Genomic DNA, 57,210 nt, shown 5'->3' with positions numbered 1-57,210 from the left:
GCCTCCCTGGGTGCGGGCCGTGGCGCGGTCGGACGCGGGCAGGGCACAGGCGTCGAGATGCCCGTCGTCGCCGTGTCGCTGCCGTAGCTCCGGCCGTTCGGCGCACGCGGCGTGGACGAACGAACACCGGGGCGCGAACGCGCAGCCCGACGGCCGGTCGACCCCGGTCAGCGGGCTGCCCGCGATCGTGGGCAGCCGTCGTACGACCGGACCGTCGATCGGTGGCACCGACCCGAGCAGCCCCATCGTGTAGGGGTGCTGAGGGCGGAACAGCACCTCCTCGCGCAGCCCCTGCTCCACGATCCGGCCCGCGTACATGACGGCCACCCGGTCGGCGACCTCGGCCACGACTCCCAGGTCATGGGTGATGAGCAGGACGGAGGTGCCGTGGTCGCGCTGGACCCGTTTGAGGACCGCGAGAACCTGAGCCTGGATCGTGACGTCGAGTGCGGTGGTCGGCTCGTCCGCGATCAGCAGGGCCGGGTCGTTGGCCAGGCCCATGGCGATCATCACGCGTTGTCGCATGCCGCCGGACAGTTGGTGCGGGTAGGCGCGCGCCGCGCGTTCCGGACCCGCGATGCCGACCTCGCCGAGCAGTTCCACGGCACGGGCGGTGGCCCGGGCGCGCGGCACGTCACGGTGGGCGCGGATCATCTCCGAGACCTGGGCACCCGCCCGGTGGAGCGGGTTGAGGGCGGCCAGCGCGTCCTGGAAGACGACGGCGATCTCCTTGCCGCGTACGTCGCGCAGTTCACGTTCCGACGCGGCGACGAGGTCGCGGCCTCCGAAGTCCGCCGTGCCGCTGATGTGGGCGCGTGGGCCGCGGTTCAGCCCGACCAGGCTCATCGCCAGGGCGGACTTGCCGGACCCCGACTCGCCGACCAGCGCCAGGACTTCGCCCTGTCGCAGGGTCAGGTCCACGCCGTCCACGGCCGGCAGCGGGCCTGCCCCGACGTCGAACCGGACGCGCAGATCGCGGATCTCCAGCACGGGCGCGGGCTCGGGGGTGAACGCGTCCGGCGTGTGTTCGAGAGCGGCCGTCATGACTCGGTACCCACGGCGACCGCCGCGCTGTGGATCAGATCGGCGACGCGCCGCGGCCATACGAGCGTTGTGTAGTGGCTGCCCGGCACGTGCTCGACGGTCGCCTTCATCCGCGTCGCCATGTCGTTCTGGATCTCCGGGCGCAGCGTACGGTCGTCGTCGGCGACCAGGTACCAGCTGGGCAGGGTGCGCCAGGCCGGGCTGCCGGACGGCTGGGTGAAGATGAGGTTCTCCGCCTTGCGCCCCTCCGCCTCGACGACGGCCCGCTGCCCGGTGGAGAGGTCGGGGCCGATCTCGTCCCAGAAGGCCTCGCTCGTCTCCGACTTCCACTCGCCGTTCGGGCCGCGCCGCATGTACTTGGAGATCTCGGCGGGCTCGTACCGCTCGACGATCTCGCTCACGGTCTCGCCCTCTTCGGGTCCGAACGCGGCGATGTAGACGAGGCCCTTGACCCGCGGGTCGCGGCCGACGTTGCTGATGACCGCTCCGCCGTAGGAGTGCCCGGCCAGCAGCACCGGACCCGTCGTCTCCGCCAGGGCGGCCGCGGTGTTCGCGACGTCGTCCGCCAGCGAGGTCATCGGGTTGGTGACGGTGAACAGCCGGTGGCCCCGGGCGGTCAGCAGGGGTGCCACCTCCGACCAGGTCGTGGGCCGTCCGCCGGCACCGTGGACCAGCACGATGTCCATACGGGTCATCCTTTCCGCAGCCGCGGGTCGAGGACTGTGTAGAGCAGGTCCACCGCGTGGTTGACCAGGGTGAAGAGCAGGGCGATGGCGAGGGCGGCGCCCTGGACGACGGGGTAGTCGCGCTGGAGGACGCCCTGGACCAGCAGGCGGCCGACACCGGCGTACGAGAAGACCGTCTCGGTGATGACCGAACCGCCCAGCAGGGATCCGAACTGGAGCCCCAGGACGGTCACGATCGGCAGCCAGGCGTTGCGGAGCACGTGATGACGGATCACCACGCCCTCGCTCAGGCCCTTCATACGGGCCGTCCTGACGAAGTCGTCGTCGAGCACCTCGAGCACCGAGGCGCGCACGATGCGGGTGATGAAGCCGGCCATCGACAGCGCCAGCGTGACGGCGGGCAGGATCAGGTGCTCGATCCAGGGCCACACCAGTTCGGGGCGGTTCTGGAGCACGGCGTCGAGCAGGACGAAGTTGGTCGTCGGGCGGTAGTCGAGCGTGCTGGGCAGGCGGCCCAGGACCGGCAGCCAGCGCAGCCACACGCCGAACACCACGATCCCGAGCACCCCGAGCGCGAACCAGGGCAGCGAGAAGCTCACCGTCGCCACGGCCCGGGTGGCGGTGTCGACCCAACCACCTCTGCGCAGCGCGGCGATCACGCCTGTGACGACACCGAGCAGGACGGCGACGGTCATCGCCGCGAGCGTCAGTTCGATCGTGGCCGGGAGAGCGTCCCCGAGCAGCCCAAGAACGCTGTTGGATCCGAAGAACGAGGTGCCGAGGCGCAGATGGACCAGGTCGTCGAGGAAGGCGCCGTACTGGCTGAGCAGCGGCCGGTCCAGGCCGAGTGCCTGGTTGACGCGGTCCTCGTTGACGGACAACTCCGCCGCGGAGAGGCTGTTGCCGCCCGCCGCGAGGGAGGTCGCCGGTGAGCCGGGCAGCAGGCGCATCGCCAGGAACACCAGGCTGGCCAGCGCGAACAGTACGACGGGGATGGCCGCGAGCCGTCGTACGACCAACAGCACGGTGCTCGTGGCCCACTTCGGCCGGTGCGGACGGAGGGCGAGGGCGGCGCCGGGGGACGTACTCATGCCGTCCCCCGGGGATCGAGGGCGTCGCGCAGGTCGTCGCCGACGAAGTTGCAGGCGACGACGAACAGCAGGGTGAACGCCGCGGGCAGGATGACCAGTCGTGGCGCGGAGTAGAGGAACTCCTGTCCCGCCTGGACCATGTACCCCCAGTCGGGCTGGGGCGGCTGGATGCCGAGGCCCAGATAGGACAGGCCGGCGGCGAATCCCGCCGCGACCGAGAGCGTCATGACGACCTGGGCGAGCATCGGTCCCGCGATGTTCGGCAGCAGTTCCCGCGCGAGGATGCGCGGGGTGCGGGTGCCGCCGAGCCGGCAGGCGACGACGTAGTCGCGGGCCGCCTCACGTGCCGTCAGCGCGCGGGCCAGCCGGGCCAGCCCCGGAGCCAGCGACACACCGATGCCGAAGACCAGGCTGACCGTGCCAGGACCGGCCACCGCCACCAGCAGGATGACGAGCAGGATGGACGGGAAGGCGAGGGCCAGGTCCACCAGGCGCATCAGAACCTGTTCGACGACACCGCCGGCGTACCCGGCGACGAGCCCGATGGCGGTTCCGGCGACGGCGGCCAGCGCGGTCGCCGCGAAGGACACCAGCAGCAGCGGGCGGGCGCCGTGCACGAGCCGGGCCAGTTCGTCGCGGCCCAGGTCGTCCGTGCCGAGCGGATGGCCAGGGGAGCCGAGGGGCAGCAGCGCCGACGGGGTCTGACGCAGCGGGTCGGCCTGGACCAGGAACGGACCGACGGCGGCCACCAGGATCAGGGCGACGAGCACGAACCAGGCCAGCACGGCCGGCCAGGACCGGGCCACCACGCGGCGGCGCCGGGCCGTGCGGACGTTCCGTCGTGCCGCCGGGGGCGGGACGGCCGGGGCGGGAGCGATGGTGTCCGCCGCGGCCGCGGTGTCAGACACTCGTTTTCTCCAGGTAACAGCGGTGGTTGGCCAGCGCGCTGGTGTTCATGTTCTTCACGTTCGAGCCGCTCACCACGAGGTTCGCGAAGCAGGCCAGCATGGAGAGCACCATGTAGTCCTCCGCCCAGCGGCGCTGGATGCTGGTGTACGCGGCCGTGCGCTGTTTGCCCTCGGGGAGGTTCTTGGCGGTCACCAGGTCCTTCGCGATCGAGTCGACGCCGTCGAGGGTGTCCATGCCGGTGATCGTCGCGCCGTAGAGACCGGTGGGACTCGCCATGGCGCCGACCATGTCGTTGGCGTCCGGGACATAGGTGTTGCGCTCCCAGATCATCAGGTCGTGGTAGTCGTCGTCACCGTCGAGCAGACGGGTGAAGTAGGTGGCCGGGTCGACGGAGGTGGTGGCGACCTTGAAGCCGACGTCGGTGAGGTTCTGGGCGACTATCTGCGCGGCCTTCGGGTGCCAGGAGTCGCTGGCCGCCATGAGCCGGATGCGGCGGCCTCCGGCGCCCGCCTCGGCGACGAGCTTCTTCGCCTTGGCGGTGTCCTGGGTGCTCAGGTCGGCGAGGCTGGTGTCGTAACCGCTCTGCGCGGGCGGGATGGCGTATCCCCCGGGCAGCGCGCCGACGCCGTAGAACGCCTGGCTGAGGATGGCCTCCCGGTCGATGGCGAGGTTGATGGCCTGGCGGACCTTGAGCTCCGGAACGCGCCGGGCGTCGATCATCATGATCGCGTCGGCGTTGTACGGCGTCTTGTAGACGGTCACCGAGTCGTCCTCGCGCAGCTGCGAGGCCGCGGAGTACGGGGTGAACTGGGTGGCCGAGATGTCGCCGCTGAGCAGCGAACTGACGATCGTCGACGGGTCCTGGACCTGGCGCAGCACCAGCCGGTCGACGGGCGGTCTGCCGAGCCGGAAGCCGTCGAAGGCCGTCAGGGTGATGGACTGACCCGAGGTGGCCGCGGAGAAGGCGAAGGGTCCGGTGCCGACCAGGTGCTTGCCGATGTCGGAGCCGTACTTCTCCAGCGCGGCCTTGGAGATGACGCGCCCGCCGATGTCGGAGAGCTGGCCCAGCGTCGTCCGGTCCGGTGCCTTGAGGACCATCTTGACGGTGAGATCGTCCGGTGCGGTCAGCGAGGCGACGTTCGCGCCGAGGTCGGACAGCGGCCGGGTGGCGCCCTTGGGAAGTGTCTTGTCGTTCTCGTCGAACTGCCGGCCAAGGCTGGCCAGGACGTCGGCGGAGGTCAGCGTGGTGCCGTCGTGGAACTTGACGCCGTCCCGCAGGGCGAAGGTGTAGGTGAGCTGGTCGTCGGAGATGGTCCAGCTCTTGGCCAGGTCGGGGGTGGGTTCGTTGGTCTCGAAGGAGATGAAGGTCAGACCCCGGCAGATGCAGTCGACGGCCATCCAGTCGCCCAACGAGGTGTAGAAGGACGGGTCGTTGACCGCGCTGGTGGCGTCGATGGCGAGGGTCAGGGTGCCGCCGTTGCCGCTTCCCCCGGCGTCGTCGGCCGCGGCCCCGCAAGCGCTCAGCAGTGCGGGGAGCCCGAAACCGACTCCGACTCCGAGGAGCCCCGCGCCCCGGAGCATCGTGCGGCGGGAAACCGAGGGTGATCCAGGTGACTGGTCCGGCTGACGCGACTGATCCGACTGGTCCGGCATGTGGCCCTCCTTGGGCACCGATCCTCAAAGAGTGGATCTCATATTGACTAGATTGGATCCAATAACATGCTCAGGGGTCGCAGATTCCTCCTCGTGTCCCAGGCGTTAAAGGCGCGTGAACCGGAGCTGTGAGCGCGTGAACCGGAGCCGCGCGGACGCGTGCACCGGAACTGCGAAGGTTCGCGGCCCCTCAGTGCCCGTGGCGGCGCATCAACTCCGGCCAGACCACGGGGTCATGGCCGGGAACCAGTTCGTAGCCGCGCTCCGCGGCGATGCTCTTGAGCCGGCGGATGGGCTCCACCGTCCGCGCGGGATCGACTCCGACGGACGCGCCGATGGCCCGCTCGTGCTCGATGTTCTCGGTCAGGTCCGCCGCGTCGAAGGCGAACACGAAACCGCCGCCGTCCGCGAGGTCCACCACGAAACTCTGGTGTCCGGGGGTGTGCCCGGCGGTCAGTACGGCGGTCACGCCCGGGGCGATCTCCCGGTCACCGTCGGCCTGTTGCCAGTCGATACGGGGGTCGTCGAAGTCGATCCGGAAGATCGAGTTGCGCTCCACCTCCGGCCGCCCCGAGAGCCCGTACGTCAACTCCGCGCGCTGTACGTGCACAGGCACCCGCCCCGCGAAGTGCTTCAGCCCGCCCGCGTGATCGGCGTGCAGGTGGCTGACGGCCACCGCGTGGATCCCGTCCAGCGGAATTCCGGCCGCGTCGAGGGCTTCCTCCAGCGGCTCGCCCGGGCCCGGCAGGATGGGTTGGTACGCGGGGGAGCCGTAGAAGCGGCGTCGCAGCGCGGGGTCCCGGATCAGCGCCGTGTTGAACCCGGTGTCGAGCAGCAGCCAGCCACCGTCGCACTCCAGGAGAACGGCGGGTACCGGTTCGCGCAGCCGCTCCTCGTACGGGGCGCCGTGCACCGAGACCGACTTGGGCAGGTCCTCCCAGCCGAGCAGCAGCGGCACGACCCGACGCACACCGCGCCGTGTCAACGGGGGTCCGGATGAGATCGCGGCATTGGCCTGCTCCTTGGCGAGAGGGAGGACCGAGTACGGGAGGACTCGTCCATCAGGATCCACAACCTAGGCAAGTGGATCCCAAGATGGGTTGCCGCCAGGTAAAACGTGCCTCCCGGTCGCGACCCCCGCGAACGACTCTGTGCCCGCCGGGGGAGCGGCGGGCACAGAATGGGGCGACGCGGAGGCGGCCGGACGGCCACGGTCGGGCCAGGTCCCGCCCGACCCGGCCCGCGCCGCTCGGCTCAGCTACGTCCGGTCACGTCGGCGATCCTCCACCGTTGGTTGGACCCGGAGTTCGGGGTCCACATCGTGACGGCGGATCCGTCGGCGGTGGCCTGACCGCCCACCTCCAGGACCCTGCCGGTCGCGGCGTTGACCAGGGTCCAGGTGCCGTCGCCGGTGGTCGACCCGATCCACTGGACGGCCTCGTCCCGCCGGCCGGTGTCCGCTTCCAGTACCGGGGATCCGTCCCGGACGGCCAGGCGCTTGCCCTCCGTCGGGCTGGTGACCACGTAACGCTGCCGGTTGCCGGTGTCGCCGCCGGTCGGGCGCAGCTGCCACCGCTGACCGGTGCCGGCCGTGTCCGTGCTCGCGGTCCTGATGACGAGCTTGCTGCCGTCGTCCGCCACGGAGAGGGCCTTGCCGCTCTGTACGCCGGTCAGCTCGTAGGTGTGGCCCTTCTTCAGCAGGGCGGCGTCCTTCGCGACACCGGACACACCCTTGACGAGGAAGGACGTCACGGACTGGGCGGGCACGGTGAGGGTGGCCTGCCGTCCGGTCACGGCGACGGGTGCCTGTCGTTCGAGCTTGCCGTCGGCGCTCGTCACGACCGGCGTCACGGTCGCGTTGCGGGCGACGTGCCCGAACTTGGACAGGTCGATGGTGACCGCGCGGGCCTCGGCGGTGCTGTTGACGTGGACGACCGTCGCCGCGTTGCCCTTCTTGGCGACCGCGGCGGCGCTCGACGTGTCGTTGGTCCCGATCAGCCGGTCACCCGGCTTGATGTAGTGCGTGAAGTTGCGGGCGGTGTCGAACTTCGTGTTCGTGAACACCGGGCAGGTGGCCAGGGTGTCCGCGGAGGTGCAGCTGAAGGGGAGCTGGATGCTTCCCCAGTTGCCGCCCTTGGCGGACTCCCCGCCGGGCTTCATGTTGTCGTAGTCCTCGACGGGCTGCCAGAACACCCAGGCGCTGGGCTCCAGTTCGCGCAGGTCGTCGACCATCTGCTGGGCAAGACCGAGGCCCGGCCGCATGTCGGTGAAGCTCTGGCCGTCGCCCCAGTCGCCCTCGACCTCGCTCATCCACAGCGGCTTGTCGGCCGCCTTGGCCAGGTCGCGCACGCTGGTGCGACCGCCGGTGCCGTAGGTGTGGACGTTCATCTGGCCGACGAGATCGCGCACTTCCTGGGGGTAGGTGTTCCAGTTCTGCGCGAAGAGGCTCGGATTCGTCTCGTCCATGGCGGAGATCTCGGTGCCGGTCCTCGCCTTCTTCAGCGCGGGAGCCAGTGCGTCGATCACCTTCTGCTGGAGCTCGGGACCGATGTGCGCCCCCTCCTGACGGCCGCCGACGGGCTGCCCGTCGGCGCCCAGCCGCGTGCTCCAGTAACCCGTGTTGGGTTCGTTGAACGGGTCGAGGGTGTCGACCTTGATGCCGTGCGCCTTCTCCAGCCGCTTGGTCGCGCCCGCCAGATAGGCCGCGAAGTCGTCGACCGAGTCGGCCTTGAGCTGGTCGGCGTTGGCGTTGAACCCGCCCGAGACATAACCGCTGTCGGTCATGAACCAGGGCGGGGAGTTGCTGAACGTCTCCCAGTGGGTGATGTCCTTCTTGATCCGGTCCACCCACCAGCGCTGCGTGGCGTCGGCCTTCGGGTTCCAGTCGGCCGCGTCGGCGGCGCTCCACCAGTCGGTGTCCTCGCGCGTGGTGCCCGCGGGAGCCTTCCACCAGCCCTCGACCGCCCCTCCGGCGCGCAGGTAGTCCGGGACGTCGGGGGCGTTGCCGCCGCCTATGTTGTAGCGGGCGATGTTGAGGGCGAGGCCGTCGTCACCGAACAGGAGCTTGGCCAGCTTCTCGCGGATCTCCTTCGGGTAGTCGCCGGTGGCGTTGGCGAACCACACCAGGCTGGTGCCCCAGCCTTCGAAGCTCTGCGCCTTGTACGAGGGGTCCGGCTGGACGGTTGCGGCGGCGGCCGCCACCGTCTCCGCACTTGTCGGTGGAGCGGTGACCAGGGCTGCCCCGGTGGCCAGGGCGGTGACTCCGATGGTTCCCAGAAGCCGTCTTGTGCGGGTACGGCGTGCCAAGGTGTGCTCCCAACTCATAGGTGGTCGCTTCAACGGACCGTCGTGCCCCGCGGGCAGGGCACGACGGTGTGCCCCTCGGATCAGGGGGTCAGAGGGCGGGCTGTCGCAGTACGACGACCTCCCGCGGCGGCAGGACGAGCCCGCCGTCGGTGTCCGCCGGGCCCACCAGGACGTCCCCGGCGAGCCCGGGCACCGGCACCGGCTCGTCGGTCCGGTTGACCAGGAAGAGATACCGGCTGTCGCTGCCGCGCCGTACGACCAGCTCGACCTTCCCCCGTGCGGCTTCGGGCAGTTCGCTGGTTATGCCGGCGTGGGCGAGGAGTTCCGGCAGCAGACCGGTGAGGCCGTCCACTCCGAGCCGGGTAGAGACGTACGCGGCCGAACCCCCGTCCAGATCACGGCGGGTGATCGCGGGCCGCCCGGCGTAGGTACCGTCGCGGTAGTGGGCCAGCACCTGCGTCTCGGGGTCGGTGACGCTGATCCGGTCGGTCCACAGAGTGCCCGTGGCGCCGGTGTCGAGGCCGGCCGTCTCGCCGTCGAGCAGCGGACCGAACTCCTCGACGCGGATGCCGAGCAGCTCGCGCAGGGCTCCCGGATAGCCGCCGAGCCAGACGTGGTCGTTCTCGTCGACGACACCGGAGAAGTACGTGGTGACCAGGTGGCCGCCGTGCTCGACGTACCGCGTGAGTTCCTTGGCCAGCGCGGCGGGGACCATGTGCAGCACGGGTGTGATCAGGAGGTCGTAGCGGGCGAGGTCGGACTGCGCGGTGACGATGTCGGCCCGGATGCCGAGGGCGAGGAGGGCGGAGTACCAGTCGAGCCCCTCCGCGCGGTAGTCGAGCAGCGCGGTGGGATGCGAGTCCTGCTCGCTCGCCCACCACGACTCCCAGTCGAAGACGATTCCCACGCGGGCCGGCTCGCGCTCGGTCCCGGCGACCGGGGCGAGCGTCCGCAGGGTCTGCCCGAGGCCGGTCACCGCACGGAAGACCTCGCTGTCCGGTCCGGCGTGCGGCACCATCGCCGAGTGGTACTTCTCTGCGCCGGCCGCCGACTGGCGCCACTGGAAGAAGCACACGGCGTCTGCGCCGTGCGCGACGTGCAGCAGCGAGTCACGGGCCAGCTCGCCCGGCCGCTTGGCCACGTTGACGGGCTGCCAGTTGACGGCGCTGGTGGAGTGCTCCATGAGGAACCACGGGCGTCCGCCGGAGATACCGCTGACGAGGTTGGCGGAGAAGGACAGTTCGTCCCTGGCCTGCGGGCCGGGCACGACGTAGTGGTCGTTGGAGACGAAGTCGATCTCGCTCGCCCAGTCGGCGTAGTTCATCCCCTTGGTGCCGCCCATCACCATGAAGTTCGTGGTGACCGGCACCGCGGGCGTGAGCTCGCGCAACAGGTCCCGCTCCGCGCGCAGATACTCCTTCAGGGCGTCGGAGGAGAACCGCTTGAAGTCCAGCTGCTGCGTGGGGTTCGGGTGGGAGGCGGCGAGCCGGGGCGGCAGGATCTGGTCCCAGTCGCTGTACTTCTGGGACCAGAACGCCGTGCCCCAGGCGTGGTTGAGGCCGTCGAGCGTGCTGTAGCGGGCGCGCAGCCAGTCGCGGAAGGCGCGTGCCGCGTCGTCGGAGTGGTCGTATACGTTGTGGCAGCCCAGCTCGTTGGAGACGTGCCAGGCGACCAGCGCGGGGTGCTGTGCGTAGCGCTCGGCCATCTTCCGTACCAGGCGCAGCGCGTGGGCGCGGAAGACGGGCGAGGTGGGCCGCCAGTGCTGCCGTGCTCCCGGCCACAGCGTCTCACCGGCGGCGGTCACCGGAAGGATCTCCGGGTGCGCCGTGGTGAGCCAGGGCGGCGGGGAGGCGGTGGCGGTGGCCAGGTCGACCCCGATGCCGCCCGCGTGCAACAGATCCATGATCTCGTCGAGCCAGGAGAAGTCCCACTCGTCCTCGGCCGGCTGGATGCGGGCCCAGGAGAAGATCCCCACGGAGACGATGTTGACGCCGGCCTCGCGCATCAGCCGTACGTCTTCCTCCCACACCTCGCGCGGCCACTGCTCGGGGTTGTAGTCGGCGCCGTACACGAGGCGTGGGGTGGGGTCACCGTCCGGCCCGTGGAGCTGGGACAGGAGGGTGGAGATCATGGTGGTCCTTCCGGTGAGTCGCACGGGGCGGCGGGGGTGGGTACAGCTCGGCTACTCGACGGTGAAGCCCTGTTCCTTGCCGTACTTGACGGAGGCGTCCTGCCAGGCCTTCAGGCCGTCGGAGAGCGACGTGCCGGAGATGTAGGCCTTGCCGACGGTGTCGTTGAAGATCGAGTTGGCGTACTGCTGGAAGGGCAGGTACGACCAGTCGTCGGCGACGTTGGCCGCGGACTCGGCGAAGATCTCGTTCGCCTTCTGCCCGCCGAAGTACTCGAACTCCTTGTTCTGGAACGAGGAGTCCTGGAGCTCCGCCTTGGTCGCCGGGAAGGCGCCCTCGTCGATGCGGGTCTTGACGCCGTCACCGGAGTTGGCGTACTCGACGAAGGCGTAGGCGAGTTCCTTGTTCTTGCCCAGCGTGGGCAGCGTCAGGGAGCTGCCGCCGTTCTCCGCGCTCGCCTTGTCGCCCTTGGTCCACTGCGGCATCGGGGCCGCCCGCCAGTCACCGGAGGCGTTGGGCACGCCGGAGACGAAGTTGGCGGGCATCCAGGCGCCGGTGGTCAGGGTGGCGATGGTGCCGTCGCCGAGCCCCTTGTACCAGTCGTCGGTCCAGCCGTTGATGGGGGAGACGAGCTTCTCGTCGATCAGCTTCTGCCAGGTGTCGGTGTACTTCTTGGCGCCCGCGTCGTCGAAGTTGACCGACACCTTCGTGCCGTCGACCTTGTAGGGACGTGAACCGGCCTCCCACAGCAGGCTGGTGGTGAAGCCGGCGTCGCCGGCGTCGTTGGCGATGTAGACCTTGGGGTCGGCCTTGTGCAGCTTGCGGGCCGCCTCGACGTACTCGTCCCAGGTGGTCGGGACCGCGATCTTGTACTTGTCGAAGATCTTCTTGTTGTAGAACATCGCCATGGGGCCGGAGTCCATCGGCAGGCCGTAGACCTTGTCACCGTCGTTCACGGCGTTCCACGGACCCGGGGTGTACTTGTCGGCGAGCTTGTCGGCGCCGTAGGGGGCGAGGTCGCTGAGCCCCTTGGTGAGGGAGTACTGCCCCAGCGCGAAGTACTCGACCTGCGCGACGTCGGGGACACCCTTCCCGGCCGAGATGGCGTTCGACAGCGCGGTGTAGTGCTTGTCGCCGGACCGCTCGCTGACGAGGTTGATCTTGACCTTGGGGTACTTCTTCTCGAAGTCGGCGGCGACCGTCTTGAGCGTGGGCTCCCAGGCCCAGACCGTCACCGAGCCGCCCTTCTCGAGCGCCGCCTGGATGTCCGTGGCGGAGACCGGCTTCGAGCCGGAGCTGTCGTCGTCGGAGCCGCCGCAGGCGGTCGCCCCCAGGGCGAGGACGGAGAGGAGGGTCATGCCGCGCATCAGGCGGCTTGTCGTTCTGCGCATGGAGGTGCTTCCACTTCTTCGTGGGCGGGCCGGACGAGGGTTGGAGAGGTGAGGCTCAGGGGGGTGGGCTGGAGGGAGGACTACTCCTTGACGCTTCCGGCGGCGAGGCCGGACTGCCAGTACTTCTGGAGGAACAGGAAGGCGGCGATCAGCGGCACGATGGTGAGCAGCGATCCGGTGATCACCAGGTTGAAGATCACGTCGCCGCCGATCGTCTGGGCCTGGTTGTTCCAGGCGTCCAGGCCCAGGGTCAGGGGGTACCAGTTCGGGTCCTTGAGCATGATCAGCGGCAGGAAGTAGTTGTTCCAGGTGGCGACCGTGGTGAAGAGCAGCACGGTCACGGTGCCGGGGGCGAGCAGCGGCAGGGCGACCTGGAAGAAGGTGCGCACCTCGCCCGCCCCGTCGATGCGGGCGGCCTCGAGGAGTTCGACGGGGATGGCCTCGGTGGCGAAGACCCACATCAGGTACAGGCCGAAGGGCGAGACGAGCGAGGGGATGATCACCGCCCACGGGGTGTCGGTCAGCCCCATCTTGCTGAACATCAGGAAGGTGGGCACCGCGAGGGCGGTTCCCGGGACGGCGACGGCACCGATGACCACGGCGAAGATGGCGCGCTTTCCGGGGAAGTCGAACTTCGCCAGCGCGTAACCGCCCAGGATCGCCAGGAGAGTCGCGCCGCCGGCGCCGAGAACGACGTACAACAGCGTGTTCAGCAGCCAGCGGACGAAGATGCCGTCGTGGTAGGTGAACGTCTGGCTGATGTTGTCCCAGAGGGCGAAGTCGCCGCTGAACCACAGTCCCGAGGAGTTGGCGAGCCCCTCCTGTGTCTTGGTGGCGCTGATGACCAGCCACACCAGGGGCACCACGGTGTAGAGCAGGATCAGGCCGGTGAGCACGGTCAGCAGAACGCTGCGCTTGCGCTTCGGGCCCCCGGAGACGTTCTTGCGGGACGCGCGCAGTCGGGGTGTGCGCGGGGCATCGCCGCCGGCCTGAGCGGGAGCGGACGGGGAGGCGGTGGTGACGGGGCTGGTGCTGCTCATCGGTCAGGCTCCCTTGCGCATGCCGCGAAGCTGTACGACATAGGCGATCACCATGGTGATCAGCCCCATGATGATGGCGACCGCCGCGGAGTAGTTGTGCTGCTGACCGTTGAAGGACAGTGAGTACGTGTAGAAGTTCGGCGTGTAGTCCGTCGTGATGGCGTTGCGCGCCAGCGGCCGCAGAATGCTCGGCTCGTTGAAGAGCTGGAAGCTGCCGATGATCGAGAAGATCGTCGCGATGACGAGGGCGCCGCGGATCGCCGGGAGCTTGATGGCGGTGATGACGCGGAACTGCCCGGCGCCGTCGATCTCCGCGGCCTCGTACAGCGACTGCGGGATGACCCGCAGCGCGGAGTAGAAGATCAGCATGTTGTAGCCGACGAACTCCCAGGTGACGATGTTGCCGATCGACGCCAGGATCAGGTCGGTGGAGAGCGGGTCGGGCAGGGTCACTCCGAAGGCGTCGTTGATGTCCCCGACGAGACCGAAGCGGGTGCCGTACATGAAGCCCCACATCAGGGTGGCCACCACGGCGGGCACGGCGTACGGCAGAAAGATCGTGATACGGAAGAAGTCCGTGCCGTACAGGCGGCCGCTGTCCAGAGCGAGGGCGATCAGCAGGGCGATACCCAGCATGATCGGCACCTGCACCGCCAGGAAGAGCGACACCCGTGCGAGCGATGCCCAGAACTGGTCGTCCTGCAAGGCCGCCTGGTAGTTGTCCAGGCCGACGAAGCTGGTGCCGCCGATCAGTTGGTCCCTGAAGAGACTGAGGTAGATCGAGTAACCGATCGGCGCCAGGAAGACGAGGGCGAAGACGGCCACGAAGGGGCCGATGAACCCCCACCCCGTCCAGGAACGGCGGTCCCGTTTCGCCGGAGGCCGGTCCGGCTGCCGTGGTACCGCCGCAGGGGGCTGAAGCGTCGTCATGTCGTTCCTCGCTCGTCCATCTCGGAACCGGCGTCACACGCCGCCGCGATGTTTGCGTAAACATCCAGCTCTGAAAGGTGCCGTGGGCTGTTATGTTTACGTAAACATCTGATGGCGGCATGTCTACACCGCCCCAATGTCGGTGGTCAAGGGTCACCTTGTATAACAAAACGGCAACCGCGACCTGAGGAGCAAGGGAGACAGGTGGACACCGCGGACGGCGCCTCGGCGAGCACGGATCGGGTACGCACGGAGCGACGGGCCGGGCGTCGTGGGCAGAGCGTGTCCATGGCGGACGTCGCCCAACTGGCCGGTGTCTCCTCGCAGACCGTGTCCAGGGTGTCCAACGGCTACGCGGGCGTCAACGAGGAGACCCGGCGGCAGGTGCTCGCGGCCATGACGGAGCTGGGCTACCGGCCCAACAGTGCCGCCCGGGCCCTCAAGCGCGGCGAGTTCCGCACCATAGGTGTCATCACCTTCAACCTCTCCACCACGGGCAACATGCGCACCCTGGAGGCGATCGCCACCTCCGCGGCGCAGGAGGGTTACGCCGTCACCCTGCTGCCCGTCGCCGTGCCCACCCATGACGAGGTGCGGGGCGCCTTCTCCCGGCTGGGGGAACTCGCCGTCGACGCCGTCATCGCCATCATGGAGGTGCACCTCCTCGACGCGGCGACGATCTCCCTGCCGCCGCACGTCCAGGTGGTGGTCGCCGACTCGGACGCCGGTGACCGTTACAGCGTGGTCGACACCGACCAGGCCATGGGGGCCCGCGCCGCCGTACGGCATCTGCTGGACCTGGGGCATCGCACGGTCTGGCATCTCGCCGGACCCGAGGAGTCCTTCGCGGCCCAGCGCCGGGAGGACGCCTGGCGCGCCGGACTCACCGAGGCGGGCCGGGTACCGCCGCCCCTCGTGCGGGGCGACTGGTCGGCGGAGTCGGGCTATCGCGCGGGCCTGCGACTCGCCGACGAGGAAGCCTGTACGGCGGTGTTCGCGGCCAACGACCAGATGGCGCTGGGGCTCCTGCGCGCCCTGCACGAGCGTGGCCGGAAGATCCCCGACGACGTCAGTGTCATCGGCTTCGACGACATCCCCGAAGCCGGCTCCTTCCTGCCGCCCCTGACCACCGTCCACCAGGACTTCGCCGAGGTGGGTCGCCTCTGCGTCGAGGGTGTGCTGCGGCGGATGCGTCATGAGGGGGCGGAGCACGGGACCACGCTCGTCCCCACGAGACTCGTGGTGCGCGACAGCACGGCGCCGGCTCCCTGAGGCGGTCGGCGGGCCGAGGGTGGGGAGGGCTCGCGGTGATCACGGAGAGGGCCTTCGGCAGGACCCTGGGGTCCTGCCCGGTAGTTCTATGTGTTCGTCTGCCTGTCGCTGGCTCCGGGGGTGCCGGTGCCGGAACCCCCGGGCCTGATGAGTGTCCCGCTGTGCCCTCGCCAGGGGTGGAAGGCGGCGGGACAGGAGGCCGGAGGCCGGCGAGGCAGGCGGACACGGGACGTTTTCAGGGGCAAACCACCTCATAAGCGGGACTTATGAGGTCATAGATCGAACCCGGCTACTGACTTAGGCTTGCCTTAGTTTAGGCTTCCCCGCGAGTCCTTGTGTCATCGCTCGAAGGGAACCTGATCATGCCTCGCCCTCTGCGGGTAGCCATTGTCGGAGCCGGCCCCGCCGGGATCTACGCCGCCGACGCGCTGCTGAAGTCCGCAGTGGCGGTCGAGCCCGGTGTGTCGATCGACCTCTTCGAGCGGATGCCGGCCCCCTTCGGCCTGATCCGCTACGGCGTCGCCCCCGACCATCCGCGGATCAAGGGCATCGTCAAGGCCCTGAACCAGGTGCTCGACAAGCCCCAGGTCCGGCTCTTCGGCAACGTCGACTACCCGGGCGACATCAACCTCGACGACCTGCGCGCCTTCTACGACGCGGTGGTCTTCTCCACGGGCGCCACGGCCGACCGTGCCCTCGACATACCGGGCATCGACCTCGAGGGCTCGTACGGCGCGGCGGACTTCGTGTCCTGGTACGACGGGCACCCGGACGCGCCGCGGACCTGGCCGCTCGAAGCGGAGAAGGTCGCCGTCCTCGGCGTCGGCAACGTCGCCCTCGACGTGGCACGCATCCTGGCCAAGACGGCGGAGGAGCTGCTGCCCACCGAGATCCCGCCGAACGTCCACGACGGTCTCAAGGCCAACAAGGCCGTGGAGGTCCACGTCTTCGGTCGTCGCGGCCCGGCGCAGGCGAAGTTCAGCCCGATGGAGCTCCGCGAGCTGGACCACTCCCCGAACATCGAGGTCATCGTCGACCCCGAGGACATCGACTACGACGAGGGCTCGATCGCGGCCCGGCGCGGCGAGAAGCAGACCGACATGGTCGCCAAGACCCTGGAGAACTGGGCCATCCGCGACGTCGGCGACCGGCAGCACAAGCTGTTCCTGCACTTCTTCGAGTCGCCGACCGAGATCCTCGGCGAGGACGGCAAGGTAGTCGGCCTGCGCACCGAGCGCACTGCCCTCGACGGCACCGGCAACGTCAAGGGCACCGGCCAGTTCAAGGACTGGGACCTCGGCGCCGTCTACCGCGCGGTCGGCTACCTCTCCGACAAGCTGCCCAAGCTCCCCTGGGACGTCGACTCGGGCACGGTTCCGGACAGGGGCGGCCGGGTGATCGAGGAGACCGGCGAGCACCTGCGGTCGACGTACGTCACGGGCTGGATCCGGCGCGGCCCCGTCGGCCTGATCGGCCACACCAAGGGCGACGCCAACGAGACTGTGGCCAGCCTGCTCGACGACCACGTGAACGGGCGGCTGCACACGCCCGCCGAGCCCGCCCCCGAGGCCGTGGACGCGTTCCTGGCCGAGCGGAACGTGCGGTACACCACCTGGGAGGGCTGGTACCGCCTGGACGCCGCGGAGAAGGCGCTCGGTGAACCGCAGGGCCGTGAGCGGGTGAAGCTCGTCGAGCGCCACGAGATGCTGGACGCGAGCGGCGCCTAGGACTGTCCGGCCGATCAGGTCCCAGGACCTCGGTGTACCGCCACCGACCGCCAGGCCGTAAGGTGCGGCGGTCAGGTCGGCGGGACGGCGAGGAGTGTGCACGGCATGGGGGCCAGTCGGTCACTGGGACGGAAGTTCAGGTGGCTGTGGGCGGCCTACGCGGTCAGTACGTTCGGTACGTGGCTCGCGTTCGACGCGTTCGCCCTGATCGCGATCCTGGTCCTGCACGCCGGGCCCACGGCGGTGTCGATGCTGGCCGCGGCGGGCCTGGCGGTCGGCGCGGCGGTCGCGCTGCCGCTCGGACCGTGGGTGGAGTTCCGGCGCAAGCGGCCGGTGATGGTCGCGATGGACCTGGCGCGCTTCGCGGCGCTGCTGAGCATCCCCGCCGCTTTCGCGTTCGGTCTGCTCAGCTTCGTCCAGCTCCTGCTGGTGTCGGTCGTCGTCGCCGCGGCCGACATCGCCTTCACCGCGGCGAGCGGCGCGTACCTGAAGTCACTCGTACCGCCGCGGGACCTGCTGGCCGCGAACGGGAGGTTCGAGGGCACCAACTGGACCGCCGCGATGCTCGGGCCGCCGCTCGGCACGGCCGCGATCGGGCTGGTGGGTCCGGTGATGAGCGTGGTGGCCAACGCCGTCAGCTTTCTGCTCTCGGCCGTGGGAATCCGGGCGATCGGCGGCGACGAGCCGGTCCCCGTACGCACCGGCGAACCGGTTCGGCTACGGGCCGGAGACCTGCTCGACGGGTGGCGGTACATCCTCGGCAACGCGGCGCTGCGCCCGCTGTTCTTCAACTCGGTGCTGTTCAACAGCCTGATCATGGCGACCTCGCCGCTGCTCGCCGTCCTCATGATCGGCCACCTCGGGTTCGCGCCCTGGCAGTACGGCCTCGCCTTCGCGGTGCCCTGCGTCGGCGGTCTGATCGGCTCCCGGCTGGCCCGTCGGCTCGTCACGCGGTTCGGCCGGCACCGGGTCCTGCTCGTCTCGGGTGTGCTGCGCGCGTGCTGGTCGCTGCCCCTCGCCCTCATCGGCCCCGGCACCACGGGGCTGTTGTTCGTCATGGCTGTCGAACTCGGCCTCATCACCTGCTGCGCCGTGTTCAACCCGGTGTTCGCCACTCACCGGCTCGACCGGACCCCGCCCGACCGGGTCGTCCGCACCCTGTCCGCGTGGTCGGTCACCGGCAAGGCGACCATCGCCGCCGTCACCGGGCTGTGGGGCCTGCTGGCCGGCGTCGCCGGCACGCGTACAGCCATTGCGATCGCCGGACTCATCGTCCTGGCGACCCCGCTGCTGCTTCCCCGCCACGACCAGGCACCACTGCGCGAGAAGGAGCCGGCCCCGAACGTGTCCTGACCAGGAAACGCCGCCGCCGCGGCGTGCCGGCCGAGCACCGGTGGCAGCGCGACTTCCACTCCTGATCCGCACCCGGTCGCTCCCGATCCGAAAGTCGTCGCGGACAACTGTCGATCCTGGTGTTTCCTGTTCGACGCAGAGGTGAGAGCGGGAACCGACGAACACAGGGAAACAGGGAGTACGACCATGCCGAAGCTGCGTGTACACAACATCACGATCACGCTGGACGGCTTCGCCGCCGGCCCGCACCAGCGACTGGAGTACCCGCTCGGTGAGGGGTTCGCGGGCATGCACGAATGGATGATCTCCGCGATGCGGGAGCAGGCGGAGGGCGGCACGGGGATCGACGTCGACCGGTGCCGGCGCGCTGAGGAGAACATCGGGGCCACCATCATGGGGCGCAACATGTTCGGGCCCCAGCGCGGACCGTGGCCGGACGAGACCTGGCAGGGCTGGTGGGGCGACAACCCGCCCTACCACAACGACGTGTTCGTGCACACGCACCACCTGCGGCCGTCGCTGGTGATGGAGGGCGGCACCACGTTCCACTTCACCGACGAGAGCGTCGAGACGGTGCTGGAGCGGGCGTTCAAGGCGGCGGGCGGCAAGGACGTGCGGATCGGCGGAGGGGCGGCCACCGTTCAGCAGTACCTGCGCGCCGGTCTTGTCGACGAGATGCACCTGGCGATCGTCCCGGCCCTCCTCGGGAGGGGGGAGCGCCTCCTCGACAATCTGGAGGACGGGATCGACGGCTACCGGGTGGCGGAGCTGGTCGCTTCGCCGGCCGCCACGCACGCCCTGCTGGTCCGTCGCTGACCCGCCCGCCCGAAGCGGGAGGGTCCCAAGGGCCGCCCGTCAAGATCCCGGCGCACCCGCGCGCAAACCGTCCATGACCAGATCCAGCAGCCGTCGGGCGCGCGGCTGCCAGTCGCCGTGCGGGTCGATCTGCCAGAGCCCGGCGATGGCGAGCACGAAGTCGTCGGGGGTCACTCCCGGGCGGATGGTGCCCGCCTCCTCGTTCGCCCTGAGCAGCAGCGTGACGGCCGAGGACACCGGACCGTGCCCCAGCCTGGCCAGGGTGCCGGGCTGCGGGTTGGTGGCCTTGCGCAGCGCGTCGGCCAGACCGGCCTTGGCCATGGCGTACTGGGCGAGGCGGTCCATCCACTCCCGCAGGGCCTGGTCGGGAGCGCGGGTCTCCAGCAGCGTGGCCGCGGTGTCGGCGACCTGCTGCACCTCGTAGCGGTACACCTCCAGGACGAGGGCCTCGCGGTTGGGGAAGTTCCGGTAGAACGTCCCCTGCCCGACGCCGGCCTTCTTCGCGATCACGCTCAGCGGGGCGTCCGCCGAGCGCGTCAGCTCCGTCAGTGCCACCGCGAGGATGCGCTCGCGATTGCGCTGCGCGTCCGAGCGCAGGGGAGCGTCCTTGCCGTCGTCGGGCCGCACTCGTCCTCCCGGATCCGGGTCTTGCTAAGCGGACAGCTGTCCGTTAGGTTCGGTGCTACCGGACAGTTGTCCACTTAGAGTCCACTGTAGCGGCAGATCAGGCCAGTGCGGCCGATCGCCGTCCATCTCCCGACTCCTTCACCCGTAGTGCTACGCGAAAGAAGGCCGATCATGGCCCACTCGACGTCGAGCGCCATCACCCTGAACATCAACGGGGAGAAATACACGCTGCCCACCGACCACCGCACCACCCTGCTCGACGCGCTGCGCGAGCGTCTAGATCTGACCGGTACCAAGAAGGGCTGCGACCAGGGCCAGTGCGGTGCCTGCACGGTGCTGCTGGACGGACGCCGGGCCCTCTCCTGCCTCCAGCTCGCGGTCGCCGCCGAGGGGCGGGAGGTCACCACCATCGAAGGAGTGGCGGACGGCGAGCGGCTGCACCCCGTCCAGCAGGCCTTCCTCGACCTCGACGGCTACCAGTGCGGGTACTGCACGCCGGGCCAGATCTGCTCCGCCCTCGCGGTGATCGAGGAGCACGCGGCGGGCTGGCCGAGCGCCGTGACCGCCGACGTCCGGCCCGAGGCGGGGGTTCCGGAGCTGACCGCCGAGGAGATACGCGAGCGGATGAGCGGCAACCTGTGCCGCTGCGGCGCGTACGTGTCGATCGTGCGGGCGGTCGAGCAGGCCGCGCGGTCGCAGGCGGCCGAGACCGAGGGAGCGGCGGCATGAGGGAGTTCGACTACCAGCGGGCGTTCGACGTCTCCGGCGCGGTCGCCCTCCTCGACGCGGACCCCGAAGCCCGTTTCCTCGGCGGCGGCACCAACCTCGTCGACCTGATGAAAGCCGGCGTGGAACGGCCCGCCCGGCTCGTCGACATACGCGAACTGCCCCTCGACCGGATCGAGTTCACCCCGCGCGACGGTCTGCGCATCGGCGCGACGGTCACCAACAGCGACCTCGCCGCGCACCCCGAAGTGCGCCGCCACTACCCGGCGTTGACGCAGGCCGTCCTGGCGGGCGCCTCCGGTCAGCTGCGCAACATGGCCACGGTCGGCGGGAACCTGCTTCAGCGCACCCGCTGCGGCTACTTCACCGACCTGGCGAAACCGTGCAACAAGCGTGCCCCCGGCAGCGGTTGCCCCGCGATCGTCGGCGAACACCGCAACCACGCGATTCTCGGCGCCTCCGAGCACTGCGTGGCCACCCATCCCTCGGACATGGCGGTCGCACTCGCCGCCTTCGACGCCGTCGTGTCGTACGAAGCGGCGGACGGACCGGGCGAGTCGCCGCTCGCGGAGTTCTACCTCCCCGTCGGCGACACCCCGCATCTGGAGACGGCCCTGCCGCCCGGGGCGCTGATCACCGGCGTCACCCTGCCGCCCGCGCGGGTGGGCGCCAACTCTCGTTACCGCAAGGTGCGCGAGCGGGCCTCCTACGCCTTCGCCGTCGGCTCGGTCGCCGCCGCTCTCGACGTCCGGGGCGATGTCGTACGGGAAGTACGGCTGGCCTTAGGAGCGGTGGCGTCCCGGCCGTGGCGGGCCTCGGAGGCCGAGCGGGTGCTGACCGGGGGACCGGCGACCGCCGAGGCGTTCGCCGCCGCGGCCGACGCCGAACTGGCCGTTGCCGAGGTGCTGCCGCACAACGGATACAAAGTGACGCTGCTGCGCAACCTCGTCGTCGCCGTGCTGACCGAACTCGCCGAGGAGGCCGCCCGATGAGCACCACGACCAACATCGCGGCCTTGACCCCGGTCGTCGGCACCGCCCGCACCCGCGTGGAGGGCAGGGCCAAGGTCACCGGAGCGGCCCGCTACGCCGGAGAGATCCCCTTCGCCGAACTCGCCCACGGCTGGCTGGTGTTGTCGACCGTGGCCCGCGGGCGCGTCCGTTCGCCGGAGGACGCCTCCGTGCTCGGGATGCCCGGCGTCCTCACCGTCCTGCACCACGGGAACGCGCCGCGGATCAACGGGAATTACGTGAGCATGTTCGGGCTGCCCGACCCGATCCTCCAGCTCTTCCAGCACGACCGCGTTCCCTTCGTCGGCTGGCCGGTGGCACTGGTCGTCGCCGAAACGGCCGAACAGGCGCGGGAGGCCGCGGAGTCGCTGGTGGTCCAGTACGACGAGGAGGCGCACGACGTCGAGTTCTCCGCCGGGCGTCCGGGGACGTACACACCGGAGGGCTCGGAGACGGCGAAGGGGGACCTGGAGTCCGAACTCGCCGCGTCCGCCGTCGTCGTGGACGCCGAGTACACCACGCCGGAGGAACACCACAGCCCCTTGGAGCCACACGCGGCGACAGCGCGCTGGGACAACGGCCGACTGGAGGTCGTCGACTCCAACCAGGGCAGCGCGTTCGTGGCGGACGAGCTCGCGAAGCTGTTCTCACTCGACCCCGGGTCGGTGCGGGTGCGGTCCGAACACGTCGGCGGCGGCTTCGGATCCAAGGCGACCCGCCCGCACTCGGTCCTCGCCGCGATGGCGGCGACCGTCCTGCACCGCCCGGTCAGGGTCGTGCTGACCCGCCGTCAGATGTTCTCGCTCGTCGGCTACCGCAGCCCCACCTCGCAGCGCGTACGGCTCGGAGCCGACCCCGACGGGCGGCTGCGCGCGTTCGACCACCAGGCGCAGAGCCAGACCTCGACCGTCCACGAATTCGTCGAGAGAAGCGCCGGTTTCGGGCACGCGATGTACGACGCCGACGCGCATCACACCGTGAACCGTGTCGTACGGCTCGATGTGCCGACGCCGAGCTGGATGCGCGCGCCGGGCGAGGCGCCGGGCTCGTTCGCGGTGGAGTCGGCGCTCGACGAACTCGCCGAGAAGTGCGGCATCGACCCGATCGCGCTGCGCGTGCGCAACGAACCGGACGTGGGGCCTGTCTCCGGACTGCCGTTCAGCAGCCGCAACATCCTCGCCTGCTACCGGGAGGGCGCCCGCAGGTTCGGCTGGGACGGCCGGGACCCGCGTCCCGGCATCCGCCGCGAAGGGCGTTGGCTGCTCGGCACCGGCATGGCGGCCTCCGCGTTCCCGACCCTCTCCGCGCCCTCGACGGCGGCCATCACGGCGCGGGCGGACGGCACCTTCGTCGTGCGGATCACCGCGTCCGACATCGGGACCGGCGCACGCACGGCGCTGACCCAGATCGCCGCGGACGCGCTGAAGGCGGAGCCCGGACGGGTGCGAGTACGGATCGCCGACAGCGACTTCGGGCCCGCGATCGTCGCCGGCGGCTCGATGGGCACCCGATCCTGGGCCTGGGCGATCACGGTCGCCGCCGACGAGTTGCGCGAGCGACTGGCCCTGAGCGACGGCATTCCGTCCGAGGGGATCACCGTACGGTCCGACACCTCCGAGGCCGTCGGCGCGCTGGCGGAGAAGGAACGGAACGCGTTCGGGGCGCAGTTCGCCGAGGTCGCCGTCGATACCGCCGGCGGTGAGGTGCGCGTACGCCGACTGCTCGGCATCTTCGCGGCGGGCCGGATCGTCAACCCGCTGACCGCACGCGGCCAGTTCATCGGCGGCATGGTCTGGGGACTCTCCATGGCATTGCACGAGGAGGCCCACAGGGACCAGGCCTCGGGCGGCCACGTCGGCGCCGACCTCGCGGGCTACCACTTCGCCGCGCACGCCGACGTCCCGCCCATCGAGGCGGACTGGGTGGACGACCCGGACCCCGACGATCCCGTCGGGATCAAGGGCATCGGCGAGATCGGAGTCGTGGGCACGGCCGCGGCGATCGCCAACGCGGTCTGGCACGCGACCGGCGTACGCCACCGGAACCTGCCGATCCGGCCCGACCGCGTGCTGACGGCGGCTGCGGGCGGACATGCTTGACCTCGCCGACGAGCTGAACCGGTGGGCCGAGGAGGGCCGGGACTTCGCCGTCGCCACCGTGGTGTCCGTCGGCGGCAGCGCGCCGCGCGGTCCCGGCGCCGCCCTCGCCGTCGACCGCCGTGGCACGGTGATCGGTTCGGTCTCCGGCGGCTGCGTCGAAGGGGCCGTGTACGACCTGTGCGTCCAGGCGCTCCAGGACGGCGCCACGGTGCTCGAACGGTTCGGCTACAGCGACGAGGACGCCTTCGCGGTGGGCCTCACCTGCGGCGGGATCATCGAGGTCCTGGTCACGCCGGTGCGCGCGGACATGCCGGACGGGAAGGTGTTCGCGACGGCCCTGTCGGCCGCCGCGCGCGGGGAGACGGTCGCGGTCGCCCGGGTGGCCCGGGGACCGGCCGCCCTGCTCGGCAGGGCACTGCTGGTCCACGCCGACGGTACGCACGCCGGGGGCCTCGACGGCTCGCACGCCGGCGGCGCCCGGGCGGGCGACGGAGACCTCCTACCGGCTCTGGACCGTACGGCGCTGGCGGAGGCCCGCGGGATGCTGGAAGCAGGCCGAACCGGCGCGGTCGAGATCTCGGAGGACGGATCGCGCTGCCCGGGCGGAGCGACGCTGTTCGTCGAGACGAGGGTGCCGCCGCCCCGCATGATCGTGTTCGGTGCCGTGGACTTCGCCGCCGCGCTGGTACGGGCGGGCAGGTTCCTCGGCTACCACGTGACCGTGTGCGACGCCCGGCCCGTCTTCGCCACCCGCCCGCGCTTCCCCGAGGCCGACGAGGTCGTGGTCGACTGGCCGCACCGCTACCTCCGGAGCACCGGGACCGATGGCCGTACGGTGCTGTGCGTGCTCACGCATGACGCCAAGTTCGACATTCCGCTGCTGGAGACGGCGCTGCGGCTGCCGGTCGCGTTCGTCGGCGCGATGGGCTCGCGACGCACCCATCAGGACCGCGACCGCCGGTTGCGCGAAGTGGGCCTCACCGACGGTGAGTTGGCCCGCCTGCGGTCCCCGATCGGGCTCGACCTCGGAGCCCGTACGCCCGAGGAGACCGCCCTGTCCATCGCGGCGGAGATCGTCGCGGCCCGGCGGGGCGGCACGGGCGTTCCGCTGACCGGCTCGGGGACGCCGATCCACCATGACGTGGACGTGGACGTGGACGTGGACGTGGACGTGGCCCGTGCGGAGGCGGCCGCGTGACCCGGTGTCCCGCCACCGGGCGCGGGACCGGACCCTCGTGTCACGTCGGCGGGGGCGGGAAGCTCAGGCAGCCGCGGCCGAGGCCACGAGCCAGTCGTAGGCGGCCCGGGCCGTGAACTCGGCCTGCCCGCCGCGCAGCAGCAGCCCCGCCGTGCCGAACCGCGGATCGTCCGCCTGGGCGGGAACGTACGGGACGGCCACGCAGCGCATCCCGGCCGCGTGCGCGGCGGCGGCGCCCGGGGCGGCGTCCTCCAGGACCACGCAGTCGGCCGCGGCCGCCCCCAGGCGCCGCGCCGCCTCCAGGAAGACGTCGGGTGCGGGCTTGCCGTGCGCGACCTCGTCGGACGAGACGACGGTCGGCAGGTGGGCGGCCAGGCCCGTGCCCGTCAGGATCGCCTCGATGGCCTCCCGTGAGGAACCCGAGGCCACGGCCATCGGGACGGCGGCGTCGGCCAGCAGTTCCACGAACTTCCGCATCTCCGGGTACACGCGTGTGGAGGCGCGGGCCAGCTCCAGATAGCGGCGGTTCGTGTCCGCGAGGAGGGTGTCGAGCGGGACCGTCAGGCCGTAGCGCTCCTGCCAGAGGGCCAGCGTCTCCTGGGTGCTGATGCCGACGTAACTCTCGTGGTCGGCCCAGCCGAAGTCGGTGACACCGTGCTCGGCGAGCGTCCGCCGGCCTGCCTCGAAGTAGTTCGGCTCGCTGTCCACGAGCGTTCCGTCGAGGTCGAAGATGACTGCGGTGCCGCCGAGAGTGCTCATGGGTTCCAGGATGCCAATGATCAGCGCCCTGCCGGGCAACCGGGCCGTCGGCATCCCCCATGCTCCCGGGGTGGCCGAGGGGGGGAGGAGTGACCAGGGTGGCCCGTGCGGCCGTCAGTTCCTCGCCGCGCGGCCGATCGATTCCACCAGCGGCAGCAGCCGCTGCGGGACACGCTCCCGCAGCGCCACCTCCGTACGGGTGCGCACGACGCCCGGCAGGCTGATCAGCGTCTGGATGACGTCCTCAAGGTGCGCGTTGTCGCGGGCCACGACCCGGGTCAGCAGATCACCGCCGCCGGTGATCGAGAACGCTTCGATGATCTCCGGTACGGCGGCCAACGCGTCGCCCACGTCGTCGAGATGACCCTGTGTGACCTCGATGTGCACGAAGGCGAGGACGGGGTGGCCGAGCGCCGCGGGGGACAGGGCGGGGCTGGTACCGGTGATCACTCCGTCCCTCTCCAGCCGGTCGAGGCGGGCCTGAAGGGTGCCGCGGGCGATGCCGAGCATGCGGGCGTACTCGCGCACGCTGGTACGCGGCTGCTCCAGCAGCAGCCGCAGGATACGGGTGTCGAGCTCGTCCACCGCCATGGTCCGTCGCCCTCCTGCCGCCTCGGGTGATCATTTACGACCTTACCAACGGCTCGGCTCCAGGCACGTCCGCCGAGCCAGTGCCCCGTTGCCCCCTGAACCGCGTCCGGCGGGGTTTGGAGCGCCGTTCCGCGGTCAGCCGTAGAGGTGAACCTCCGCCGAGGGCAGAGCGGATCAGCTGATGGGTGACGCGAATTCGTCTCATGGGAGAAGGCCGCGCGGGAAGTCCACGCGAGAGGGCCACCCGAGAAGGACAGCGACAAGGCCGTGAAAAAGGGTCACGAGAAAAGGTCACACGACGAGACTGAGGAGCGAAGGATGTGCGGGGAACACCGGACGCACCGGACGCACTCCACCGACACGGCGGCTGCCCCGGACCGGCAACAGTCAGGGCCTCGCAGTCCGGCCGAGGCGCGCCAAGCGGTGAGGCGGGCGCTCGAAGGGCGGTTCCGCGGCCACGGCACCCCCGGTGACGAGGACGGGGTCGGCGACGCCCTGCTCGTGGTATCCGAGCTCACCACCAACGCGATTCTGCACGGGGGCGGCGTCACGGACTTCGAGGTCACGCTCGCGGACCGCGAAGTGCGCATGTCAGTGAGTGACGGAAGCGATCAACTGCCTCTGAACGTAGGCCGGTTCGATGAGCCGGGAGACCTGCGGGTGGGAGGCCACGGCTGGTCGATCGTCTGCCGTCTCGCGCGCGATGTCGTCGTCTCGGGGCTGCGCGCCGGAGGAAAGCGCATCACGGCTGTGGTGCCCCTCTCGCCCTGCTGAGCACTCGCCGTTCTCCTGCAGGAGTTATTCGAGACGCGGCCGCGTGCCCCCGATCGCCCTGCGTACGAACCGAGTTGGAAATCGCGACAGGTGAGACCGCGCGGATGCGGGCCCGCGCGTATTGACGAGCTCTTTCGATGAGACCGGCTGCGGAACGGGTGTCACGGAAGAAATGAACGCACCCGTTTGGCCCGGGGAATGCCGGGCAACTGGAGTTCGTGCTTCGGACCGGAGGCGCGCCGACGGGAGTGGTCTGCCCATTGGCCGCCCCTCCGGCGGGCCGATGCCGCCACGACCCGCGGTCATCCCCAGACGTACCGTGGAGGAGCCACTCAGCATGCCCACTGACGTATCCGCACGCCTTGCCCCCAGCACCGCCCCCAGCGGGGCCACCGCCAAACGGCCTTACAACGACGCACCTGACAGCGCGTCGGACTTCGCCCGGCTGGTAGGTCTGAGCGACGGGCCCGAGCGCGATCTCATCCGTGACGAACTGGTCGAGTCGTGGCTGCCGATGGCCCATCGCATCGCCGGCCGGTTCCGCGACCGGGGCGAGTCGATCGAGGACCTCCGCCAGGTCGCCGCACTCGGCCTGGTGAAGGCCGTCGACCGCTTCGACCCCGAGCGCGGGGCTTTCGAGAGCTACGCGGTGCCGACCATCACCGGCGAGATCAAGCGTCACTTCCGTGACCGCATGTGGGCGTTGAGGGTTCCGCGGCGTGTGCAGGAGCTCAGGAACAAGGTGCGGGTCGCCCGGCGCGAGCTCACCGACATCCCCGGTTCCCCCGAGCCCTCGACCGCCGAGATCGCCGCCCGGACCGGTCTCTCGGAGGAAGAGGTACGCGACGGGATGGAGGCGATGGAGAGCTTCAGCACCCTGTCCCTGGACGCCGAACTGTCGTCCGGCGAGGACGGCTACAGCCTTTCCGACAGGCTCGGCGTGTCCGACTCCTCCTACGACACCGTGGAGAACCGCGAGGCCGCGAAGCGAGGGCTGAGCCGCCTGCCCGAGCGTGAACGCGCCATCCTCTACATGCGGTTCTTCGAGGACATGACCCAGAACCGGATCGCCGACCAGCTGGGGATCTCCCAGATGCACGTCTCCCGGCTCATCAGCAGCAGTTGTGCCCGTGTGCGTGCCGAGGCGCTCGACGAGGACTCCCACCGGCAGAACCCCGGGGGCCCGGCGCAGGCCGTCTGACCACTCCGCTTCATCCGCTTGTTCTTGCTTGCTCTCACCCCTGACCAAGGAGTTCGGACATGCTCATGCCCCACCCGGAGACGCTGCGCAAACTCGTGGCGGAGTACGAGGCGCTCGCGGCCCAGGAAGCCGTGGACAGCACGGTCAAGCCGGGCAGGCGTGCCCAGGATGTGGCGTACACGCTCTGCGTCTCGACCGGCACCCGCGATGTGCGGCTGGCGCTGGCGGCGGCTCGTCGTCAACTCGCCGGCTCGGCAGGCGCGGTGCCCGCCATGAGCGACTGAGCCAGGCCTCGGATGCGCCGAAGACGGACCGAACTACCAGCAGCGGGAGAGAAGTTGACGGTCTCGGGAGACCAGACAGGTACCACGGACGTCCGTAGCGACGAGACCGAGGAGGAGGGGGCCGACCGCAGGTGGGGCGAGCTCATCCAGGAGATCCGGGTGGCTCAGACCGGCGTGCAGATCCTGTTCGGCTTTCTGCTCACCGTCGTGTTCACCCCGCGGTACGCGCAGTTGGCACAGGTGGACAAGGGCATCTACATCGTCACGGTCGTCCTCGGGGCCGCCGCCACGGGTGCGCTGATAGGTCCCGTGGCCCTGCACCGGATCGTCTCCGGGCGGCGCGTCAAAGCCCAGGCGGTCAGGTGGGCCGCGCGGCTGACCTTCGTAGGGCTTGTCCTGCTCCTCGCGACGATGACCGCGTCGCTCCTGCTGATCCTTCGGGTGGCCACGCACGACGCGTACGTGCCCTGGCTGGTGGCCGGGGTCGTCGCCTGGTATCTGTTCAGCTGGCTGGTTCTGCCCCTGTGGGTGCGGCACCGGTACACCAGCGACTGAGCCACGAACCCGCCGAACGAACCACCCCCCCGACACCAGGAGCACCTGTGCACGAGTCCCTGTGGAACTACACGCCCACCAGCGGTCACACGCCGGACGACGACCTGACCGGCTACGCGGTCGAGGCCACCGACGGTCACATCGGCACCGTCGACAAACACTCCGGCGACGTCGTCGCCCAGTACATCGTGGTCGACACCGGTGTGTGGATCTTCGGCAGGCAGGTCATGCTGCCCGCCGGCACGGTCGTGGGCATCGACCACGAGGCGAAGAAGGTCCATGTTTCGCGCAGCAAGGCGGAGATCAAGGCGTCACCCGAATTCGACAAGGACAAGCACCTGGGCGACCCGGCCTACCGGGACCAGCTCGGCGGCCACTACGGGTCCGGTCACTGAGACCGGCTGGGACCGGGGCACCGCCCCCGGCCGCCGGTCCCGCCCCGGTCCCGCGCGGAACTCACCACGGCAGGAAGGTGTGCACGTCCTTGCCGTCGGACCGCACCACCACACTCACCTGATCGCACAGGGTGTGAATGAGGTGCCAGCCGATTCCGCCCCCGCCGTGCTGCGGATGGAAGGGACGGGGCGCGGGCGGGGTGGTGCTGCTGTCCCGCACGGTCACATGGACGCCGTCGAAGGTGCGGCGCATATGGAGTTCGAAGGGACCGGGCGCGTACTGGATCGAGTTGGCGACCAGTTCGGTGACCACCAGCAGGATGTCGTCCCAGTGCTCGACCGCGCTGGGCGGTGACGCCCGGGCGAGCGTGCTGAGATAGCCCTCCGCCGTCAGGCGCGCGTCGGTCACGTTGCGCAACTGGCCGGCGAAAGCTCTGGTGAGAGTCTCGACACCATCCTGCGACGGCTTCCTGTCCTCGCTCGGTTCGCTTGCCATTTCGCCTTCCCGTGCGGGCCCCCCCACGGTGTTCCCCCATGTGGTGCTTTTCAGCCCTGTGAGCGGCCGCTTACGCCGTGATGTCCCGGGACCGCCGGGAGGCGGCCGCGCGTCGCAGAAGCGCACGCCGTTCATTCTCACTGGTACCACCCCACACTCCGACGCTCTGACCCGTCTCGAGCGCCCACTCCAGGCACTGCTCGCGGACCGGGCAGCCCTGGCAGACGGCCTTCGCCTCGTTGATCTGGAAAAGCGCGGGACCTGTACTGCCGATGGGAAAGAACAGGTCGGGGTCGACGGAGCGGCATGCCGCGGATTCGCGCCAGTTGGACATGAGGGCCTCCTGGGCTCGCAGTCGTTTCTTCGGTGCGTCTACGTTCGGTATTCGGGTCACCGTGATGGCACAGGTGAAACAGAAATGTCCCGCTGACCCGAATGTCCTGCGGAAAATTGACCCGAATGTCCGACTATCGGGTGAGGCGAGTGACCGCTGACACGTGACGCGAATCTCTGCCGAACCCGCCTGCTTGAACATTGAGCAACCAGGGAAAACGGATCCGGAGCCCGGTCGGCGATGTACTGGCGCCTGACGCGCGGCACTTGCGTCAGCTTTCCATCAGCGAGTGAGGAGGTGGGGCATGTCCCATGAACCCGACGAGATCTGGGAGCGGTTCGCCGTCGGCCTGGCGGAGATGGCGCGGAACCTGCTGGCCCAGGACTCGGTCCAGGCCACCCTGGACCGGATAGTGGAGCACGCGTCCGTTCTGATCAGGGGATGCGACGAGGCGGGCATACTCACCGTCCGTCAGGGTGAGGTCCACTCTCTGTCCGTGACGAGTGACCTCGTACGCACCGCCGACCGGATCCAGCAGGACCTGCGGGAAGGCCCGTGCTTCGACGCCGTCGTCGACCGCAGCCAGGTCTACGCGATCGACGACCTGCGCGAGCCCCACGAGCGCTGGTCCCGCTTCGCCCCCGCGCTGAGGAGGTGCGGCATGGGCAGCACGATGGGCTTCCTGCTGTTCACCGAGGACGACGAGCTGGGCGCGCTCAACCTCTACTCCCGTCGGCCGCACACCTTCGACGACATGGCCCGGCGCGCCGGCTGGGTGCTCGCCTCCCACGCGGCCGTGGCCTTCTCCGCCTCGCGCACGCACCAGCAGCTCAGCCATGCCCTGGAGACCCGGCACGAGATCGGCGAGGCAATGGGCATCCTCATGGAACGGCACGGCCTCAGCGAGGAGACCGCCTTCAAGGTCCTCAAGAAGGCCTCCCAGGACCGAAACGTCAAGCTCCGCGAGATCGCCCGCCAGATCTGCGGAACCGGTGAGAGACCCGACTGACCGCGCTACGACACGCGGATCCCGACGATGCAGGTGTCGTCGTCCGTGTCCGACCTGCTGTACGTGAGGAGCCGGTCGAGCTGGTGGTCCAGGGTGGTCAGGGCCGTGCGCGCGGTGGTCAGCAGCTGGGCCATCGACTCCTCGACCGAACTGTCACGCCGCTCGACCAGCCCATCCGTGTACATCAACAAGGTGTCCTCGACGGCCAGTTGGACCTCGCCCTCCTCGTACGTGGTCTCGGGTACGGCGCCGAGCAGAATCCCCTTGAGGAGAGGCAGCGGGGTCGCCTCCGTGTCACGTACCAGAACGGGCGGCAGGTGGCCGGCCCTGGCCCACCGCAGGGTGCGCCGGGTCGGGTCGTAGAGACCGCAGACCGCCGTCGCCGTGATGGAGCCGGTCAGGTGGTGCGCCACGATGTTGAGCCACGACAGCAGCTGGCCGGGGCCCGCGCCCGTCACGGCGAGGCCACGCAGCGCGTTGCGCAGGACCACCATGCTGGTCGCCGCCTCGATCCCGTGACCGGCCACGTCGCCGACGCACACGAGGACCAGCCGGGAGGGCAGGACCACCGCGTCGTACCAGTCACCGCCCACGAGTTGCTCGGTCTCCGCCGGGCGGTAGCGGACGGCCACCTGGAGTCCGGGCGCCTGCAGCGGGGCCTGCGACGGAGGCATGATCGCGTGTTGGAGCTGGAGGGTCAGCCGGTTGCGTTCGTCCGCCTGCTGCTCGGTGTGGGCGAGCTGGTCACGCGTCGCCGCGAGCGCGACCTCCGTCCAGTGCTGGGCCGAGATGTCCTGGCAGGCTCCTCGGACGACGAACAGCCGGTTGTCGGCGTCGAGCACCGGCTCGGCCACCACCCGCAGATGCCGGGTCACCCCGTCGGGCCGCTGGAGCCGGAACGCCGCCGTGGCCGGCCGCCGGTGGTGCAGAAGGGTGCGCAGGAAACGGCCGACCGCGACGGCGTCGTCCGGGTGCGCGTGCGCGGGCAGGTCCTCGAGCGGTACGGGTGTCTGGGAGGCGGAGCGCCCGTACAGGCTGAAGAGTGTGTCGTTCCAGGTGATCTCGCCGGTGAGCAGGTTCTCCTCGAAGCCGCCGATCCTACCGAGCCGCTGGGCGTGCTGAAGCAGGCTCGCGAGCCGTGCGTTCTCGTCCTCGACGCGCCACAGGAGCAGCACGCTGTCACCGTGCCGGCTGAGGCTGATGTCGGCCACGCTCGACAGCGGCACCTGGTCGACCAGCGCGGTGAGATCCATCCGGTGGGACCGGAACGGCTCGCCCGTGGCGTAGACCCGCTCGATGTGCTGGAAGAGCTCGCTCTCCCCGGCGGCCAGCGGATATGCCTCCAGCAGGAACGCGCCGTTGACGACACCGCGGGGGCGGCCGGCGGGGTCCATGAACCTGCTGTTCACATGCCGGATCCGGAAGTCCGAGAGCTGCCCGCTCTTGTCGAGGTGGGGTTCGAGGACCAGCGCGGGATCGTGCAGCCCGTCGACCAGGTCGATCAGTTCCGCGACCCCGGGCGTGACGAGCGGGCCGTTGGTGTTCCGGCGGTCGCTCAGAAGCGGGTGGCTCTCCAGCGTGTGGGCGCACAACTCGGCCAGCGCCTCGACCTGGCGGACGACCTGCGGCGACTGCGGCTCCAGCGGGGAGGGCCAGGCGATCTCGAGGACGCCGTGGATACGCCCGGCGACACCGGCCGGGGCGGCGACCCGCCCGCCGTGCGGATAGTGGGTGCGGCCGATGGTCGGCGGCCCGGCCTCGGCGAGTGACGCGGTCCACTGGGTCGTACGAGCGGACAGCGCCCGGCGTGCCACCGTCGCCACGCCGGGCGGCACGTAGCGCCAGCGCCCCGCCTCCGCCGCGGAGAACCCCGCACTGCCGGCCAGGGTGAGACAGCCGTCGGAGCCGACCGCCCAGATGGCCACGGCCACCGCGCCGAGCGGGGTCAGCGCGTGCTGGAGCAGCGAGTCGGCCACCGACTGGGTGTCGTCGGCGGCCAGCGCACCGCTCTCCGCCTCCCGCAGCCGTACGGCCGAGGAGGCGTCCTCGGCGTCGCCGGTACCTGCCGTGGCTGAGAGGAACACACTGGTCACCTCGGACAGCCGGTCGCGTGCCGCCTGGTTGATGACGTCGACGGCGAGTTCGAGCATTCCCACTCTGCCCTGCTCGGTCAGGTCGGCGAGTTGCCGGGCGGCCTGTGCGGGGCCGCAGCCGAGACGCTCGATCAGGATGCCCTTGGCGAGCTCGATCAGGGCGCGTCCGTCGGCTTCGGCCTGCGCGGCCTGCACCTCGCGACGCAGCCGGTCCACCGTGGCAGCCAGTCTGCCCACCATGGACGTCGACGCGGCGTCGGGCGGGGTGCCCGTCGACCCGGTCGTCCCGGTGTCCGATGGCTGTTCGGGAGTGCTCACGGTGCGGTTGCTCCTCGGCTGTGCTCCCCGCGTACGCGGGGGAGAAGGGGTGCGGGGAGCGCCCGCCAGGACCGGCGGGCGCCCTCCGGTGTCACACGCTCAGCCAGCGCCGGACGCAGGCGATGAGGTCGTCGGTGTCGACCGGCTTGGTCACATAGTCACTCGCGCCCGACAGGAGGCTCTTCTCCCGGTCGCCAGGCATCGCCTTCGCGGTGACCGCGATGATCGGCAGGTCGGCGTACTGGGGCATCTTGCGGATCTCCGCCGTGGCCGTGTAGCCGTCCATCTCCGGCATCATCACGTCCATCAGGACCACCGCGACGTCGGGGCGGCTGAGCAGGGTCTCGATGCCCTTCCTGCCGTTCTCCGCGTGCAGCACCTGGAATCCGTGGAGTTCCAGAACGCCGCTGAGGGCGAAGAGGTTGCGGGCGTCGTCGTCGACCACGAGCACGGTGGTGCCGTGCGACGTGTCGCCGCCGAGCCGCGGTTCCTGGGCCTGCGGCTCCTCCGCGCGGACCAGCGGGAGCACGTCACCCGGCTCCTCGGCGGACAGGTGCAGGGCGATGCGCTCGCGCAACTCGTCCAGGCTGGAAAGGAATTCCAGCGTCCGGGGACCGGACCGGGACTGGAGGGCCTGTTCCTGGGCGAGGTCCACCCGGCTGCCGTTGTGGACGAGTACGGGGACGTTCGCCAGGGCGGAGTCGCCTTCGACGGCCTCCAGGAAACTGGCCGCCTCCCCGTGCGCCATGCCGAGTTCGAGGACGACGCAGTGGCACGCTCCGGCGGCCAGCGCGCTCGCCGCCTCCTGCGCTCCCACCACCGTGATCACGTCGACCGTCTCCCGGACGGCGCTGTCGTCACGACTGCGGGTGAGATCCCCGACCGCGCTCTCGGCGACGAGGGTCAGCAGGCCGCGTGGCCGCTCCTCGACGACCAGCAGCCGACGCCGGCCCTGCCGGGCCGGACCGACCGGGCCCGGCGCGGGAACGCGCGCCGCCACCACGTCGGCGGTGTCCTCGCGCGGCGCGGACTCCAGCGGCCGGCTGCCGCTCAGGAGCTCCTCGAAGTCAGGCCGGTCCATGGGCAGGAAGAGGGTGAAGGCACTGCCCTGGCCGGGGGTGCTGTCGACAGTGACCGCGCCTCCGAGAAGGTGGGCGATCTCCCGGGTGATGGACAGCCCGAGACCGGTACCGCCGTACTTGCGGCTCGTGGTGCCGTCGGCCTGCTGGAAGGCCCCGAAGATCGTCTCCAGCTGCTGTTCCGGGATACCGATGCCGGTGTCCTTCACCCGGAAGGCGATGACGCTGCCGGCCCGCAGCACCCCGTCGGGGACCTCGTGTCCGGTCGCCGGTTCGATACGCAGTTCGACGCGTCCCTGCTCGGTGAACTTGACCGCGTTCGACAGCAGGTTGCGCAGGACCTGACGCAGCCGGGAGTCGTCGGTGAGCAGTTCGTCGGGCGCGCCGGGCGCGGTGCTGATCGTGAAGTCCAGGTTCTTCTGCGAGGTCATGGGCCGGAAGGTGGCCTCGACGTACTCCAGCAGGCGGCGCATGGGGACCCGCTCGGGGGAGAGGTCCATCTTGCCGGCCTCGACCTTCGACAAATCGAGGATGTCGTTGATCAGTTGCAGCAGGTCGGAGCCCGCCGAGTGAATGATGCCCGCGTACTCGACCTGCTTCGGGGTGAGGTTGCGCGAGGGGTTCTGGGCCAGCAACTGGGCGAGGATCAGCAGGCTGTTGAGCGGGGTCCGCAGCTCGTGGCTCATGTTCGCCAGGAACTCGGACTTGTACTTCGAGGCCAGCGAGAGCTGCTGGGCACGGGCTTCGAGTTCTTGCCGGGCCTGTTCGATCTGGAGGTTCTTGGCCTCGATGTCCCGGTTCTGGGTGGCCAGCAGTGAGGCCTTGTCCTCCAGTTCGGCGTTGGAGCGCTGGAGTTCGTCCTGCTGGACCTGCAACTCCTCGGACCGGGCCTGAAGTTCGGCCGTCAGGCGCTGGGACTCGCCCAGGAGTTCATCGGTACGGGCGTTGGCCACGATCGTGCTGACGTTGACGCCGATGGTCTCCATCAACTGTTCCAGGAAGGTCTGGTGGACCGGTGTGTAGCGGGTGACCGAGGCCAGCTCGATCACACCGAGCACCTGCTCCTCGACCACGATGGGCAGTACCACCAGTGCCGTCGGTACCGTACTGCCGAGCCCTGAGGAGATGGTCACGTATCCCGGCGGCAGCTCCTCCACCGTGATGGCCCGGCGGTTGCGCGCGGCCTGGCCGACCAGCGAGCGGCCCATCGGGATGCGGGAGGGCCGGTCCGTGTCGTCCGGGTAGCCGTAGGACCCGACGAGCCGGAGCTCCGTGCCGTGCGCCGTCTCCTCCGCGAGGTAGAAGGCTCCGTACTGCGCGGCGACCAGCGGGGTGAGCTCGTCCATGATCAGCTCGGCCACCACGTCCAGGTCCCGGTAGCCCTGCATCAGGCCCGAGACGCGGGCCAGGTTGGTCTTCAGCCAGTCCTGCTCATGGTTGGCCCGCGTGGTCTCGCGCAGCGACTCGACCATGGAGTTGATGTTGTCCTTGAGCTCCGAGACCTCGCCCGACGCCTCGACGGTGATCGAGCGGGTGAGGTCCCCCTCGGCCACGGCGCTGGCCACCTCGGCGATCGCCCGCACCTGCCGGGTGAGGTTGCCCGCCAGTTCGTTCACGTTCTCCGTCAGGCGCTTCCACGTACCGGAAACGCCTTCCACCTCGGCCTGTCCGCCGAGCCGGCCCTCGCTGCCGACCTCCCGTGCCACCCGGGTGACCTCGGCGGCGAAGGCGGAGAGCTGGTCGACCATCGTGTTGATGGTCGTCTTGAGCTCGAGGATCTCGCCGCGGGCGTCCACGTCGATCTTCTTGGAGAGGTCTCCCTTGGCGACCGCGGTGGTCACCAGGGCGATGTTGCGGACCTGGCCGGTGAGGTTGTTGGCCATCGAGTTGACGTTGTCGGTGAGGTCCTTCCAGGTGCCCGCGACGTTCGGCACGTGCGCCTGTCCGCCGAGCCGTCCCTCGGTGCCGACCTCACGGGCCACGCGGGTGACCTCGTCGGCGAACGCGGACAGGGTGTCGACCATCGTGTTGATGACGTCCGCCAGCGCCGCGACCTCGCCCTTGGCCTCGACGGTGATCTTCTGGGAGAGGTCTCCCTTGGCGACGGCGGCGGCCACCTGCGCGATCGAGCGCACCTGACCGGTCAGGTTCGACGCCATCACGTTGACGTTGTCGGTGAGGTCCTTCCAGGTCCCCGAGACCCCTCGTACGGTGGCCTGGCCGCCCAGGTTGCCCGCGGTGCCGACCTCGCGGGCGACGCGGGTGACCTCGTCGGCGAAGGCGGAGAGCTGGTCGACCATCGTGTTGATGGTGTCCTTGAGCTCGAGGATCTCGCCGCGGGCGTCGACGGTGATCTTCTGGGAGAGGTCCCCCTTGGCGACGGCGGTCGCCACCTGGGCGATGGAGCGGACCTGGGCGGTGAGGTTGCCCGCCATGAAGTTCACCGAGTCGGTGAGGTCGCGCCAGGTGCCCTTGACACCCTTGACGTCGGCCTGGCCGCCGAGCCGCCCGTCGGTGCCGACCTCGCGGGCGACGCGGGTGACCTCGTCGGCGAACGCGGAGAGCTGTCCGACCATCGTGTTGATGGTGTCTTTCAGTTCGAGGATCTCGCCGCGGGCGTCGACGGTGATCTTCTGGGAGAGGTCCCCCTTGGCGACGGCCGTGGTCACCTGGGCCACATTGCGGACCTGGGCGGTGAGGTTGCCCGCCATCAGGTTCACGGAGTCGGTGAGGTCCCGCCAGACACCGCCGACGCCGGGCACCTGGGCCTGTCCGCCGAGGCGTCCCTCGCTGCCGACCTCGCGGGCGACGCGGGTGACCTCGTCGGCGAAGGCGGAGAGCTGGTCGACCATCGTGTTGACGGTCTCTTTGAGCTGGAGGATCTCGCCGCGGGCGGGCACGTCGATCTTCTGGGAGAGGTCTCCCTTGGCGACGGCCGTGGCCACCTGCGCGATGTCACGGACCTGCGTGGTGAGGTTGCCGGCCATCGCGTTGACCGAGTCGGTCAGGTCGGCCCAGGTGCCGGAGACCCCGGGGACCTCCGCCTGTCCGCCCAGGGTGCCCTCGGTGCCGACCTCGCGTGCCACCCGGGTCACCTCGGAGGTGAACACCGACAACTGGTCGACCATCCCGTTGAACACGGTCGCGATGTCGCCGAGGAGGCCACCGGCGTCGTCCGGCAGACGTGTGCCGAAGTCTCCATCGCGCACGGCGGTCAGCCCCGCCAGCAGCTGACGAAGCTCCTGCTCGCCCGGCGTTCGGCTCGAAGGCCCGGTCGCTGTGACGGTCATGCTTACCCTCGTTCCGCTCCCCAGGAGTCCCGGGCGGGACTCGGAACCACGCCGGACTCATGCACGGACTTTGTGTGCAGCCCGTGGCATTCCCGCAAATCACGGTGCGCCCGCTGAGAAAATACGCCGCAGGCTAACCCAGAAATCATCCGATGAACAAAGTGGTGGCCGGAACATCAGGGCAGCCAAAAAGTTACGGCTGACTAGGCATGACCACGCGAGATGGGGTTACACAGGACCCTCTCGCCGCACCCGCCCGAGCCTGCTCCTAAAGGTGCCCGGAGCGCGGTGGGAGGGCCGCACGCAAAGATCCCGCCGCACTGGGGTCACCGGGTGGGTGGTGACGGCCAGGACGGCGGGATCGGATCCTTCGGGGCGCGTGATCAGGCGACGGCCGGGTCCATCAGGCCCGTGCGAAGTCGCTTGATGATGCGAGTGATCAACCGGGACACATGCATCTGGGAGATGCCGAGCTCCTCGCCGATCTGAGCCTGGGTGCGCTCTTCGACGAAGCGCAGGTGGACGATCAGGCGAGAGCGGTCGTCCAGTTCCGCGAGCAGCGGAGCCAGCGAGTGGAAGTCGTCGACGAGCTGGAGCGCCGGGTCCTCCTCGCCGATGAAGTCGGCCAGAACGCCTTCGCCGTCTGCCGACCCGTTGCTCGTGAGGGCGGCGTCGAGAGAGGTGGAGGTGTAGGCGTTGGAGGCCTTGCGGGCCTCGATGACGTCTTCCTCGGACAGCGACATGAGCTCGGCCAGCTCGCGGGTGGTGGGCATGCGGTCGAGCCGGCTGTGCAGCTCCTCGGTGGCCTTGGCGAGCTCGACGCGGGCTTCCTGGAGACGGCGGGGGACGTGCACCGCCCAGCTGGTGTCCCGGAAGAACCGCTTGATCTCACCGACGATGTAGGGGATCGCGAAGGAGGTGAACTCGACCTCGCGGGTGAGCTCGAAGCGGTCGATGGCCTTGATCAGGCCGATGGTGCCGACCTGGACGATGTCCTCCATCGAGTCGCCGCGGCTGCGGAAGCGGGAGGCCGCGTAGCGGACCAGGGAGAGGTTCATCTCGATCAGCGTGTTGCGTGCGTACTGGTATTCGTGCGTGCCTTCTTCGAGGACGGCGAGCCGGTCGAAGAACTGGCGCGAGAGGTCGCGCGCGTCCTTCGGCTTCACCTTCGAGGGGTCGTCGATGAACGGAAGCTCCGACTCACTGCAGGCCCCCGCCACGTCGGCCATGCGTGGTTCCGTGGCCGTTGTCCCCAGCGTCGTCACGGCTGCCATGCCGTCCACCCCAAATCCTCGAAAAAACCTCGAAGGCATTCCTGACACCGCACGTGTGCCCCGGTTGCCGGAGATCACACCACACATGTCGAGGAAAATTTCAGGAGGGCCGTCGCGGCGCGGTCCGGCGGATCCGGGAGCCGGTCGTGGTCCGGGACGCCCGGGTACCCTGGGGCCGGAGAGCCGGGGCCACGATGGCGTACGGCGGGTCGCCGAGAGGCGGGGTGGCATGGCGTACGGCGATGGCGGGCCGGCGGCGAGCACTGCCTCGGACGACCTCGGCGGAGCCGGTCTGCGGCTGTACGCGCTCGTGGAGCGCCCCGGTATCCGGCTCGTCGGCGAGATCAGCCCGTCCACGCGGCCCGTCTGGCGGCAGGCCCTCGCGCAGGTGTCCGGCCAGAGCGAGCACATCTGCTTCCTGGAGCTGTCCGCCATCACGTTCGTCGATGTCGCCGGTGCCTCGGAACTCGTGCGCACCGCACAGGCGTTGACCGAGAGACGGCGACTGGTCCTGGAACGGCCACCACCCGAACTTCCCAGACTGCTTGACCTGTTCTGGCCCGAACTCCGGACGATCGAGGTGGCGGCATGACCGACTCGGCCACCCTTGCAGAACCGTTTGTTCACCCCGCTCTGTTCTATCGCGGCGACCAGGAGTACGTGGACGGCACGGTGCCGTTCCTGCTGGACGGCATGGCCGCGGCGGAACCGGTCGCGGTGGCCGCACCCGCCCCGCGCCTTGAGCTGATCCGCGCGGAACTCGGCTCGGCCGCCGCCGACGTGCACTTCGTCGACATGACACGGGCCGGACGGAATCCCGGCCGCATCATCCCCTCCGTCCTGCGCTCGTTCGCCGACTCCCGCACCCAGGGCCGGGTCCGGATCATCGGGGAGCCGATCTGGCCCGGCCGCACCGCCGCGGAGTACCCGGCCTGTGTCCAGCACGAGGCACTGATCAACGTCGCCTTCCAAGGGCGCGACGTGACGATCCTCTGTCCCTACGACGCGCGGGCGCTCTCCGCCGACGTCCTCGCCGACGCGCACGCCACGCACCCCGTCGTCATCGACGGGGGCCGGGAGCGGGCCAGCACCGACTACGCCCTCGAGGGGGCGCTCGCGCGCTGCAACGAAGCTCTGCGGCATCCGCCGGGGGCGGCGACGGTCCGCTTCGACGCCGACGCCCTGCCGACCTCTCGCGACTTCGCGCTGGACGAGGCCCGGGAGCGCGGAATGAGCCTCGTCCGTGTGCAGGATCTGGCTCTGGTCGTCGCGGAGCTGACGACCAACAGCGTGGTGCACGGGGGCGGTTCGGGAACGCTGCGGATCTGGGCCGAGAGCGAGCAGATCGTCTGCGAGGTGCAGGACGACGGCCGGGTGGCCGACCCGCTGGCCGGTCGGCACCCGGTGCGTCCCGACCAGCTCGGTGGCCGCGGCCTGTTCCTCGTCCACTACCTCTCCGACCTCGTCCGCGTACACACCGGCGAGAACGGGACGACGTTCCGCAGCTACGTCGCTCGAACGTGACCCGCGCTTCCTGACGTCTCAGCGTGCTGCGGAGCGGCACGCCCGGAGGCACGGGAAGGCCCGGCCCCCGTAGCCGGGTCCGGGCCTTCGTCACCGCTTGGAGCAGGGCGTCCTGGCTAGCGCTTGCTGCCCGCCTTGGCCGCCTTCGCCGCCTGGCGTTCGGTGTGGGAGTCGGCCGTGGCCAGGGTGCCGCCGGAGGTCTCCAGGTGCGCGCGCACGAACCACTGGAACTGCTCCAGGTCGCGCAGCTGTCCGATGAGGAGATCCTCCGTCACCGGGTCGCTCTTGCCGATCTCGCTCATCGCCGAGCGGTGGGCCTCGACGATCCCCGTGTAGACGAGGTCGAGGGCGCCGAGGTGGGCGATGGCGTCGGCCCGCCCGACCGCGTAGTCGTCCCAGGTCCGCTCGGCCACGAGGACACCCGGGGTGCCTTCCGGTACCCCGCCGAGAGCGGAGATGCGCTCGGCCGTGTCATCGGCCATCTCGCGCACCCGGTCCACCTGGGGATCGAGCATTTCGTGCACGGCGATGAAGTGGGGCCCGACCACATTCCAGTGGACGTGCTTCAACGTGAGGGAAAGATCGTTGAGCGCGTGCAGACGCATACGCAGCAGGTCAATGATCACTCCGCCGTCGTGCGTACTGAGCCCGGGGACCGTGTACTTGGGAGATGCGGATTTCGACATCATTCTGCTCCGTCCCGAAGAAAACTTTCGAACCGGCTGCCGTTCCCACCCGCGAATCAACCGGAAGAACCGGAAGTGCGGGGCGAGTGGAAATCATCGGTATCAGCCTCCGACACCACAGGTGCCCCGCTTCCTCCGGGCTACACACCGAAGAGCCTCCGACGTCATCGTCCCGGCCATGGTCCGTTGGCCGACTGCCGGACCGTCCCCACCCCTCTGTAGTGGGCCAATGGTCCAGTGATCCGGTCACGAGTTGAGCCGTTGTGCCCACGGATGGTTACCTGTGCTGTAACCATGCACAATCGGCGCCGCGCAGCGCCGGACGGCGACGAGGCCGTACCGGACCGCGGCGCTTCGTCGTGTCCGCGAGTTCCGCCACCCCGGGCGCCCGCGTGCGCGGCGCGAGACGGTCGAGGGGGCGGCGTACCGCCGTGAAGAGGATGCTCGTGGCTCCGGATCCGGGGCATGTCAGGCTGCGGAACTCCTGTCGTGCCGTCGTCGGTATCGGCTTCGCCGTCGCCCTGGCGGAACTCGTCGGACTGTCCCTGACGGCTTCCATCACGGGGGGACTGGCGGCCCTGCTCGCCCTCTTCACGGTCGCCGACGGGACGGTGCGCGCCCAGCGGGTGACCACCGCGCTGCTTCCGGTCGCCGGCTTCCCCGTGCTGGCCCTGGCGACCCTGCTGCACGGTGTGGCCCCGGCCCGAGACGCGGCCCTCCTGCTGGTGGTCCTCGGCGGGGTGTACGCCCGCCGCTGGGGTGCTCGGGGACACGCGCTCGGGATCTTCGCGTTCATGAACTTCTTCGTCACGCAGTTCCTGCACGCCGTCCCGGAGCAGCTGCCCGAGCTGTACGCCGCGGTGGGTCTGGCCCTCGGCGCCGCCGCCCTCGTACGTTTCGTCCTCTGGCCCCTGGAGCGTGGCGCGGCTCCGCCCGTTCCGGCACCCCGGCCGCTGCCCGGGAGCGGCCTGGCCCGCCCCACCACCCGGCAGGCCCTCCAGGCCACGGTGGCCTGCGCCTTCGCCCTGGTCCTCGGTCAGGCACTGTCCGAGGACCGCTGGTACTGGGCCGTCGGCACCGTCTGGTGGATCTTCGTCAACACCGTCTCGCGCGGCGAGACGCTCGTTCGCGGCTTCCGCCGGGTGCTGGGCACGGTCGTGGGCATCGTCGTCGGCGTGCTGATCGCCATCCCGCTGCACGGGGCGCCGGTACCGACCGCGGTCCTGGTCGCGGTCTGTGTCTTCGGGATCTTCTACACGGCCGCGGTCTCCTACAGCTGGATGGTGCTGTCGGTGACGGTGATGGCGGGCCTGCTGTACGGCCTGCTGGGCGTGCTGGATGCCAACCTGCTGGTACTGCGTCTGGAGGAGACGGCCATCGGCGCGGCGGGAGCGGTGCTCGCCGTGGTCCTCGTGCTGCCGGTCACCACCCACGCCACGAACGAGGCGTGGATCCAGCGCGCGCTGCGCTGCGTCCACGCGGCGACCGCCGAGGCCGCCGCCCGTCTCGCGGGCTCGCCGTCAGCGGATCCCGCGCCCCACGCCGCCGAACTCGAAGTGCTGCTGGCCCGTGTCCGGATGGCGCTCGCTCCCCTCGTGCATCCGCTCAACCCGTTCCGCGCCCGCAAGGCACGGGCCGGCCAGGTCATCACCCTGCTGGACGGCTGTGCCCGCGAGGTGCGCGGCCTGGTGGCCGTCGCCGCGGACCCGGACGCCGGCCACGATGCCCGCCTCGTCGCGGCCTGCGGCCGTGTGAAGACGGCCGTGGAAGCCCTGACCGCGGGCGAACGAGGACGTCACGAGCCTGCCCGAGCCCTCGGAGCCGTGCCCCACCCCGCTGTCACCGAGCCCGCGCTCGCTCACCTGCACAGCCTGGAACGGGCGCTCGCCGAACTGGAGGTGCCTCTGCGCACCTCCCGGTACGCACCTTTGCTTCCCGCCTGAACCGCGGCTCACCAGGCTTGTTCCGGCGGGTCGGTGAACCTCGGGTACACCGAACAGGCCCCGGCCTCCACCTGGTCTAGACCGCGGATGGCGGACTGCTACCGTCGCCCCGACAACGCGGGAGCGAGAGGGGACCTCAGTGGCAGACGGCGGCAGGCGGCGACAGCGGGCGTTCATCGGCTCGTTCACGGCGGCGGGAGGCCTCGGCGTCGTCACCGCGGCCGTGGACCCGGTCAGCGGAGCGCTGACCGTCCTCAGTGCGGTGGACGGTGTCCCCGACCCGTCCTACCTCGCGCTGTCGCCTACGCTGGAGACGCTCTACGCGGTCAGTGAGACGGCCGAGGGTGCGGTGGCCGCATACCGTCTGACCGGCGACAAGCCGGAGCTGACGGGGGAGCCCGTGCCGGTCGGCGGCAGCGGTCCCACGTACCTGAGCGTCTTCGACGGACACGTCCTGACCGCCAACTACGGCTCCGGCAGCGTCTCGGCCGTCCCCGTCCGCGCCGACGGAGGGCTCGCGGGCGCCGCCTCCAGCGTGCTCCAGCACACCGGTTCGGGCCCGCACACCCCACGCCAGCTCAGCCCGCACGCCCACCAGGTGCAGCCCGACCCGAGCGGTCGCTGGGCGGTGAGCATCGACCTCGGGACGGATTCGGTGCGGGTGTGCGCGCTGGACGGCGGAACGCTCACCGTGCACCGCGAGATCGCGCTGCGCCCCGGTTCCGGCCCCCGGCACCTGGCTTTCCACCCGCGCGGCGAACACGCCTACGTACTCAACGAACTCGCGCCCACCGTCCACGTCTGCCGGTGGGACGCCGCCGAAGGCGCGCTGCGGCCCGTCGCGGAGATCCCGGTGCTGCCCGGAGTACCGGACGGTGACGCCTTCCCGTCGGGCATCGTCGTGTCGCCCGACGGCCGCTTCGTGTGGACCGCCACGCGCGGTCAGGACGTCGTCTCCGTACTCACGCCCGACGCCATGGGCGAGGGGCTGCGGCTGGTCGCCACGGTGCCCTGCGGCGGTACCTGGCCGCGCGCGCTGGCCCTCGACCCGTCGGGGCGCTTCCTGTACTGCGCCAATGAGCGCTCCGGCGACGTGACCTGGTTCACGGTCGACCCCGAGACGGGCCTACCGAGGCGGGGCGGTTCCATCGACGCTCCCGCGGCGTCCTGCGTGGTCCTCGGCTGACCTCGCCGGGCCACCCACGCGAAGGGCCCGCTCCAGCACAGGAGCAGGCCCTTTCGCGTTCTCCGTGGTGCCGCGCTCAGTGCGTCGGCGCCCCCTGCGGCTGCTGCGGGGCGATGCCCAGCGCGGCCGTGTACTTGGCCAGCGCCAGCTTGCCGATCGCGGGGTACGGGCCGAGCGCCTCGGCCGCGGCGCAGCCGGCCTCCTTGGCCGCCGCGTCGAGCAGACCCGCGTCGAGCTCGGGACCGATCAGGTACGGCGCGAGGGCCAGGTTCTGGGATCCGGAGTTGCGCAACTGCTCGGCGGTGGCCGCGATGGCGCCCTCCTCGTCGAGCGCCGCCGCCATCACCGGCACGGCGAGCCGCGCGGCCAGCAGCATGCCGGTGATCCCGGCCGCCTGGACAGCCTCCTCGCCGCCCACGGATGCGAGGATGATGCCGTCCGCGGCGGTCGTCACGGTGAACAGCCGGGCACGGTCGGCGCGCGCCAGACCCGCCTCGGAAAGGCGTACGTGCAGCCCTTCGGCGAGCAGCGGGTGCGGGCCGAGCACATCGCCCAGGTCGGCCGCGACGCGGCTTTCCATGACGGCCTGGCGGATCCGGCGCAGCAGCGCGTTGTCGGGCCCGGCGAGCAGGGGCACCACGACGGCCACGGGCCCGTCGGGCTCGGCCACGTCCGAACCGGCGGCACGGGACTGCTCGAAACGGGCGGTGCGCTCCTCGGAGGCGCGGACCAGCACGGCCTGAAGCGTGGGGAACTCGGCGTCGTCCCCGTCGAGGTACCCGATGCGGGCATCGAGACCGGGGAGCTCGGAGCGCGCGATGCTCACGACCTCCTCGGTGAGGCTGCGTGTGGCGGCGCTGGGGGTGCCCGGCACCGCGATGACGAGCGCGGGCGCGCCCTCGGGAGCCACCAGGGCTTCCGGGCGGCGGTGCCGCCCGGGCTGGCGGGGTCGCGGCATTCGTACTGGCAGGCCGGACGCGGGCCCAGTGGGGGAGCTCATGGCGCCGCATGTTACTGGTTTCTTGGGTTCCCCTGTTCGGGGAGGGTGCAGGTGAGCGGTATCCGTCCGCTTTTGTCTGATGAGTTACGTACTGATCAGAAGTGATCAGTATGACGAAAGTGTCCCCTCGCCTCTTCGGTCACCACGAACAACATCCGTTCGTCCCCAGGGATGGTGATTTCGTCCTTCGCCAGATCGACGGCGAGCAGCACGGCGCCGTGCAGCGGGTCACCCGCCGCCGGTACCTGCCGGGCGTGCGGCAGTTGCTCCGCCAGTTCCTTCCGCAGTGGTACGAGGAGGGGGTCGCCCATCTTGAACAGGCCGCCGGTAAGCGCGACTCGGGGCTCTCCCGAGGGCGGGCACACAGCGGCGGCCGACTCGGCGATGCTTCGTGCCGCCGCACGCAGGATGTCCGCCGCGACCTGGTCGCTCCCGGCGCAACGGGCCACTTCGGGTGCGAAGGCGGCGAGCACGGTTGGCCGGTCGGTCCGCGGATACAGCCGGCCAGGCAGGCCCGGTACCGGCCCGAACATCTCCTCGGCGCACGCTCGCAGCCGTGCCGATCCGCCACGGCGCCCGTCGAAGTCCCGGACGGCCGCTTCGAGGCCGGCGCGGCCGATCCAGGCCCCGCCCCCGCAGTCGCCGAGCAGATGACCCCAGCCGTCCGCCCGCCGCCAGCTCTCCAGGTCCATGCCGACCGCGATCATGCCGGTGCCGGCGGCGACGACCGCGCCGGGCCGGTGGCCGAGCGCCCCCAGGTACGCGGTCACCGCGTCGGCGGCCAGCGCGAGCCGTGGCACGCCGAGTTCACGCTCCAGGGCCGATGGCAGCTCGGCGCGCAGTTCGTCGCCGAGTGTGGCCAGGCCCGCGGCTCCGACGGCGACCGCCGCGAGGTCGTCGACGCCCGCGTCGGCCATCAACCGCCGGGCCATCGGCAGCAACTGCTCCAGCAGATGACCGGCGTCGATGCCGCGCGGACCGGTGCGTACCGGTTCCTTCGAGGCCAGCGGAACCCCGTGGGCCTGCCCGCGCACGGCAAGCGTCGCGCGCAGCCCCGAACCTCCCGAGTCCACCGCCAGCACCCCGGGTGGCGAGCCGGCGCGCGTCACGGCAGGCGCCAACAGGCTCCCCTCCTTACCGGTGACCGGCTGCGTGATCTGCTCGGACCGGATCGATGACCTTGGTGAGGAGGAAGAGTAGCGCCGAGGGCGGTGTCCGTGTGTGGGGGCTTCCCTGTTTGTGCGGGCCCCCGTGTGTGCCAGTAGGGTGACGCGCTGTGGCACCACGACCCTTGCAAGAACTTGTTGAAGCGGGCTGGGCGAAGGCCCTTGAACCTGCGGCCGAACGCGTCGCCGCGATGGGGGACTTCCTCCGGGCCGAGATAGCGGCCGGCCGGACCTACCTTCCGGCCGGGGCGAATGTCCTGCGGGCCTTCCAGCAGCCCTTCGACGACGTCCGTGTCCTGATCGTCGGTCAGGATCCCTATCCCACGCCGGGGATGGCGATCGGGCTGAGCTTCGCGGTGGCGCCCGACGTGCGTTCGCTGCCGGGCAGTCTGGAGAACATTTTCCGGGAGATGCACTCCGACCTGGGGCTGCCCAGGCCGTCCAACGGTGATCTGACGCCGTGGACGCAGCAGGGAGTGCTGTTGCTGAACAGGGCGCTCACCACGGCACCGCGCAGTCCCGCGGCGCACCGGGGCAAGGGCTGGGAGGAAGTCACCGAGCAGGCGATCCGAGCGCTAGCGGCGCGCGGTAAGCCCTTGGTGTCCGTGCTGTGGGGGCGTGACGCGCGTAATCTGCGGCCGCTGCTGGGCGATCTGCCGGCGATCGAGTCGGCCCACCCGTCCCCCATGTCGGCGGACCGTGGATTCTTCGGCTCACGGCCGTTCAGCCGGGCCAACGACCTGCTCGTCGAGCAGGGTGCCCAGCCGGTCGACTGGCGTCTGCCGTAGCGAACGGCTGTAGCGAACGGCCGTCGTAACGGCCGTCGTAACGGCCGTCGTAACGGCCGAGTCTGTCCACCGAAGTGCCAGCAGGTTCTTGGTCCGCTGGTGGTGCACGCGCGGCACATCGCCGAGCAGCGCACACAGCGCCTCCTGGCACCCGGAGCGGTTCGCGGGCCGACGGCCGGTCCGCCCCGTCCGGCGGTACGGGGAGCCCGCCCGTTCGTGGGTCGGGGCGGGCGTTTTCCCGCCGCCCCGACCCACCGGTTCACCCGGTACATCTCGATCCTCGTTGTCGTACCCCACCCCTAGGCTCCACGCCATGACAGCCCAGAACCCCGCTTCCGCCGACGCGTCCGGCGTCCATCCTCTGGTCGGCGAACTGCGCGGCCTGCTCGCCGGCGCCACCCCCGCACGCGCGCGCAAGGCGATTCGTGAACTGCTCACCGTTCACGACGACGGGGCCGCCCTCGACCTCGCCGCCCGTTTCGCGCCCACCGCCGCCTACTCAGGCGATCTCCTGCTGCGTGAACTGCCCCGGGCCGCGGACCCGGACCGTTTCTGCGAACTCCTCCTCGCGCCCGCTTTCGCACATGAGGGCCGCGCCGAGCTGCGGCTGCGCCGGATCAAGTCGCTGCGCGGCCTGCGTCACCTGACCATGCTCCGCAAACTCCACATGGACCGATGCAAGGAGGTCACCGACCTCGGCGACCTGGCCGCGCTCACCGCCCTCACCGACCTCGACCTCAACGGCTGTGCCGGGATATCGGACCTGGCCCCGCTGAGCACCCTGACCGCGCTCACCCGGCTCAATCTGCACCGTTGCCGTCAGGTCAGCGACATCCGTCCACTGTTCACCCTGCGCGGCCTGCGTGAACTGGACGTCAGCATGACCAAGGTGCGCGATGTCGCCGGACTGCCCGCGGCCCTTCCGGACCTGCGCACCCTCACCATGCGCGGCTGCCGTTCCTTCCGCGATGCCGGGCAGCTTGCGGGACTGACCCGCCTGACCAACCTGGACCTCGGCTGGACCGGGCTGCGCAACCTTCGGGGGCTCACGAGGTTACCCGCCCTCACCGAACTCGACCTCAGCAGTTGCGCCTCGTTGACCAGCGTGGAGGGCATCGGCGCGCTGACCGGCCTGGCTGAGCTGCGGATCACCGACTGTCGCAAGCTGGCCACCCTCACCGGCCTGGGATCCCACCCGGGCATGGCCGAACTGACGCTGGACGGCTGCTCCGCCCTGCGTGACCTGCGCGGCCTGGGGGCTCTGACCGGCCTCACCTACGTCTGTGTCAAGGACTGCGCGGATCTCACCACCCTCGAAGGGCTGCAGGGCTCACCCATCAGTCAGTTCCGCGCGGAGGGCTGCCCGGCCCTGGCCGACTTCTCCGCCCTGGAGCACGTCCCCAGGCTCCGTGACCTCGACGCACTCCGCCTGGACGCGCTCACCGACCTCTCGCAGCTGCCCGCCATGCCGCTGATGGACCACATGCGGTTCATCGAGTGCCCGTCCCTCCGAGCCCTGGACGGCATACGTGCCTACCCCTTGCTGCGCAGGCTGATGATCTGGCGCTGCCACGCTCTGAAGTCGGTGCACGGCATCGGGCACCTGCCCGCCCTGAGCGAGCTGGAACTGTGGGAAGTGCCCCTGGTCACGACGCTGGGGGAGCAGGGCGGGCTGCCGGATGCCGACCAGCTGGAACTGCGCGACTTTCCGCTGCTGACCGACATCGGCGCTCTCGCCGGATCGCACATCTCCCAACTGGAACTGATGAACCTGCCCCTGGTGCGGAGTCTGGCAGTCCTGGAGGCGAAGCCCGAGCTGAAGAGGCTGAGACTGCACCGCTGCCCCCAGGCGACGGATCTGCCCGCCCAGGTGACCCACCTGGAGGCGGACGGACTGTCCTGGCCGGACATCTCCCCTCTGAAGCGGCTCACCGCCCTGACCACGCTGGAGCTGCGGCACAGCCACCTGACCGACATCGGGGGGATCGGCGCCTTCCCGGAACTGGAGCGGCTCAGCCTCGCGGGCTGCGACCGGGTGGAGGACTGGACGCCCCTGCTGGAGGTGCCCCGGCTGCGGGAACTGCAACTGACTCAGGACCACGGATACGAGCGGCCGTTCACCCCCGTGCTCCAGCGGCTGCTGGCGGACGGAGTGACCCGGGTGGCCTGGCACGTGCGCTGGTGAGACCCGGGGCACATCGCCCGCTCGTCTGCCTGCCAGGTCGGGTTCCCCGGCCCCGGCCTCCGCACGGGCAGCCGGACTGTGAGCGTTCCGGGTTGGGGTAGGGATCCTGCCCTTCGACGAGGACACGCACCTCGTCGAAGGGCTGCTGGAAGCTCCGTAGGACGTTCGCCCCCGCCGGGAGACAGGGGCGCCCCGCGGCGATCTCGCCCCGCGGGATGGCGTACGGGGCGGCCTCCCCGGTCTCAGCCGACGACAGCCGCGCGTACGCACAGCACGTCCGGCAGGTGTGAGGCCAACTGCTGCCAGCTGTCCCCGTCGTCCGCCGACGCGTACACCTCGCCGTTGCGATTGCCGAAGTACACGCCCGCCGGGTCCGCGTCGTCCGTGCACAGGCCGTCGCGCAGCACGGTCCCGTAGTGGTCCTGCTCCGGGAGGCCGGCCGTCAGTGCTTCCCAGCTCTTGCCCGCGTCGGCCGTGCGGAAGACGCGGCAGCGGCGATCCGCCGGGACGCGGTCCGCGTCGGCGTTGATGGGGAAGACGTAGGCCGTGTCACCGCGGTGCGGATGCGCGGCCGCGGCGAACCCGAAGGTGGAGGGCAGGCCCGCGCCGATGTCGGTCCACCGTCCGCCCGCGTCGTCGCTGCGGTACACACCCCAGTGGTTCTGGAGATACAGGCGGTCCGGATTCACCGCGTCCTTGGCGACCTTGTGCACGCACTGGCCGAACTCCGGGTTCGGATCGGGCAGGAACACCGCCGAGACACCGGAGTTGGCCGGCGTCCAGCTCGCGCCGCCGTCGTCCGTGCGGAACACCCCGGCCGTGGAGACGGCGACCGTCACGGCGCGCGGATCGCGGCTGTCGGTGAGGACGGTGTGCAGCCCTTCCCCGCCACCGCCCGGCACCCACCGCGACCGCGTGGGGTGCTCCCACAGCGGACGCACGAGCTCGAAGGACTCGCCCCGGTCCTCCGACCGGTACAGCGCGGCGGGCTCCGTGCCCGCGTACACCACGTCCGGCTCCGCCGCGGCCGGGTGCAGCTGCCACACCCGCTCCAGCGAAGCCCCCGTGTCCTTGGGGAACTTCACGGCGGGCTGCGCCGGCTCCGCCCAGGTGCGGCCGAGGTCGTCGGAGTGGAAGACGGACGGGCCCCAGTGCGCGCTGTCCCCGCCGGCCAGCAGCCGCGGTGTCTCGCCCCGGGTGTCGATCGCGACCGAGTACACCGCCTGCGCGTTGAAGTACGGACTCTCGTCGAACGTCCAGGCGCCGCCGCGCCGTCGGCCGATGAAGAGCCCCTTGCGGGTACCCACGGTGAGCAGTACGTCGGCCATGCCGACCACCTCCGCGACGTCGTTGTCTCAGGTACGGGTCAGTCTGCACCCCGGCACTGACAGTCACCTCTGGACTCGACGTATCCGCAGGTCAGCGCGCTTACTTCGGTGCTTGGACGGGCTTCTCGGCGGCTCTCGCCGGGCGCGTACGGGAGGCGGGGGAGATCCTGGCAGGGACGAGCCGACGGAGTCGGCGTGAGCATCGCGGGGACCGGTCGCGTATTGGGAGGGGGATCTGGCCTGTCCGTGCGGTCGTGAGGAGGATGCCGAAGATGCCAGTCATGGCGGCATTCCGTGTTCCCAAGGGGTGGCTGTGGCGATGGCGGCGCAATCCGCTGCGGCGCCGCAGCGACACCCTGGAGGCCTGGATCGTGCTCGTGGCCTGGGCGCTCACCGTGTGCGGCGGGATCTTCGTCGGCGTGGCGGCGGCCCAGTCCGTGGAGCGCGGTCTCGCCCAGCAGCGCGCCGAGTGGCACGCCGTCCCGGCGTGGCTCACCGCGGACGCGACGGAGCCGACCCCCACGGACGACGGCGCGGACCGGGTCTGGGCCAAGGTCCGCTGGACCGCGCCGGACGGTTCCGTCAACGCCGGGCAGGCACGGGTGCTCGCCGGCACCGCCGAGGGGACCGCTGTCACCATCTGGACGGACCCCGACGGCCGCCATGTCACCAGGCCCGCCACCGTGTCCGAGGCCCGGCTGCGGGCCTCCCTGGTAGGGATCCTGGTCGGCGTGAGTGCCGCGGTCGTGCCCTTCGTCTGCGGGCAGCTCGTCCGTGGCCGGCTGGAACGGCGGCGCATGGATCAGTGGGACGAGGAGTGGGCGCGGTTCGGGCCGCTCTGGGGGCGGAAGACCAGCTGACCCGGGGTCCCTCTCCACAAGTCGGTGTGAACGTCCTTCCAGTTCCCGGGCGTTGATGTGTTCTGGATCACCCGCTCCGCGGTGAGGGCTGAACGGGGGTTGTTCCCGTACCTCACCATGACGCACGAGCCCCGGATGCGAGGATGAGCCCCGTCATGACTGCTGGGTGGTGTTCTCGCACGGTACGGGCCGCGGTGTTCGCGGCCGTCTGTGTGCTGCTCGCCGCCCTGGGTCACGTGCTCATGTCCGGCTCCCCGGTGCCCTGGTGGGCGATGGGCGCCGCGGCCGTGGCGACGGGCGGCCTGGGCTGGTGCCTGGCCCGCCGTGAACGCGGACTGCCGCTGATCATGACCGTGGTGGTGGTCACCCAGGGCGTACTCCACTCGGCGTTCTCGCTCGCGCAGTCGGCCGGGGGAGCGGCGGGGACGGGCACGGCCTTGGGCACGACATCCGGCTCGGCCGGAATGGACGCCATGGGGCACGACATGGGGAACATGCCCATGGGGTCGATGCACATGGACTCGGCGCACATGGACCCCATGGACATGGGCACCATGGCCGCGGGTCCCACGGCGCACCTGAGCCACGACATGAGCGGCATGTCCTCGTCCGGCATGGTCGCCGCCCACCTGGTGGCCGCGCTGCTGTGCGGCCTGTGGCTCGGATACGGCGAACGCGCCGCGTTCCGCATCCTGCGGGCGCTGGCCGGCCGGCTGGCCGCGCCGCTGCGCCTGCTGCACGCGCTGCCCACCCCACCGCACCGGCCCCGCGTGCGCGCGGGCCGCGCCTCCTCGGACCGGGCGCCCGCGCGCCTGCTTCTCGTTCACGCCATCACCTCCCGGGGCCCGCCGACGGGGACCGCTGTCGCCTGAGACAGCCGGTTCCCCGAGGCGGCCCCGTCGAGCGCCTCGGGTCTCGGCCGTACGCCCACAGCCGTACGGCCTCACCCCACATCGGATCCATCGCGCCCGGCGCGGCGGTCCGGATCGCGGATGACCCGAGAAGGACACCTGGTGATCACTTCTGCCCTGCCCATTCCGCTCGACGACACGGCGTCGGTCGACGAGTCGATAACCGCCTGGGCGCTGGCCGCCCGCGGCGGTGACCCGGACGCCGTCGAACGCTTCGTAGGAGCCCTGCACCGTGACGTCGTGCGCTACGTCGCCCATCTCAGTTCGGACCCCCAGGCCGCCGACGACCTGGCCCAGGACACGTTCCTGCGGGCGCTCGGCAGCCTGCACCGGTTCGAGGGACGTTCCTCGGCCCGCGCGTGGCTGCTGTCCATCGCACGCCGTGCGGTGATCGACAGCTTCCGGCACGCCGCCGCCCGGCCCCGGCTGAGCGACACCCGCGACTGGCAACTGGCGGTGGAGCTGGCCCAGCCGTGCGACCTGCCCGGCTTCGACGAGGGCATCGCCCTCCTCGACCTGCTGGCCGTCCTGCCCGACGAGCGCCGCGAGGCCTTCGTCCTCACCCAGTTGATGGGCCTGCCCTACGCGGAGGCGGCGCAGCTCAGCGACTGCCCGATCGGCACGGTGCGTTCCCGCGTCGCGCGCGCCCGGGCCACCCTGCTCGCGCTGCTCGCCGAGACCGACGAGCCACTGAGGGAGCCCGCCGGTCCGCCGCACGCGGAGCCGGCCGCACTGGCGGCCTGACGGCGAGGAGCCCGACGGAACGGGTGCCGGTGGCTGCCCAACAGGCAGTACACCGACACCCGTTCGGCCTTTCCGCACGCGAACCACGCCGCGCACGCCCAGCCACCACGAGGGGAGGGCCGACCCCGGGCGGAGAGTAAAGATCTCTTAATGCATAAGATGTGCAAGTGCGTGACTACTGCATAAGAACAGCGACCCCCGACGACCTGGACAGTGCGCGTGCCGTGATGCTCGACACCGTCTACCGCGACTTCGGCACGGGGTACGTGCCGCGCTGGCACGGCGACATCATCGACCTGCGGGACGCCTATCTCGCGCCCGCCCGGCACACGCTGCTGGTCGTGGCCGACGAGCGGGACGGTGCGGTTGTCGCGACGGCCGCGCTGGACTCCCGGGGGCCGGCGCATCCCCCCAACCCCCGCCATCTCGCCGAGCGTTACCCCTCGGGCGAGACCGCGCAGCTGCGCCGTGTGTACGTGCGTCCCGAACACCGGCGGCGCGGACTGGCCCGGCGCCTGGTCGGTGAACTGCTCGACTTCGCGGCCGCGGACGGCGGCTATCGCGCGGTGTATCTGCACACGGACCCGGCTGTGCCCGGCGCGGAGGCGTTCTGGCGGTCGATGGGCAAGGTCGTGTGGGACGAGCGTGCGGAGCGGGGGCGGGGGGACCGGACCGTCCACTTCGAGATCCCCGCTATTAAATGAAAAGCATTTTCATGTAGCCTGCCGGTCGTACCCGCCCTCCGCACCCTGTGAAGAACGAGGACCATGCGCTCCGTTCCCCGCCGCCGGCTCGTCGCCGGACTGCTGCTCGCCCCCCTCCTCTCCGGCTGCTTCGCCTCCTCCGGGGGTGAGGCGCCGTCGTCGGAGGAGTCGGACGGCTCCCGGCTGCGCGTCGCGCTGGCCTTCCCGCCCACCGAGAACTTCTCCCCGTACGGCGCCGACGCCACCCTCCTGAGCCGGCTCGGCGTGACGGAGGGGCTGACCGGCCTGGATGCCAACGGCACCGCCATACCCGCGCTCGCCGCGTCCTGGACCCGTGAGAACGACCGTGGCTGGCTGTTCACCCTGCGCGAGGCGACGTTCCAGGACGGCACGCAGGTCACCGCGCCCCTCGTCGCCGCCGCGCTCACCCACGCCACCGAGGCCGAGGTGACCCCGGCCGCACTGTCGGGAGTCGAGCTCACCGCGAAGGCCGCGGGCGACGACCGGGTCCGGATCACCACCGCCGCCCCCGACCCCGTACTGCCGCTGCGCCTGTCCAGCCCCGGCCTGGCCGTACTGTCCGCCAAGGCGTACGGCGAGGCGGGCGCCGTCAGCCCGGTCGGCACCGCCACCGGCCCCTTCGAGCTGACCGCGACCACCGGCACCACCGCGGCCACCCTCGACCGCTTCGACGACTACTGGGGAGGCCGCGCCCAGGCCTCCGGCATCGACGCGAGGTTCGTCGCCGACGGCACGGCCCGCACCAACGCCCTGCGCACCGGCGAGACCGACCTCGCCGAGGCGGTCCCGGTCTCCCAGGCCGCCTCCCTCGACAAGGGCACCGCGCGCGAGACGGCCACGACCCGCACCACGAGTCTCTTCCTCAACGCCGGGTCCGGTCCGTTCGAGGACGCCAGGGTCCGGGCCGCCGCACGCGAGGCGGTCGACACCTCCGCGCTCGCCGAGGGGGTCTACGAAGGGCACGCCGATCCCGGCGCCGGGATCTACGGCCCCGCCGTGAACTGGGCCGGGAGCAAGCGCGTCACACCGGCCGGCCGCGCGCGGGCCACGGATCCCGACGGCACCTCGGTGACCCTCGCCACCTACGACAACCGGCCCGAACTGCCCGAGGTCGCCCAGGTGCTCAAGCAGCAGTTGGAGAAGGCCGGCTTCGAGGTGAAGCTGGAGGTGCGCGAGTACGCGCGCCTCGAAAGCGACGTGCTGGCCGGGAAGTTCGACGCGTTCGTCTCCGCCCGCAACACCATGCTCGACACCGGCGACCCCGTCTCGGTCCTCGCGAGCGACTACACCTGCGACGGCGGCTACAACCTGGCCCTGCTGTGCGACAAGCAGGTCGACAAGACCGTCGAAGGGGCGCGCGGCGTGAGCGACACCGAGCAGCGACGGGACAAGGCCATGGAGGCGGAGGCCGAGATCCTCGGCACCGACGCGGTCGTTCCGCTCGTCCACCAGCGGATCATCACCGGCGTCGCCTCCTCCGTGAGCGGCGTGCTCCTCGACCCGTACGAGCGTGCCCTCGTGGGCACGGGCACCCGCTGCTGACGACCCGGTGCGGACACGGAAGTCGCGGACGGGCACGTCGCGGGCAGCGGCGTCGCGGTTGGCGGAGACTCTGCGCGGCGGCGGCCCGGTGCTGCTCTGGCGGGCCGCCCTCACCGCCCTCCTGCTGTGCGGCATCGGCCTGCTGCCCTGGCTGTCGCGCACCGATCCGGCACTCACCGTGCTCAAGGCGCGGTCGGCGGAACGTACGCCCGATCCCGAGGTGCTGGCGGCCGTACGGGACGAACTCGGCCTCGACGCCGGGCCGTTGCGACTCCTCGGCCAGTGGCTGGGCGGGCTGCCGCACGGCGACGCGGGCCGTTCGTGGATCTCCGGCGCCGAAGTGCTGCCCGCCGTCGCCCAGGCCCTGGCCGTCTCCCTGCTGCTGATGGCAGGGGCACTTACGGTCGCGGCCGTCACCGCGGGCGCGGTGTGCGCCCGTGTCCTCCGGCGCGGAGCACGCGGCGGGCTCGGGGGCGGCCCGCCCGGTGGCGGTGGTGCCGCCCTGCTGGCCGCGCTGCCCGAGTTCCTCACCGCGTCGGTGCTGGCCACCGTCGTGGGCGTGCAACTGGGCTGGCTGCCCGCCCTCGGCTGGTACGGGCCGCAGTGGATGGTGCTGCCCGCGCTCTCGCTCGGGCTGCCCGCCGGGGCGGTCCTCGGGCGTCTCCTCGCCGACCTGCTGCCGGGCGCCTTCGCCGAACCGTGGGCGCTGGCGGCCGCCGCGCGCGGGGTACCGGGCCGGAGCATCGCACGCCAGGCACTGCGCCGTTGTGTGCCGGGGCTGCTCCCGAACCTGGCGCTGTTCGTCGTCGGCCTGACCGGCGGCGCGGTCGCCGTGGAGCAGATCTTCGACATCCCCGGTCTCGGCCGCACCACTCTCCAGGCCGCCCTCGCCCAGGACCTGCCCGTCCTCCAGGCCGGCACCCTGGCCCTCGTCCTGCTCGGAGCCGCCGCCGGACTGCTCGTCCGCCTCGCGGTCCGGCTTCTGATCGGGCCGGCGCTACGGGACGGCGCCCTGCCCTCGCTCCACGGCCGGCAGACCAGCACGCCCACGCGACGACCGATTCTCTACGCCGCCGCGCTGCTCGGCGTGATCGGACTCGGCCTGCCCCGCGACCCGCTGGCCCTGGACACCACCGCGCGCCTCCAACCCCCTTCCTGGGCGC

49 protein-coding genes (2 of these 49 cut by a window edge) are annotated in these 57,210 nt (G+C 70.7%); 26 read left to right on the top strand and 23 right to left on the bottom strand.

What is annotated here, in order from left to right; genetic code table 11:
* The 11 genes from ACIBLC_RS09070 to ACIBLC_RS09020 all read right to left on the bottom strand — a co-directional run.
* Positions 1-1,044, bottom strand: partial view of an ABC transporter ATP-binding protein gene (locus tag ACIBLC_RS09070; protein ID WP_399210096.1) — the 5' portion only. Its footprint begins 9 nt before the window's first position; the window shows 1,044 of its 1,053 coding nt (coding positions 1-1,044); its start codon is at positions 1,042-1,044; the stop codon falls past the left edge of the window.
* The gene (locus tag ACIBLC_RS09065; RefSeq protein WP_399210095.1) at positions 1,041-1,730 is read right to left on the bottom strand and encodes an alpha/beta hydrolase; all 690 of its coding nucleotides are present in this window, start codon (positions 1,728-1,730) and stop codon (positions 1,041-1,043) included. The genes ACIBLC_RS09070 and ACIBLC_RS09065 overlap by 4 nt, the downstream gene beginning before the upstream one ends.
* Before the next feature lie 5 nt (positions 1,731-1,735).
* Complete coding sequence (locus ACIBLC_RS09060) at positions 1,736-2,821, bottom strand: ABC transporter permease (RefSeq protein WP_399210094.1); 1,086 nt, start codon at positions 2,819-2,821, stop codon at positions 1,736-1,738.
* Positions 2,818-3,729, bottom strand: coding sequence for an ABC transporter permease (locus tag ACIBLC_RS09055; RefSeq protein ID WP_399210093.1), 912 nt, complete (start codon positions 3,727-3,729; stop codon positions 2,818-2,820). The genes ACIBLC_RS09060 and ACIBLC_RS09055 overlap by 4 nt, the downstream gene beginning before the upstream one ends.
* Entirely contained in the window at positions 3,722-5,383 is a 1,662-nt protein-coding gene (locus ACIBLC_RS09050; protein ID WP_399210092.1) for an ABC transporter substrate-binding protein, read from the bottom strand. The genes ACIBLC_RS09055 and ACIBLC_RS09050 overlap by 8 nt, the downstream gene beginning before the upstream one ends.
* Before the next feature lie 190 nt (positions 5,384-5,573).
* On the bottom strand, positions 5,574-6,353 hold the full coding sequence (locus ACIBLC_RS09045) for an N-acyl homoserine lactonase family protein (RefSeq protein WP_399210091.1): 780 nt from the start codon (positions 6,351-6,353) through the stop codon (positions 5,574-5,576).
* Positions 6,354-6,637: 284 nt separating this feature from the next.
* On the bottom strand, positions 6,638-8,689 hold the full coding sequence (locus ACIBLC_RS09040) for a glycoside hydrolase (RefSeq protein WP_399210090.1): 2,052 nt from the start codon (positions 8,687-8,689) through the stop codon (positions 6,638-6,640).
* An 88-nt stretch (positions 8,690-8,777) separates the two neighbouring features.
* Positions 8,778-10,820: a beta-galactosidase gene (locus ACIBLC_RS09035; protein ID WP_399210089.1), complete on the bottom strand. Its 2,043-nt coding sequence runs from the start codon at positions 10,818-10,820 to the stop codon at positions 8,778-8,780.
* A gap of 51 nt (positions 10,821-10,871) precedes the next feature.
* Positions 10,872-12,209, bottom strand: coding sequence for an ABC transporter substrate-binding protein (locus tag ACIBLC_RS09030; protein ID WP_399210088.1), 1,338 nt, complete (start codon positions 12,207-12,209; stop codon positions 10,872-10,874).
* Positions 12,210-12,289: 80 nt separating this feature from the next.
* On the bottom strand, positions 12,290-13,249 hold the full coding sequence (locus ACIBLC_RS09025; protein ID WP_399210087.1) for a carbohydrate ABC transporter permease: 960 nt from the start codon (positions 13,247-13,249) through the stop codon (positions 12,290-12,292).
* Positions 13,250-13,252: 3 nt separating this feature from the next.
* Complete coding sequence (locus ACIBLC_RS09020) at positions 13,253-14,179, bottom strand: carbohydrate ABC transporter permease (RefSeq protein ID WP_399210086.1); 927 nt, start codon at positions 14,177-14,179, stop codon at positions 13,253-13,255.
* A gap of 204 nt (positions 14,180-14,383) precedes the next feature.
* Between ACIBLC_RS09020 and ACIBLC_RS09015 the strand changes: the two genes are divergently transcribed.
* The 4 genes from ACIBLC_RS09015 to ACIBLC_RS09000 all read left to right on the top strand — a co-directional run bounded on the left by ACIBLC_RS09015 (position 14,384) and on the right by ACIBLC_RS09000 (position 19,347).
* On the top strand, positions 14,384-15,451 hold the full coding sequence (locus tag ACIBLC_RS09015; protein WP_399210085.1) for a LacI family DNA-binding transcriptional regulator: 1,068 nt from the start codon (positions 14,384-14,386) through the stop codon (positions 15,449-15,451).
* Positions 15,452-15,813: 362 nt separating this feature from the next.
* Positions 15,814-17,178: an FAD-dependent oxidoreductase gene (locus ACIBLC_RS09010; RefSeq protein ID WP_399210084.1), complete on the top strand. Its 1,365-nt coding sequence runs from the start codon at positions 15,814-15,816 to the stop codon at positions 17,176-17,178.
* Between the two features lie 105 nt (positions 17,179-17,283).
* Entirely contained in the window at positions 17,284-18,531 is a 1,248-nt protein-coding gene (locus ACIBLC_RS09005) for an MFS transporter (protein ID WP_399210083.1), read from the top strand.
* A gap of 186 nt (positions 18,532-18,717) precedes the next feature.
* Positions 18,718-19,347 carry a dihydrofolate reductase family protein gene (locus ACIBLC_RS09000; protein WP_399210082.1) on the top strand — a complete coding sequence of 210 codons (630 nt, stop codon included), beginning with the start codon at positions 18,718-18,720 and terminating at the stop codon, positions 19,345-19,347.
* Between the two features lie 39 nt (positions 19,348-19,386).
* Here the strand turns inward: ACIBLC_RS09000 and ACIBLC_RS08995 are convergent, their stop codons facing one another.
* Positions 19,387-19,974 (bottom strand): TetR/AcrR family transcriptional regulator, encoded by a 588-nt coding sequence (locus ACIBLC_RS08995; RefSeq protein ID WP_399210081.1) that lies wholly within the window; start codon positions 19,972-19,974, stop codon positions 19,387-19,389.
* 171 nt (positions 19,975-20,145) lie between these two features.
* Here ACIBLC_RS08995 and ACIBLC_RS08990 point away from each other — a divergent pair, with 171 nt between their 5' ends.
* The 4 genes from ACIBLC_RS08990 to ACIBLC_RS08975 are packed head-to-tail and all read left to right on the top strand — an operon-like array spanning position 20,146 to position 25,007.
* The gene (locus ACIBLC_RS08990; protein WP_399210080.1) at positions 20,146-20,703 is read left to right on the top strand and encodes a (2Fe-2S)-binding protein; all 558 of its coding nucleotides are present in this window, start codon (positions 20,146-20,148) and stop codon (positions 20,701-20,703) included.
* On the top strand, positions 20,700-21,692 hold the full coding sequence (locus tag ACIBLC_RS08985) for an FAD binding domain-containing protein (RefSeq protein ID WP_399210079.1): 993 nt from the start codon (positions 20,700-20,702) through the stop codon (positions 21,690-21,692). The genes ACIBLC_RS08990 and ACIBLC_RS08985 overlap by 4 nt, the downstream gene beginning before the upstream one ends.
* Positions 21,689-23,809: a xanthine dehydrogenase family protein molybdopterin-binding subunit gene (locus tag ACIBLC_RS08980; protein ID WP_399210078.1), complete on the top strand. Its 2,121-nt coding sequence runs from the start codon at positions 21,689-21,691 to the stop codon at positions 23,807-23,809. Before ACIBLC_RS08985 ends, ACIBLC_RS08980 begins: the two co-directional genes overlap by 4 nt.
* Positions 23,802-25,007, top strand: a complete 1,206-nt coding sequence (locus ACIBLC_RS08975; RefSeq protein WP_399210077.1) for an XdhC family protein — start codon at positions 23,802-23,804, stop codon at positions 25,005-25,007. Before ACIBLC_RS08980 ends, ACIBLC_RS08975 begins: the two co-directional genes overlap by 8 nt.
* Positions 25,008-25,070: 63 nt before the next feature.
* On the opposite strand, the gene ACIBLC_RS08970 is transcribed toward ACIBLC_RS08975, so the two are convergent.
* Positions 25,071-25,766 (bottom strand): HAD family hydrolase, encoded by a 696-nt coding sequence (locus tag ACIBLC_RS08970; RefSeq protein WP_399210076.1) that lies wholly within the window; start codon positions 25,764-25,766, stop codon positions 25,071-25,073.
* 114 nt (positions 25,767-25,880) lie between these two features.
* On the bottom strand, positions 25,881-26,357 hold the full coding sequence (locus ACIBLC_RS08965) for an Lrp/AsnC family transcriptional regulator (RefSeq protein WP_399210075.1): 477 nt from the start codon (positions 26,355-26,357) through the stop codon (positions 25,881-25,883).
* Positions 26,358-26,675: 318 nt separating this feature from the next.
* Here ACIBLC_RS08965 and ACIBLC_RS08960 point away from each other — a divergent pair, with 318 nt between their 5' ends.
* From ACIBLC_RS08960 to ACIBLC_RS08940, 5 genes are all read left to right on the top strand, one after another.
* A complete protein-coding gene (locus ACIBLC_RS08960; protein ID WP_399210074.1) occupies positions 26,676-27,131 on the top strand; it encodes an ATP-binding protein in 456 nt (151 codons plus the stop codon).
* Between the two features lie 337 nt (positions 27,132-27,468).
* Positions 27,469-28,332 (top strand): SigB/SigF/SigG family RNA polymerase sigma factor, encoded by an 864-nt coding sequence (locus tag ACIBLC_RS08955; protein ID WP_399210073.1) that lies wholly within the window; start codon positions 27,469-27,471, stop codon positions 28,330-28,332.
* A 59-nt stretch (positions 28,333-28,391) separates the two neighbouring features.
* On the top strand, positions 28,392-28,616 hold the full coding sequence (locus tag ACIBLC_RS08950) for a DUF5133 domain-containing protein (protein ID WP_399210072.1): 225 nt from the start codon (positions 28,392-28,394) through the stop codon (positions 28,614-28,616).
* Positions 28,617-28,670: 54 nt separating this feature from the next.
* Complete coding sequence (locus tag ACIBLC_RS08945) at positions 28,671-29,171, top strand: DUF6328 family protein (RefSeq protein ID WP_399210071.1); 501 nt, start codon at positions 28,671-28,673, stop codon at positions 29,169-29,171.
* A 47-nt stretch (positions 29,172-29,218) separates the two neighbouring features.
* A complete protein-coding gene (locus ACIBLC_RS08940) occupies positions 29,219-29,566 on the top strand; it encodes a PRC-barrel domain containing protein (RefSeq protein WP_399210070.1) in 348 nt (115 codons plus the stop codon).
* 61 nt (positions 29,567-29,627) lie between these two features.
* Here the strand turns inward: ACIBLC_RS08940 and ACIBLC_RS08935 are convergent, their stop codons facing one another.
* On the bottom strand, positions 29,628-30,062 hold the full coding sequence (locus tag ACIBLC_RS08935; protein ID WP_399210069.1) for an ATP-binding protein: 435 nt from the start codon (positions 30,060-30,062) through the stop codon (positions 29,628-29,630).
* A 70-nt stretch (positions 30,063-30,132) separates the two neighbouring features.
* The gene (locus ACIBLC_RS08930) at positions 30,133-30,396 is read right to left on the bottom strand and encodes a WhiB family transcriptional regulator (protein ID WP_399210068.1); all 264 of its coding nucleotides are present in this window, start codon (positions 30,394-30,396) and stop codon (positions 30,133-30,135) included.
* Between the two features lie 304 nt (positions 30,397-30,700).
* Between ACIBLC_RS08930 and ACIBLC_RS08925 the strand changes: the two genes are divergently transcribed.
* Positions 30,701-31,405, top strand: a complete 705-nt coding sequence (locus tag ACIBLC_RS08925) for a GAF and ANTAR domain-containing protein (protein ID WP_399210067.1) — start codon at positions 30,701-30,703, stop codon at positions 31,403-31,405.
* A 5-nt stretch (positions 31,406-31,410) separates the two neighbouring features.
* Here ACIBLC_RS08925 and ACIBLC_RS08920 read toward each other — a convergent pair whose 3' ends face one another.
* The 3 genes from ACIBLC_RS08920 to ACIBLC_RS08910 form a co-directional block, all read right to left on the bottom strand.
* Entirely contained in the window at positions 31,411-33,816 is a 2,406-nt protein-coding gene (locus ACIBLC_RS08920; protein ID WP_399210066.1) for a SpoIIE family protein phosphatase, read from the bottom strand.
* A 91-nt stretch (positions 33,817-33,907) separates the two neighbouring features.
* Complete coding sequence (locus ACIBLC_RS08915; RefSeq protein ID WP_399210065.1) at positions 33,908-38,185, bottom strand: HAMP domain-containing protein; 4,278 nt, start codon at positions 38,183-38,185, stop codon at positions 33,908-33,910.
* A gap of 383 nt (positions 38,186-38,568) precedes the next feature.
* A complete protein-coding gene (locus tag ACIBLC_RS08910; RefSeq protein WP_399210442.1) occupies positions 38,569-39,414 on the bottom strand; it encodes an RNA polymerase sigma factor SigF in 846 nt (281 codons plus the stop codon).
* A gap of 274 nt (positions 39,415-39,688) precedes the next feature.
* On the opposite strand from ACIBLC_RS08910, the gene ACIBLC_RS08905 reads away from it, so the two are divergent.
* Both ACIBLC_RS08905 and ACIBLC_RS08900 read left to right on the top strand, forming a co-directional pair.
* Positions 39,689-40,051 (top strand): STAS domain-containing protein, encoded by a 363-nt coding sequence (locus tag ACIBLC_RS08905; protein ID WP_399210064.1) that lies wholly within the window; start codon positions 39,689-39,691, stop codon positions 40,049-40,051.
* On the top strand, positions 40,048-40,983 hold the full coding sequence (locus tag ACIBLC_RS08900) for an anti-sigma factor RsbA family regulatory protein (RefSeq protein ID WP_399210063.1): 936 nt from the start codon (positions 40,048-40,050) through the stop codon (positions 40,981-40,983). Before ACIBLC_RS08905 ends, ACIBLC_RS08900 begins: the two co-directional genes overlap by 4 nt.
* Before the next feature lie 116 nt (positions 40,984-41,099).
* Here ACIBLC_RS08900 and ACIBLC_RS08895 read toward each other — a convergent pair whose 3' ends face one another.
* A complete protein-coding gene (locus ACIBLC_RS08895; protein ID WP_399210062.1) occupies positions 41,100-41,669 on the bottom strand; it encodes a Dps family protein in 570 nt (189 codons plus the stop codon).
* 440 nt (positions 41,670-42,109) lie between these two features.
* Between ACIBLC_RS08895 and ACIBLC_RS08890 the strand changes: the two genes are divergently transcribed.
* Positions 42,110-43,612 carry an FUSC family protein gene (locus tag ACIBLC_RS08890; RefSeq protein ID WP_399210441.1) on the top strand — a complete coding sequence of 501 codons (1,503 nt, stop codon included), beginning with the start codon at positions 42,110-42,112 and terminating at the stop codon, positions 43,610-43,612.
* A gap of 139 nt (positions 43,613-43,751) precedes the next feature.
* Positions 43,752-44,798 (top strand): lactonase family protein, encoded by a 1,047-nt coding sequence (locus ACIBLC_RS08885; protein WP_399210061.1) that lies wholly within the window; start codon positions 43,752-43,754, stop codon positions 44,796-44,798.
* Between the two features lie 76 nt (positions 44,799-44,874).
* Here the strand turns inward: ACIBLC_RS08885 and ACIBLC_RS08880 are convergent, their stop codons facing one another.
* Together ACIBLC_RS08880 and ACIBLC_RS08875 are read right to left on the bottom strand one after the other, a co-directional pair.
* Entirely contained in the window at positions 44,875-45,798 is a 924-nt protein-coding gene (locus ACIBLC_RS08880) for a sirohydrochlorin chelatase (protein WP_399210060.1), read from the bottom strand.
* 95 nt (positions 45,799-45,893) lie between these two features.
* Entirely contained in the window at positions 45,894-46,919 is a 1,026-nt protein-coding gene (locus ACIBLC_RS08875) for an N-acetylglucosamine kinase (RefSeq protein ID WP_399210059.1), read from the bottom strand.
* A gap of 155 nt (positions 46,920-47,074) precedes the next feature.
* On the opposite strand from ACIBLC_RS08875, the gene ACIBLC_RS08870 reads away from it, so the two are divergent.
* Together ACIBLC_RS08870 and ACIBLC_RS08865 are read left to right on the top strand one after the other, a co-directional pair.
* A complete protein-coding gene (locus ACIBLC_RS08870; RefSeq protein WP_399210058.1) occupies positions 47,075-47,752 on the top strand; it encodes a uracil-DNA glycosylase in 678 nt (225 codons plus the stop codon).
* A gap of 313 nt (positions 47,753-48,065) precedes the next feature.
* Positions 48,066-49,937: a leucine-rich repeat domain-containing protein gene (locus tag ACIBLC_RS08865; RefSeq protein WP_399210057.1), complete on the top strand. Its 1,872-nt coding sequence runs from the start codon at positions 48,066-48,068 to the stop codon at positions 49,935-49,937.
* A gap of 242 nt (positions 49,938-50,179) precedes the next feature.
* On the opposite strand, the gene ACIBLC_RS08860 is transcribed toward ACIBLC_RS08865, so the two are convergent.
* Complete coding sequence (locus tag ACIBLC_RS08860) at positions 50,180-51,265, bottom strand: WD40/YVTN/BNR-like repeat-containing protein (RefSeq protein ID WP_399210056.1); 1,086 nt, start codon at positions 51,263-51,265, stop codon at positions 50,180-50,182.
* 281 nt (positions 51,266-51,546) lie between these two features.
* On the opposite strand from ACIBLC_RS08860, the gene ACIBLC_RS08855 reads away from it, so the two are divergent.
* The 6 genes from ACIBLC_RS08855 to ACIBLC_RS08830 all read left to right on the top strand — a co-directional run.
* Positions 51,547-52,125: a hypothetical protein gene (locus ACIBLC_RS08855; protein ID WP_399210055.1), complete on the top strand. Its 579-nt coding sequence runs from the start codon at positions 51,547-51,549 to the stop codon at positions 52,123-52,125.
* Positions 52,126-52,280: 155 nt separating this feature from the next.
* Positions 52,281-52,997 (top strand): hypothetical protein, encoded by a 717-nt coding sequence (locus ACIBLC_RS08850; protein WP_399210054.1) that lies wholly within the window; start codon positions 52,281-52,283, stop codon positions 52,995-52,997.
* 141 nt (positions 52,998-53,138) lie between these two features.
* Positions 53,139-53,780, top strand: coding sequence for a sigma-70 family RNA polymerase sigma factor (locus ACIBLC_RS08845; RefSeq protein ID WP_399210053.1), 642 nt, complete (start codon positions 53,139-53,141; stop codon positions 53,778-53,780).
* Between the two features lie 167 nt (positions 53,781-53,947).
* Positions 53,948-54,484, top strand: coding sequence for a GNAT family N-acetyltransferase (locus ACIBLC_RS08840; protein ID WP_399210052.1), 537 nt, complete (start codon positions 53,948-53,950; stop codon positions 54,482-54,484).
* A 63-nt stretch (positions 54,485-54,547) separates the two neighbouring features.
* Positions 54,548-56,047: an ABC transporter substrate-binding protein gene (locus tag ACIBLC_RS08835; RefSeq protein ID WP_399210051.1), complete on the top strand. Its 1,500-nt coding sequence runs from the start codon at positions 54,548-54,550 to the stop codon at positions 56,045-56,047.
* Positions 56,048-56,105: 58 nt separating this feature from the next.
* Positions 56,106-57,210, top strand: partial view of an ABC transporter permease subunit gene (locus tag ACIBLC_RS08830; RefSeq protein WP_399210050.1) — the 5' portion only. It continues 683 nt past the right edge of the window; the window shows 1,105 of its 1,788 coding nt (coding positions 1-1,105); its start codon is at positions 56,106-56,108; its stop codon lies off the right edge, out of view.

Origin of the sequence: Streptomyces sp. NPDC050535, from assembly GCF_044457665.1 — a bacterium.
Taxonomy (GTDB): Bacteria; Actinomycetota; Actinomycetes; order Streptomycetales; family Streptomycetaceae; genus Streptomyces.
Note: the sequence above shows the minus strand (reverse complement) of the source record. Positions and strands in the feature narration are given on the sequence as shown.

Coding starts and splice junctions, on each gene's coding strand:
- ACIBLC_RS09065 (WP_399210095.1), bottom strand. CDS start 1,730: ATGGACATCGTGCTGGTCCACGGTGCCGGCGGACGGCCCACGACCTGG.
- ACIBLC_RS09060 (WP_399210094.1), bottom strand. CDS start 2,821: ATGAGTACGTCCCCCGGCGCCGCCCTCGCCCTCCGTCCGCACCGGCCG.
- ACIBLC_RS09050 (WP_399210092.1), bottom strand. CDS start 5,383: ATGCCGGACCAGTCGGATCAGTCGCGTCAGCCGGACCAGTCACCTGGA.
- ACIBLC_RS09035 (WP_399210089.1), bottom strand. CDS start 10,820: ATGATCTCCACCCTCCTGTCCCAGCTCCACGGGCCGGACGGTGACCCC.
- ACIBLC_RS09030 (WP_399210088.1), bottom strand. CDS start 12,209: ATGCGCAGAACGACAAGCCGCCTGATGCGCGGCATGACCCTCCTCTCC.
- ACIBLC_RS09025 (WP_399210087.1), bottom strand. CDS start 13,249: ATGAGCAGCACCAGCCCCGTCACCACCGCCTCCCCGTCCGCTCCCGCT.
- ACIBLC_RS09020 (WP_399210086.1), bottom strand. CDS start 14,179: ATGACGACGCTTCAGCCCCCTGCGGCGGTACCACGGCAGCCGGACCGG.
- ACIBLC_RS09010 (WP_399210084.1), top strand. CDS start 15,814: ATGCCTCGCCCTCTGCGGGTAGCCATTGTCGGAGCCGGCCCCGCCGGG.
- ACIBLC_RS09005 (WP_399210083.1), top strand. CDS start 17,284: ATGGGGGCCAGTCGGTCACTGGGACGGAAGTTCAGGTGGCTGTGGGCG.
- ACIBLC_RS09000 (WP_399210082.1), top strand. CDS start 18,718: ATGCCGAAGCTGCGTGTACACAACATCACGATCACGCTGGACGGCTTC.
- ACIBLC_RS08990 (WP_399210080.1), top strand. CDS start 20,146: ATGGCCCACTCGACGTCGAGCGCCATCACCCTGAACATCAACGGGGAG.
- ACIBLC_RS08985 (WP_399210079.1), top strand. CDS start 20,700: ATGAGGGAGTTCGACTACCAGCGGGCGTTCGACGTCTCCGGCGCGGTC.
- ACIBLC_RS08980 (WP_399210078.1), top strand. CDS start 21,689: ATGAGCACCACGACCAACATCGCGGCCTTGACCCCGGTCGTCGGCACC.
- ACIBLC_RS08975 (WP_399210077.1), top strand. CDS start 23,802: ATGCTTGACCTCGCCGACGAGCTGAACCGGTGGGCCGAGGAGGGCCGG.
- ACIBLC_RS08970 (WP_399210076.1), bottom strand. CDS start 25,766: ATGAGCACTCTCGGCGGCACCGCAGTCATCTTCGACCTCGACGGAACG.
- ACIBLC_RS08965 (WP_399210075.1), bottom strand. CDS start 26,357: ATGGCGGTGGACGAGCTCGACACCCGTATCCTGCGGCTGCTGCTGGAG.
- ACIBLC_RS08960 (WP_399210074.1), top strand. CDS start 26,676: ATGTGCGGGGAACACCGGACGCACCGGACGCACTCCACCGACACGGCG.
- ACIBLC_RS08955 (WP_399210073.1), top strand. CDS start 27,469: ATGCCCACTGACGTATCCGCACGCCTTGCCCCCAGCACCGCCCCCAGC.
- ACIBLC_RS08950 (WP_399210072.1), top strand. CDS start 28,392: ATGCTCATGCCCCACCCGGAGACGCTGCGCAAACTCGTGGCGGAGTAC.
- ACIBLC_RS08935 (WP_399210069.1), bottom strand. CDS start 30,062: ATGGCAAGCGAACCGAGCGAGGACAGGAAGCCGTCGCAGGATGGTGTC.
- ACIBLC_RS08930 (WP_399210068.1), bottom strand. CDS start 30,396: ATGTCCAACTGGCGCGAATCCGCGGCATGCCGCTCCGTCGACCCCGAC.
- ACIBLC_RS08925 (WP_399210067.1), top strand. CDS start 30,701: ATGTCCCATGAACCCGACGAGATCTGGGAGCGGTTCGCCGTCGGCCTG.
- ACIBLC_RS08915 (WP_399210065.1), bottom strand. CDS start 38,185: ATGACCGTCACAGCGACCGGGCCTTCGAGCCGAACGCCGGGCGAGCAG.
- ACIBLC_RS08910 (WP_399210442.1), bottom strand. CDS start 39,414: ATGGCCGACGTGGCGGGGGCCTGCAGTGAGTCGGAGCTTCCGTTCATC.
- ACIBLC_RS08905 (WP_399210064.1), top strand. CDS start 39,689: ATGGCGTACGGCGATGGCGGGCCGGCGGCGAGCACTGCCTCGGACGAC.
- ACIBLC_RS08900 (WP_399210063.1), top strand. CDS start 40,048: ATGACCGACTCGGCCACCCTTGCAGAACCGTTTGTTCACCCCGCTCTG.
- ACIBLC_RS08895 (WP_399210062.1), bottom strand. CDS start 41,669: ATGTCGAAATCCGCATCTCCCAAGTACACGGTCCCCGGGCTCAGTACG.
- ACIBLC_RS08890 (WP_399210441.1), top strand. CDS start 42,110: ATGCTCGTGGCTCCGGATCCGGGGCATGTCAGGCTGCGGAACTCCTGT.
- ACIBLC_RS08880 (WP_399210060.1), bottom strand. CDS start 45,798: ATGAGCTCCCCCACTGGGCCCGCGTCCGGCCTGCCAGTACGAATGCCG.
- ACIBLC_RS08865 (WP_399210057.1), top strand. CDS start 48,066: ATGACAGCCCAGAACCCCGCTTCCGCCGACGCGTCCGGCGTCCATCCT.
- ACIBLC_RS08860 (WP_399210056.1), bottom strand. CDS start 51,265: ATGGCCGACGTACTGCTCACCGTGGGTACCCGCAAGGGGCTCTTCATC.
- ACIBLC_RS08855 (WP_399210055.1), top strand. CDS start 51,547: ATGGCGGCATTCCGTGTTCCCAAGGGGTGGCTGTGGCGATGGCGGCGC.
- ACIBLC_RS08850 (WP_399210054.1), top strand. CDS start 52,281: ATGACTGCTGGGTGGTGTTCTCGCACGGTACGGGCCGCGGTGTTCGCG.
- ACIBLC_RS08835 (WP_399210051.1), top strand. CDS start 54,548: ATGCGCTCCGTTCCCCGCCGCCGGCTCGTCGCCGGACTGCTGCTCGCC.